Origin of the sequence: Flavobacterium anhuiense (assembly GCF_004151235.1) — a bacterium.
In the GTDB taxonomy this organism is placed as follows: domain Bacteria; phylum Bacteroidota; class Bacteroidia; order Flavobacteriales; family Flavobacteriaceae; genus Flavobacterium; species Flavobacterium anhuiense_A.
Map to the genome: position 1 here is coordinate 1 of NZ_JUIV01000019.1, position 57,671 is coordinate 57,671.

The following is a 57,671-nucleotide window of genomic DNA, read 5'->3' on the forward strand; positions in this document are numbered from 1 at the left end:
TTGTTACCGAATTATCTAACCTTTACAGAAATGACAAACTGTATGAAAACTTTATCTAAAACTTTGCGCCTCTGCTTCCGATAGCTATCGGGATTGCGAGATTAAAAAAACTTAGTGTCTTTGTGCCTTAGTGGCTAAAAACGTAATTAAAAATCCAATACCCCAAACAGACATTCAGTAGAAAAATGAAGCATTACATTTTCTTTTTTCTCATTGTCAATGACCAATAAATCATTGGTTTCTAAATGGTATGGTTTTTCATTAATTGTAATAACAGTCGTATCTAAAGAAAATACAATCGCTATTTCAGCATTACAATTCTGATTACCATTTGCTATTTCTACTTTATGATCGGATATTTTTTCAGAAACCATCCAATTAAAATCAGTGCCTTTGGTGAAAGAAGTTACCTCATCATTAGAATTAAATTCCATGATTTCATATTTCTCATACACTTTTTTTTCTTTGTTTACCTCAACATCTAAGTCATTATCAAGCATAACCAAATATCGGTGATAGCCTTTAAATTTGGTAAATTCTGAAGGCGTTTGCTCTATTGTAGCGCTACTTATTCTGAATACAAAATCTCTATCGGCATAATTTGCTGTTTTTGGATAAATCATATATTCATACGTTAATCCGCCGCTCCAAATAGAGGGTTTTGTGTCTTTTTTAGAGAAAAGTTGTATGTTCATTTATTGAATATTTTATTTAGAGAAAATTTGTCGTTTGTTTGAAGAGCTCGTGTCGTAACTATTTTGAACCATATAAGTTATATAAGATAATGTAAGGTTTGTCTAAAAAAGGAATCTAGAAAAGTTTTTTTAGGCAAAGTTTACATACAGTTTGTCATTTCGAGGAACGAGAAATCTTCGCGAGAAGCTCTACAAAGATTGGATTCTCGTTGCGGAGCTACTTACGAAGATTTCTCGTTCCTCGAAATGACAAGATTGGGTATATAATGCATGAAATAAAACTTAGCGAATCTCTGCGTAATTCTCTGCGAATCTCTGTGGTATAACATTACAACACTTTCTCCAAATAAATAAACTCCAAAGGAACTTCAGAAACTGTAGTATGAATTTCACTCTCAGGAAAAGCCTCACGTTTACCAGTATCTACATAACCGTGACGTTTGTACCAAGCTACAAGCTCTTCGCGAACCGAAATAACCGTCATAATAATACTTGACAACCCAAGAGATTTTGCATGATTTTCGGCCTCGGCTAAAAGTTTTTTACCGATTCCGCTGTTTTGAAGTTCTGGTGAAACGGTCAGCATTCCTAAATACAATTGATGTCCTTTTTCTACCAATAAAACCGAACCGATGATTTTGTCATTTTCTGTAAATTTCAGAATCGTGTTTTTTGGATCAAGAAAGATTTCCGTCATTTCGGGTTCGTCGGTTCTTTTTCCTTCTAGTAAATGCGCTTCGGTTGTCCAGCCTTTTTTAGAAGTTTCGCCTCTGTAAGCAGAATTTATTAAGATGGTTAATGCTGGAATGTCTTCTATTGTTGCTTTTGTAATCATATTAAGCTGATTGTATTATAAATATAAATCATTTTGAGTCTTAACTGGAGAAAAAATTGAATTGCCTACAGCTTTAGCTGTAGGAGCAAAGTTATGTTAGAAAAATGGCTTTAGCCAAAAATTTGTAGTTTTTTGGCTAAAGCCGAATAGAGTTCAAAATATAAACCTCCAGCTAAAGCAGGAGGCAATTGATTTTTTGATTATTGTAAGTAAATATTTAGATAAAATTCTAGAAATTTGTATAGAACACAAAATCAATAAAGTATGAGCAGAATACACTTGTTTGAATTTGAAGATCAGCAATGGTTTCCGGAGTTTATTAGAAATTACATGACCGATTTTCTGCAGTTTCTTTCGAATAAAACGGCTATGTACAGAGGAATTGTTCCCGTAATTGAAAAAGCTTTAAAAGAAAGCCAAACCAATCAAATTATAGATTTGGCTTCGGGCGGTGGAGGCGGATTGATTTGGTTAAACGCCGAATTGCGAAAAAACAATCCCGACTTAAAAATTCTGCTGACGGATTATTTTCCTAATATTCCTGCATTCGAACATACACAAAAACAAGCCGATAATTTCGATTTCGTAAAAACTTCCGTCGATGCCAGAAATGTTCCCGAAAACTTAAAAGGACTTCGAACGCAGTTTTTATCTTTTCATCATTTTAAACCGAAAGATGCTCAGCAGATTTTGCAGAATGCAATTGACACAAACAGCTCGATTGCGATTTTTGAAGGGCAGGAGAGAAGTGTTCCAAGTATTATAGCGATGATCCTTTCGCCAATTTCTGTTTTGCTGACAACGCCATTTATCCGTCCGTTTAAAATTGGCAGAATCATTTTTACGTATTTAATTCCAATTGTACCGATTTTGGTTTTGTGGGATGGCGTGGTTTCGTCTTTAAGAACCTATTCTGTTGACGAAATGAACGAATTGATTTCTAAATTATATAATAAGGATAATTTTAGTTGGGAAGTCGGAAAAGTGAAATCTGGGCCTGCGAAGATTTTGTATTTGTTGGGGACGAGGACACAGATTTAACAGATTCGTTATCACGAAGACGCGGATTTACACTGATTAAATTAAAAAAATCTTATAATTCGCGCTATGGGAACAACTTTTATTAATAGCGGTGTTCTGTGATCGATCTTACACAATTGTCTGCTAGTGTTAGTCATGAAGCACTTTATACAACTCATCTAACAATTCCATTTCATCAGAAGGCAAAAGCTGTATCGCGATTTCAAGAAGAAGCATAACATCAATGGCAGTTTTAGAATCTTCCTGTTGAAGCGTGTTAATACTTGTTCTTAATAGCGAAATAATGGTTTGCATTAATTCGTTGTAACACGATATGGTCATTTTGGTTTTAAAAGAGTTTCTGTTCTTTTTACTGGGTTTTAATTGTGTAAAATAGTTAACTCTGGCTGCAAATTCTAAAAAATCGGTTATTGATAATTTACTTGATTCTGTCATGGCTTATAGTTTTAATTGATGTAAAAATCTTACTTTTGTGTAATTAGCGGCAAGTAAGCCAGAGATTTTGAGTTACAAAAATATTTACGTTTGTATATCACAAATGGACTTAGTTTTTTACAAAAATCTATTTTTCCTTAAGAATTTTAAATATCTTTGATTCATGAGCACAGCAGTAAAACCAAAACATATCGGCAGAAATATTAGCCGAATTAGAGAACTAAAAGGCATGAAGCAGGAAGCTTTGGCAATGGCAATTGGCGTAACGCAACAAACGGTTTCTAATATTGAAGCAAGCGAAAATGTTGATGACGAAAAACTGAACCAAATTGCAAAAGCTCTTGATGTTTCTGTTGAAGCAATTAAAAACTTTTCGGAAGAAGCGGTTTTTAATATTATTGGAAATACTTTTCAAGATAGTAGTGCAATTGCTTCAGGTGATTATAATTACAATTGTACTTTTAATCCATTAGATAAAGTTGTTGAACTTTACGAACGTTTGGTGCAAGCTGAAAAAGATAAAGTGGAGTATTTGGAGAAGTTATTGGATAAGAAATAATCTTTTTGAAGATATATTATATTGAAAAGAGACCTTTGATGAGGTCTCTTTTTTTAAGCTCTCTAGCGCGAGTAATGTTAGTAATTTTTAGTTTTATTTTAAATCTAATTTTTCAATGTAGTCATCAATAAATGAAGGCTGAGTTTTGAAATTAGTGTGGTCAAATTTTCTTTCGACATAATTAGAAAACGAGATTGCTGTGTCGAGATAGATTTGTGTTTTTTCTTTTAATGTTCTTGTTGGTCTAGGTGTTATATAATCAAAATATTTTTTAATCATAATCTCAAGTCCATATTCGCCTCTCTTTTTAAAATGCTCTTGATATAGAATCAAAGTATCAATGTTAATAATCACTAAATCATTTATTTTTGATAATTGCTCTAAATTGAATTTTGCTTTCAATTCTTTTTTAAACCAAATATTAATTAACCTATTTAATTCAAGAGTGTCGAATTGTCTATCATGTGTTACTAAAATAGGATAAATGTTTATAGATGACACATTATAGCAATTATCTATTTTATCATAAGAAAGACTAAAAAAGCGATGTATATTTTCAATAATTTGTAATATTGCTTTATTACTATTTTTGTCAATCAAAAATTTTTCTTTTAAAGATTTTGACAATATTGAAAAATCACGAGATTGCTTAACATCTCCTTTTAAAATTACATCTTTACTTTCGAAAAGTAAGATTTTATTTTTAAATCTTATATAATAATCTGGTTCTGCCGAGTAACCTAACTTTTTAAAATCCTCACCTGTGAATTTAATCCATTTATTATTTTTTGGGAAACAACATTTTAGTACATTATATAACATTATTTGCTCTGAAAAATGATCACAATAAATAGCTCTAAAGTTTTTTAATTTAAATTCATCTATAACATTAGAGTTAATTTTTAAACTAAATTCAAAAATTACACTTTTAAAAATTCTTTCAACCAAAAATAATTTGTTTATTATAATGAAAGTTTTTTTATCAATTTTTAGAATGGGATTGCTTCTTAAATTTACAAAGTCTGGTAATTCGTTATAATCAATTGGAATAGTAAAAAAATTTATAAAGCTTGAGTTTGTTACAAAGTTTTCATTTTCTTCAAATCTAATCTCAGAATATGTTTCATTATCATGATTTAAAACTGGAATTATTAAGTTTAATAACTTGAAAATCCACTCTTTCCATGTTTTACAATTATAATTTGAAAGAAATAAATTAAGATGATTAGAAAGTTTATAATCTTTTTCTAAAAATTGGAAAAAATCAATTGATTTTATGAGTTGAACTAAAAAAATATCTTTAAGGTCATAATTTTGTAAATCATAATCATGGTATGATAATATTAATAGGGAAGCACTTAAATATTGATCCTTATCTTCGATAGGTAAATTTATTTTTCCAGCTTTTTCTATTTTGTCTTGTTCAGAGTTAATTAAAAGATATATTTTGAACAATCGTAATTCAAACTCATCAGTATTTATTGCTACTTCTGGTACATTTTCATCTTTCTCGTAGATGTACGTTAATAATTTTAAACTGCTGTAAATGTTAAGAATTGATCCGTTTTCTTTAGCTTTTGCAATGAATTCTGATTGGAGAATAGGGTTTTTAAACCAATTTGAAATAGTTAAAATAGAATCTTTTTCAAATTTAGATTTATTTATTAAATAGCTAACTGCTCTTAATAAATACATTTTATTTAGTGGCTCTAATAATTCTTGAATTGTTTCATTACCATTAAAGAAGTGTTCATAATTTAGCCTTAGTAGCATGTTTGTCATTCGATAAGATAATTTTTAAGGATTTGATGATTTAAAAAAATGATTCAATCAGACGTAACAAATTTGTATTATAACAAAACTAATTTAAATTATAAAATAAAAAACAATTACTTATGAGTGGTTTAAAAACAAGAGATATTTCTTTTAAAATAAATTTTTTAAATAGAAAACTATTTTTGGATTAAGCTTGAAATATCAAATCACTTTAAACTTATATTATGACAAGTTCTTTATTCGTTTTTTTTTGCGAATTCAACTCTGTAATCGCCTTTTCTTTTAGATATTAGTAGAGTATTAAAATTCTTTTTATCATCAGTATATATAATTTCATTTGGAATATTTTCCAAATCGATTATTCCTTCCCCCTGTTGTTCAAAAAGTATATTCAAAATGTTAAAAAATTCCATGGCAATTTCATTTGGTATATATAATGAAATACTTTTCCAAGATTCGTCAAAATTTTGTTTTAATTCATATCCTGTTACAAAATAATGATCAATTTTTTTTTGGTCTATAATGACTATTCCAGCTCCATCTTGTTGATTAAAATCTAAGTCAAAAAGCTTTTTATTAATTCCAATTTGTTCTGACAATTTCGCGACTAATTTATTGTAGTTCATTTTATATTAAAATTGTAATATTTATTTTAAATAAATTTATATATTTGTGTGCCTTGCTAGTTCAACGGATAGAACGAGGACCTGCTAAGTCCGCGATGGGGGTTCGATTCCCCCGTGAGATTATTCCTTCCTTATGGAGTTTATATAAAAGCCGTCATTTTTGACGGCTTTATCTTTTTACTATATCTTAGTTCAATATAAACTATTGTTTTTTATATATAAATGGATTAGTTCAAAAAAGCTTTCAACTCCTCATAAGTTCCAATCTTCACACTAACTTTTTCCTCATTAATAACACTCTCAATTTGAGCAGGAATAGGAAGTGTAATTCCTAAAGCAGGTTCAACAACATCTAAGAACTTAATAGGATGCGCTGTTTCTAAGAAAATACCAATTGCGTTCGGGTGTTTTTCAAGTTCTTTTTTCAAACCTAAATAACCAACAGCACCGTGCGGTTCTGCGATATAACCGTCTGTTTTGTAGATTTTCTTTAGCGCTTCAAGCGTTTCTTCATCCGTATAACTATAAGAAGAAAAGTCTTTTTCGAAAGCTTTTAAATCGTTGTTGTATAATTCCTGAATTCTAATAAAGTTGCTTGGGTTTCCAACATCCATGGCGTTAGAGATTGTAGCTTTAGAAGGCTTCGGGTCGTATTTTCCGTTTTCTAAAAATCTTGGTACCGTGTCGTTTACGTTTGTAGAAGCTACGAAATGTTCAATTGGCAAACCTAATTTCTTTGCCATAATTCCGGCACAGATATTCCCGAAGTTTCCGCTTGGGCAAGAGAAAACTAAAGGTTTGTTTTGGCTTTTCAACGCTTTGTAAGCAAAGAAGAAATAAAACATTTGCGGCAACCAGCGCGCAATATTAATCGAGTTCGCCGAAGTCAGGTTTTTGTGCGCCAAAGTTTCATCTAAAAACGCTTTTTTCACCATATCCTGACAATCATCAAAAACACCGTCAACTTCAAGCGCTTTTATGTTTTGCCCTAAAGTAGTCAATTGTTTTTCCTGAATATCGCTCACTTTTCCAGACGGATATAAAATGACAACATCAACACCGTCAACGCCTAGAAATCCGCTGGCAACGGCTCCGCCTGTATCTCCGGAAGTAGCAACTAAAACGGTGTTTTTAGCATCTTTTTTGTCTTTATTGAAATAGCCCAAACAACGAGACATAAAACGAGCTCCAACGTCTTTAAATGCCATTGTTGGTCCGTGGAATAATTCTAACGAATAGATTCCGTTTTCGACTTTCACAACAGGAAAATCAAAAACCAAAGTTTCGGCAATGATTTCTTTTAGTTTTTCTGCTGGGATTTCGTCTCCAACAAATTGTTTAATCGCTTCAAAAGCAATTTCTTCGTGGCTTAAACTTTCGATTTTATCAAAAAAAGAAGGATCAAGCGGTGTAATACTTTCTGGGAAATATAATCCTTTATCAGTTGCTAATCCTTGTATAACAGCTTCCTGAAAAGAAACTTTTGGGGCATTATGGTTTAAACTGTAGTATTTCATTTCTATGGCTTTACGCTGTAAGCAATATGCTTTAGGCTTTTCCTATGTTTGCTTATAGCTTTTGTTTTTATTTTTAATTATCTCTTCGTTTTGTCAGGCTGAGCGGAGTCGAAGCCCCGCAAAGTATAGCACGCCATGTTTGTCATTTCGACGTAAGGAGAAATCTTCGCAAGTAACTCCGCAACGTTGAACCAATCTTTGTCGAGCTTCTCGTGGAGATTTCTCGTTCCTCGAAATGACAAACTGCACGGTTATACTTTGTGTCCAAACTTTGCGTGGGCTTCGACTCCGCTCAGCCTGACAAACTTTGTCTTAATACTTAATTCTTTTTACTTAATTCTTTTTACTTAATTCTTTTTACTTAATACATCTCACATTTTACATTTTACAAAATCCTAACTCCATCAGGATTAATCTTCGAAACGTGAATTTCATACGGTAAATTCATTTTTTCGTAAACGTCGCTCATGGCTTTTGCGATTTTTTCGGCGGTTTCTTTTCCTCTGCTTAAAGCGAAAATCGACGGGCCAGAACCTGAAATTCCAGAACCTAAAGCACCGTTTTCGTAAGCCGTTTGTTTGATTTGGTCAAATCCTGGAATTAAAACGCTTCGAACTGGCTCAACAATTTCGTCATGAAGCGAGCGTCCGATTAACTCGTAATCTTTTGTGTAAAGACCTGCTACTAATCCGCCTACATTTCCCCATTGCATAATGGCGCTTTTCAGGGAAACGTTTTGTTTTAAAACCGAACGAGCGTCAGACGTTTTCAATTCAATCTGCGGGTGAACAACTGTTGCGTATAATTCTTCTGGGCTATCAATTCTAATAATATCCAAAGGCGAATAACTTCTTACCAAAGTAAAAGCGCCTAAAAGGGCAGGAGCAACGTTGTCTGCATGCGCGTTTCCGCTGGCTAATTTCTCGCCTTGCATCGCAAACTGAACTAAATCTTTACGAGAATAAGGTCTTCCCAATAATTCATTAATTCCGAAAACCGCTCCGGCAGAACTTGCCGCACTGCTTCCGATACCGCTTCCGGCTTTTATGTTTTTATAAATTTCGATTTCAAATCCGAAGTCTAATTCATCTAAAGTTTCAAGCATTGCCAAAGCCGCAACTCCAGAAACGTTTTTCTCGGTTTCCAAAGGCAAATCGGCACCGACAATTTTAGTGATTCGAATTCCTTTTTGATCGACTTTTCGAACAATCATTTCATCGCCCGCATTGTCTAAGCAAAGTCCCAATACGTCAAATCCGCATGAGAGGTTGGCGATAGTTGCTGGGCAAAAAAGTTTTATTTCTTTCATTTTTTTGGTTTTTGCCACGAAGGCACAAAGTCACAAAGTTTATTTTTTAATGCTTTGGTCTTTTGCCACGAAGGCGCTAAGACACAAAGTTTATTTTTATAGTTTCTGAGATGCTAAGTTTCTAAGATGCTAAGTATAAAAAAAAACTTAGAAACTTAGCGTCTTAGCGGCTAAACATTACCGATACGAATAACATCAGCAAAAATTCCTGATGCTGTTACCGCTGCTCCAGCTCCGGCTCCTTTGATCAATAAAGGCTGATCTACGTAACGATCTGTGTAGAAAAGTACGATATTGTCTTTTCCTTCTAAGTTATAGAAAGGATGATCTTTCGGAATGAATTGCAGACCAACGCTTGCTTTTCCGTTTTCGAATTGCGCAACGTATTTCAATCTTGAATCTTTGGCTAAAGCTTCTTTATAAATTCCGTCAAAATGAGAAGCATGTTTGATTAGCGATGCAAAGAAATCATCGTTGTTTGTTGTTGCTAAACATTCTGCTGGCAAGAACGATTCGTTTGCAATGGCGTCAATATCCATTTCGTAACCGCTTTCGCGAATAAGAATCAGGATTTTGCGCGCTACGTCAATTCCGCTTAAGTCGATTTTTGGATCTGGTTCTGTGAATCCCTGAACTCCAGCTTCTTTTACCACATCGTGGAAAGAATTGTTTTCGTCAAAATTGTTGAAAATAAAGTTCAAACTTCCCGATAAAACGGCTTGAATTTTATGCACTTTATCACCAGAAGCAATAAGGTTTTTTACTGTATCGATAATTGGCAATCCTGCACCAACATTCGTTTCAAATAAGAAAGGAGCATTGTACTGGCGAGATAAGCTTTTTAATTTTTTATAGTTGTCGTAAGCAGAAGAACAAGCAATTTTGTTGCAAGTTACAACCGCAATACTTTCTTTTAAGAATTTCTCATATGCTTCAGAAACCGTTGCATTTGCTGTAATATCCACAAAAATGCTGTTACGTAAATTCAGTTCTTTTGCCTTTTTGATAAATTCTTCAATGCTTGCTGGTTCGCCTTCGCTTAAAGCGGCATCCCAATTTTTTAAAGAAATTCCGTCTTCATCAAAAATCATTTTTCTTGAATTTGATAAAGCAATTACGCGAACGTTAATTTTTAAATTATCTTTTAAGAACTTTCTTTGATTGTGAATCTGTTCGATGAATTTTTCGCCCACATTTCCAACTCCCATTACAAATAGGTTTAGCTGTTTGGTGTTTTCTTCGAAGAAGTTTTCGTGTAAAGTATTCAGCGCTTTTTTAACGTCTCTTTCGTTAATTACAGTCGAAATATTTCTTTCAGAAGCACCTTGCGCGATTGCACGAATGTTTACGTTGTTTTTTCCTAAAGTGCTGAACATTCTTCCACTTAAACCTTGGTGATTTTTCATGTTTTCACCAACCAAAGCAATAATGCAAAGGTCTTTTTCTACATAACAAGGATCGATTTTGTTTTGCGAAATTTCGATTTCAAAAGCCCTGTTAATTGCAGCTTCAGCATTATCAGCATCCGAATTCAAGATTCCGATACAAATTGAGTGCTCAGAAGAAGCCTGAGTAATAAAGATTACGTTGATTTTTTCCTGAGACAATACTTCAAACAAACGTCTTGACGAACCCGCAACTCCAATCATTCCTGGACCTTCAAGAGTTAAAAGCGAAATATGATCAATATGGCTAATTCCTTTTACAACAGTATCTTTTGATGAAATCTGATTCGAAATCAAAGTTCCTTCAGCTTCTGGTTCAAAAGTATTTTTGATTAAAATCGGAATGTTTTTTCTTAAAACAGGCTGAATTGTTGGCGGATACAACACTTTTGCTCCAAAATGCGACAATTCCATTGCTTCTTGATATGAAATAGTAGCAATTGGCTGTGCTTGTTTTACAATTTTCGGATTTGCTGTAAACATTCCGTTTACATCAGTCCAGATCTCCAATTGTTCTGCGTCGATTGCTCCAGCGATAATGGCTGCAGTATAATCAGATCCGCCACGTCCTAAAGTCGAAGTGATTCCGTCTAAAGTCTGTGCTATAAATCCAGGCAAAATGTTGATTCTAGATTGATTAGAAGCGAAATATTCTTGGATTAATTTATTCGAAACTTCGAAGTTGACTACAGCTTTTCCGAAGTTGTTATCTGTTTTAATTAATTCTCTACTGTCTTTGTAAACCGCATCTTTACTGATTTGCTGATACGCCTGAGCGATGATAAATGAAGAAAGCAATTCACCAAAACTTAAAATAGTATCGGCAGTTCTTGGAGACAATTCGCCAAGCAAAAAACATCCGTCTAATAAAGTTTCTAAATGGTTAATGATTCTTTTTACATGGCTTAACAAACTGCTTTGTTCGCTTACAGGAATCAGTTCTTTAAGTGTGTCAAGGTGTTTTTTCTCGATTTCAGCAACAACTTCCCTAAAGCTTTCGTCGTTTGCTGCCGCTTTTGCCGCCGCCGATTGCAATAGATCGGTTACTTTGCTTAATGCAGAAACTACAACAACTAATTGATCTTGTTTTGCTTTTTGGTTAACAATGTCGAGAACGAGTTTTATATTTTGAGCATTGGCTACCGAAGTTCCGCCAAATTTTAATACTTTCATTTTGTGATATTTTTTAATAAGGAGCAGAGATTTTGAGTGACAAAGGTTCAAAGATTATCAACTGTGAACTGAAACTGAAAACTGCGACTTTTTTTTCTTTGTAAATGTTTTTTATGTATCCATTAACTCTCTTCTTTCAAGAAAAAAGTATAGGTAACCTAGGATTATATGTAAAAATGTATACCCCTAAGGGGTAGTAGTTGTTGTAGTAGTAATAATGGTAGCAGCAATTGCAACTCCTGTTTGAGCTGTAATAATCGAAGATTGATATTTTATGCTGTTGTTTTTCATTATTTGATTTTTCAAAAGTACAGCTTTTTATAAGAGTTAAAAACTTAAGAAGCTTTTTTACGAATATTTTAATAATTCAAATCTCTATAAATCAATATTGAGTATTTGTTAAAATTGGATATGTTAAATTGATGTTTTGCTATATTTTGGACGGAGTTTTTTGAAGATTCAGCTCGTGCAAAAGATTGATGTTTAGCCCAAAAAGACATGAAAAATGGGTAAAAACGAAATATTTTGATTTGAAAAGCAATTAAATGTATGTTAAGAGTTTTTGTTGAAATTTTAATTATTGTGATAAAATGTTGCTTTTTAATATTGATTTGTTGAATTTTGGCGTTTAAAATTTACAATCATCATGAGAGAGATCCATTATATAAGTTCGGAAACGATCACTTTAGAAACATTGCAAGAAGTTTTAAGTCAGAATAAAATACTTGAATTGTCTGAAGAAGCTAAAGTAAATGTTCAGAAATGCCGTGATTATTTAGATAAGAAAATGGCATCGCATACGGCTCCGATTTACGGAATCAATACAGGTTTCGGATCTTTATATAGTGTAAAAATCTCTAATGAAAATTTATCTAAACTTCAAGAAAACTTAGTAAAATCGCACGCTTGCGGAACAGGAGAAGAAGTTCCAGCTGAGATTGTAAAGATGATGCTTCTGCTAAAAATCCAATCTTTAAGCTATGGGCATTCTGGAATTCAGTTAATCACATTGCAGCGTTTAGTTGATTTCTATAATAATGATATTCTTCCAATAATATATACTCAAGGTTCACTTGGAGCTTCTGGAGATTTAGCTCCTTTGGCGCATTTATCTTTGCCTTTAATTGGAGAAGGAGTTGTATTATTTGAAGGAAAAAAAGTGGCTTCTGCTGAAATTTTGAAGCAGTTTAATTGGGAACCAATCGTTTTACAGTCAAAAGAAGGTTTGGCTTTATTGAACGGAACTCAGTTTATGAGTGCTTACGGAGCTCATATTTTAATTAAAGCTTATAAATATTCGTATTTGGCAGATTTAATCGGAACGATTTCTCTAGAAGGTTTTGATGGAAGAATCGAACCATTTAACGAATTGATACATTATATACGTCCACACAAAGGACAAATCGTAACGGCACAGCGAATCGCTGAATTCTTAGAGGGAAGCGAAATTATTGCTCAAGAAAAGAAACACGTGCAAGATCCGTATTCTTTCCGTTGCATGCCACAAGTTCACGGCGCTTCAAAAGATGCTATTGATTACGTTAGAAAAGTGTTCAAAACAGAAATCAACTCGGTTACAGATAACCCTAATATATTTATAGAAGCCGATCAGATTATTTCCGGCGGAAATTTCCACGGACAGCCTTTAGCTTTAGCTTTAGATTTTATGGCAATTGCTTTGGCAGAATTAGGAAGCATTTCAGAAAGAAGAACCTATCAGTTAATTTCTGGTTTGCGTAATCTTCCTGCATTTTTAGTAGATAATCCAGGATTGAATTCAGGATTTATGATTCCGCAATATACAGCAGCAAGTATTGCAAGTCAGAACAAACAATTGGCAACTCCAGCGAGTATCGACAGCATTGTTTCAAGCAACGGACAAGAAGATCACGTGAGCATGGGAGCAAACGGTGCAACAAAAGCCTTACGTATTTTAGATAATTTAGAGCGTATTTTGGCTATTGAATTATTAAATGCTTCACAAGCCATTGCCTACAGAGAGCCTCTAAAATCAAGCGATTTTATCGAAATGTTCTTAAATAGCTATAGAGAAGTGGTGCCTTTGGTAAAAGAAGACAGAATCTTACATAATGACATAGAAAACACGGTTTTATTCCTTTCGAGTTTTCAAATTGAAAACGATTTGTTAACAATGGCTTAACACAGGAACGTGTTATTGAAGGTAATTTTGCACTATCAAAAATAAAACAATGTCAATAAACAGTATTTTCCAATTTTTAGTGCCGAAAGACAAAAAATTCTTTCCACTTTTTGAAGAGGCTTCAAGCAATTTAATTGAATTAGCTTCTAACTTACACGAAGCTGTAAATTTACCATTAAAAGAAAGAGAAATTCTTTTTCAAAAAATTGACGAATTAGAACAAAAAGGAGAAGACATTACTCGTCAGACTAACTTAGAGTTAAGCAGAAACTTTATTACTCCGTTTGACAGAGAAGATATTCATACGTTAATTACTTCAATTGATAACGTTGCAGATTACCTTCACGGTGCATCTAGCCGTATGAGATTGTATCAAGTTGATAAGATTACAAAATCTATCAGAAAAATGACAGAAATCAACCTTGAAGCTTGTCAAAACATTGACAGTGCAGTAAAAGAGTTGAGAAACTTACAAAACTTTAAAGTTATTAAAGATGCGTGTGCTAGAATTAACAAACTAGAAAACAAATCTGATAACGTTTATAACAAAGCAGTTTTTGAAATTTTTGAAAACGAAACAGACGCTAAAAATATTATTAAATATAAAGAAGTGTTATCTGTTTTAGAATCAGCAACAGATAAATGTAAGAGTGTTGCGAACATACTAGAATCTATTTCTGTAAAACATTCTTAATTCAATTTTTCAATCTGAAGTTATAATTTTATGACGCTACTTATATTAATTATAGTATTAGCCTTAATTTTTGATTACATCAATGGTTTTCATGATGCGGCAAATGCTATAGCGACTGTTGTTGCAACAAAGGTTTTGACACCTTTTCAGGCGGTTGTCTGGGCAGCATTTTTTAACTTTCTGGCTTATTGGGTTTTTGGATTTGGTGTTGCAGATACTGTTGCCAAAACAGCGCACACAATGGAAATTAACCTTGTGGTTATCCTAGCCGGAGTAATTGCAGCAATCTGTTGGAATTTATTGACTTGGTGGTTAGGTATTCCTTCAAGTTCTTCGCATACATTAATTGGGGGTTTTGCAGGAGCAGCTGTAGCACACGCTATTGCAGTTCACGGTTTCTCTGGTTATGTTGGAGAAGACGGAGCAACGCACTACTGGTACGAAATTGTAAGCTGGTATAAGGCTGGTAAAGATGGCGGAATGCCCTCGGGAGTTCTTATTATTATCGCTTTTATTGTATTGGCACCACTTTTAGGAGTTTTGGCTTCTTATTTAATTTCAATTTGGTTATTAAATGCTTCTCGTAAAAGTATCGGACCAAAGATTTTTACTGTAGCTTTAATGCTTGCCACGATTTGGTTCGTTTATACTCAAATGGTTTCTTACGAAGAAATTGAAGCTCACGGAAAACCTCGTTTCGATTCTCACTTCTGGAGTGTAGTATTTGATTCTCATAATATTAAATGGTTTTTAGTAGCCTTTATTATCTTAACAGTAAGCGCATTTTGTTTAATATTCAGCAGTTTAAATCTTCATCAAGCAGATGCTGCTTTAAAGAAAATGCAATTATTGTCTTCTGCGGCATTTAGTTTAGGTCACGGAGGAAACGATTCTCAAAAAGTAATGGGTATTATTGCTGCAGCTGTAGCAGTTTATATCAATACAAACCCAGGAGTTCATATGGATGCTTGGTTAGATGTTGTGCTTCCAAACGATGATACAGGTGTTAAAGGCGTAATGCCAAGCTGGATTCCGTTAGCTTGTTATTCTGCAATTGCTGCAGGAACTTTAAGCGGCGGATGGAAAATTGTGAAAACAATGGGTTCTAAAATCACAAAAGTAAGTTCGTTTGAAGGTGTTGCTGCTGAAACTGCAGGTGCTTTGACACTTTACTTTACAGAACACTTAAAAATTCCAGTAAGTACAACCCACACTATTACAGGTTCTATCATTGGAGTTGGATTAACAAAACGTGTTTCAGCCGTTAGATGGGGAGTTACAGTGAGTTTAATCTGGGCTTGGATCTTAACTATTCCAATTTCGGCTATTCTAGCAGGTTTGGTTTACTTCATTCTAAGCGTCTTCATCTAATCTAATAAAATGAATTTTGTAAATGTGAAACTAAATCACATTTTGTTAATATAGAAAACCGATTTCAAATCTGAAATCGGTTTTTTTTGTTTTAATTTGTTTTAAAGTAAAAGCATAAAAACTTTTAGAGGCTATATGAATAGCTAATTTTATAGACTTTTGAAAATAGTTTAATATTTAAAATAATGAAAAGAATAATTGTATTGGTTTTATTGCTGATTGTAAAAACTAGTTTTGCTCAATTAAAGGAAAAAACTTTTAAATATGGTTTTGTCGATCAGACAGGAAAAGAAATCGTTCCTTGCAAGTATGATGGTATCAGCGCATTTGAAAATGGTTTTGCCGTTGTACAATTAAAAGGAAAAAGCGGTGTGGTAGATAAAACCGGAAAAGAAGTTATTCGCTGTATTTATGATGAAATAATTAACAAACCGAATTGGATAATAGTGAGCAATAAAAATGCTAAAGCTCAGTATTTGGTTAAATCTTCTGATGTTTTGCTAAATAAAAAATACGATGATGCAAAAACTTTATCACCTGAAATAACGGCTGTAAAACTGAATAATAAATGGGGTTTTATTGATGTGGTTGGAGAAGAAATAAATCCGAAATATGACGAAATAATTGATTTTACAGATCGGTTTGCAATTGTGAAATTAAATGGCAAATTTGGTATTGTAGATCAGATTGGAAAAGAGGTTTTTCCGCCAACTTATGATCACGTACAGAATTTTAAAGATGGTGTTGCAATAGTAGAATCTAATTCTAAATATGGAGTAATTAGTGAAGACGGAAAAATTGTAATTCCTGTGAAGTACGATATGAATTTTTATTTTAAAGACAATGTATCAATTGTAAAACAGGAGAATAAATATGGCATCTTAGATAATGAAGGAAAAGAAATTGTGCCAACACAATACGATTTCATGGTTTTGAATGATGATTTAATTCAAGTGAAATTAGGCGATAAATACGGATTGATTGATAAAAGTGGAAAAGAAATCACTTCTGTAAAATATGATTTGATTGAATCTTTTAAAGATGGAATAGCTGTAATAAAGTTGAACAATCAATTTGGTTTTATTGATAAAGAAGGAAAGGAAATCGTTACTCCGAAATACGAAAAAGCAGATGATTTTAAAGATGGTTTGGGAGCGGTTAGAATTCAGGTTGGAAAATAATGAATTGTAGATAAATAGCTGATTTTTTACTGTTTGAAATTAAAACTTTTGCAGGTTTTTACGGTTATGTCTGCGTTTGTAATGTGTTTGTTTTAATTTACTTTGATCTTCAGAAATAATACTGATCGTTCCGTCAATTTCTAACATGGCCAGTTTTACATTTTTAAAAAATTCGATTCCGTGTTCTCTCATGGCTTCTTTAAGTTCTTCGTCTGAAATATCTAATCTGCTTAAAGCTTTAAAATCTAATTTTCCGTCGTGAATTAATACTTCAGGTTTGTCCAATAGTATATTGCTAAGAGTTTTGTACTTACGAGTCAGTTTTTTAATGACAAAATTTATTACAAATAAAACCAAAGCAGCGACCAGTCCGCCGATTAAACTTGTATCAGGGCCAACCATCGCATTCTGAACAGAGTTGCTGATTAATAAAATAAGGATAATATCAGCGGTGTTTAATTGCGAAAGTTCTTTTTTGCCGAATATTCGTAAAGCAATTGTCATGAAAAAATAAACGGCAACACTTCGAATGATTATATCTAAATAAGGAAAAGCCATGTTTTTTATTTTAAAGTTAAATAAAAAAGCTTTGCCAAAGTTCTAAACTTTGACAAAGCTTTTAAAATGATAAAAAAATCAGTAGGTGCCGTAATAATTTTTACTTAATTTAACTTTCCAAACACTATCTGTTTTTGCTAAATATATAGATGTCCCATACTGATATCTTTTTGGGTAATAATCAATTTTCATATAAGCTTTTTTGTTGTCTTCAGAAAATACGGGAATTGATAATATAATGAAGTTTTCGTCTTTTTCTGCTTGAAAAACTGAAATTGTTTTTACTTTTCTACTGACTTTTTCGGGTAAAGTATATTCTAAAAAACAATTGTTTTGTTCGACAAAGCTTATTGAGTCATTAAAGTTAAAAAACTTTTCCCTATTTAAATTCACTTCAAGAATGTTTTCAATATTGATTTCGGCATTTTCAAGAATTTTTGGGCCAATTCTGGGAAGCTTTACAGTTTTTATTTTTTTTGTTGAATCGGTATATAAACTTTCGGTGTTAATTTTGAGTTTTCTAAGACTGATGCAAAACGTATATGAATCTTTATAATTCTCTATATATTTTTGCTGGAGAAGAGTTTCTAGTATTTTATCAGTTTCAATCTTTCTAATCTTTTCATTAGAAGAGCAATCGTTTTTATTGCATCCTGTTATAATTAAAATTAGAAAGATTGTGATTTTTTTCATTAATGGAGTACTGAAAAAGACTAATCAATTATAATTTAAAATTCTTTTCAATAGCTCTAATCATTTCTCCAGCTACATCTTTGTTAGTTGCGCCTTCAATTCCTTCAAGACCTGGAGAAGAGTTTACTTCAAGCAATAATGGGCCTTTAGAAGAACGAATAATATCAACACCGGCAACTTTTAGATCCATTGCTTTTGCCGCTTTAATCGCGATCTTTTTCTCTTCAGGAGTAATTTTGATAACAGATGCCGTTCCGCCAAGGTGAATGTTTGCTCTAAATTCACCTGGCATTGCCTCACGCTGGATCGCAGCAACTACTTTTCCGTCAATCACAAAACAGCGAATGTCTTTTCCGTTGGCTTCTTTAATGAATTCCTGAACCAAAATATTGGCATTTAAACTTTTAAAAGCATTGATAACACTTTCTGCAGCTTTTTTGGTTTCGGCCAAAACAACACCTTTTCCTTGTGTTCCTTCCAATAATTTTACAATTAAAGGAGAACCTCCAACCATTTTAATCAAATTGTCTGTATCAAGCGGAGAATTGGCAAATCCTGTAGTTGGAATGTCGATTCCACTATTCAATAATAATTGTAAAGAATATAATTTATCTCGAGACTGAGTTATAGCTGTAGCTGAATTTAAAACAAATACCTTCAATGCTTCAAACTGGCGTGTTAGAGCGCAACCATAAAAAGTGATGCTCGGACGAATTCTTGGAATAATAGCATCAAATTCGTTAAGGATTTTTCCTCCTCTATAATGAATCTCTGGCTTTTTGGCATCCAGTTTCATGTAGCATTCCTTGATGTTAAGGAAATGCATTTCATGACCGCGCATTTCGCCAGCTTCCATGATTCTTTTATTGCTATACAATTCAGGATTACTTGCCAAAAGACCAATTCTTAAACCCGTTTTTGCTTTTTCAGAGTTTTGGTATAATTCTTTTAAAGATTCTGCTGTAGGCTGTCCTAAAAGATATTTTTGTTCTGGATCAACCAAAACCCTTCCGCTCATCGCTTCGCGTCCTAAAAGCATTCTGAAGCCCATAGAATCACGATTAGTCAAAGTCATTTCGATTGGCCATTTGGCGTCGCCAATTTTTAAGCTGGTTTGAATCACATAACGGTGTTCTCTAAAACCGCTCGAGCTTTTTACAATTCGCTTGTCGACCAAAGGAGCTTCACAATGAATAATGGTTTTGATATTATTCTGAATCGGATTAATGTCGAATTTAACCCAATTAGCATCATTTTTTATAAAAGGCGCTATGTTTAAAGCGTGCATTGCCGAAGTTTTGGCACCAGAATCTACACGAGCTTTAATTGTCGGGATTCCTAGTTCTGGAAATGAGCACCATTCTTCGCTGCCTAAAATGACTTTGTTTTGAAGCATAAGTTTTATTTAGTTTTATGATCTGTTGGTTGTAATTATTTCAAACACATAGAAACATAGTATTTGAAACTGCATAAAAGGCGTTTCACTTGCATAAATTAACATAGTCTGCTATGTGTTAGAAACTAGTTTCTTTTGATTTTTCTTTCTTTAGTAAAATAAAAATCTATGTTTCTATGTGTTTAAATGTTTTTTTGATTTGACTACCCAACAGGTTTTGTTATAGAATTTAAATTCAAAAATAGCTATTTGCTTTTACTAAAGATAGTGATTTTTAATAAAAAAAATACCCGTTATGTTATGAAAACGTAACGGGTAAGTTATTTCTGTTATAAATTTTAATTAATTTACTGATTCGTTGGCTCTTCGGCTTTATGAATTTCTACAGATAATTCTTGTGAATCATCTTTTAAGTCCATCATGATTTCATCACCAGAATGAATTTTTGAAGTGATAATTTCTTCTGCTAACAAATCTTCAACATATTTCTGAATTGCTCTTTTCAGCGGTCTCGCTCCAAATTGTTTGTCAAAACCTTTTTCGGCAATAAACGCTTTTGCTTTATCAGTTAAGCTTAATTTGTAGCCTAACTCTGCAATGCGAGAATATAGTTTTTTCAATTCGATTTCAATAATCAAATCGATATCAGCTTTTTCTAGTGCGTTGAATACAATTACGTCATCAATTCTGTTTAAGAACTCAGGCGCAAAAGTTTTTTTCAATGCATTTTCGATAATGCTTTTTGAGTTTTCATCAGCTTGAGCTGTTCTTGCAGCAGTTCCGAATCCAACACCTTGTCCGAAATCTTTCAACTGACGAGCACCAACGTTTGAAGTCATGATAATGATTGTGTTTTTAAAGTCGATTTTGCGACCTAAACTATCAGTCAAATATCCATCATCTAAAACTTGAAGCATCATATTGAATACATCTGGATGCGCTTTTTCGATCTCATCTAAAAGAACTACACAGTATGGTTTTCTACGAACTTTTTCAGTCAATTGACCACCTTCTTCGTATCCAACGTATCCTGGAGGCGCTCCAACTAAACGAGAAATCGCAAATTTCTCCATGTATTCACTCATGTCGATACGAACTAAAGCATCTTCAGAATCGAATAATTCTTTTGCTAATACTTTTGCCAACTGTGTTTTACCAACTCCAGTCTGACCTAAGAAAATGAATGAACCAATTGGCTTGTTCGGATCTTTAAGTCCAGCTCTGTTACGTTGGATAGAACGAGCGATTTTAAGAACTGCATCATTTTGACCAATTACTTTATTCTGAATCAATTCAGGTAATTGAGCTAGTTTGTTGCTTTCTGTTTGTGCAATTCTGTTTACAGGAATTCCAGTCATCATAGAAACAACATCGGCTACATTGTCTTCTGTAACTTCAATTCTATTGTTTTTAGAATCTTCTTCCCATTGTTCTTGTGCTAAAGCAAGATCTTTTTCGATACGTTTTTCATCATCGCGAAGTTTGGCTGCTTCTTCATATTTTTGTTTTTTAACAACCATATTTTTCATTTCGCGAACTTCTTCCAGCTGACGCTCTAAATCCAAAATTTGTTTCGGAACATCAATGTTAGTAATGTGCACACGTGAACCAGCTTCGTCCATTGCATCGATAGCTTTGTCTGGTAAGAAACGCTCAGACATATATCTGTTTGTTAACTTAACGCAGGCTTCAATAGCTTCTGGAGTATAAGTCACATTGTGGTGATCTTCATATTTATCTTTTACGTTATTCAAAATGGCAATTGTTTCTTCAACAGAAGTTGGTTCAACGATTACTTTTTGGAAACGTCTTTCTAAAGCACCATCTTTCTCAATATATTGTCTGTACTCGTCAAGAGTAGTAGCACCAATACATTGGATTTCACCTCTAGCTAATGCAGGTTTGAACATGTTTGAAGCATCAAGCGAACCTGTTGCTCCACCAGCTCCTACAATAGTATGGATCTCGTCTATAAAAAGAATAATATCATCGTTTTTCTCAAGCTCGTTCATCACGGCTTTCATTCTTTCTTCAAATTGTCCTCTGTATTTAGTTCCAGCAACTAAGCTTGCAAGATCTAAAGTGACAACACGTTTATGGAAAAGAATACGCGATACTTTCTTTTGGATAATACGTAGAGCAAGTCCTTCTGCAATAGCAGATTTACCAACTCCAGGTTCTCCAATAAGAAGCGGATTGTTCTTTTTTCTACGGCTTAAAATTTGCGATACACGCTCAATTTCTTTTTCTCGTCCTACAACAGGGTCTAATTTTCCTTCTTCGGCCATTTCTGTTAAATCTCTCCCAAAATTATCTAAAACTGGAGTCTTAGATTTTTTGTTTGACTTATTGGCGGGATTATTAAAACTGCTTTCTTTTAGACTGTCATCTTGTCCTGAATCGTCATTGTACGATTCGTTTCTTGGCAAGTTTTCTAAGAATTCTTCTTCGTTTGGAGTCATATTTAAGTACTGTTCTTTAGCTACGTCATAATCTATTTTTAGTTTATTCAGCAACTTGGTTGTTGGATCGTTTTCGTTTCTCAAGATACATAAAAGCAAATGTGCAGTGCTAATCGATGAACTTTGAAATACTTTTGCTTCAAGAAAAGTGGTCTTCAGGGCTCTTTCGGCCTGTCGGGTAAGATGAAGGTTTTTCTTTTCTGCATTTACTTCAACGCTCAGGTTGGCAGGGCTCAGTATTTCTACTTTTCTGCGTAAATGATCTAAATCGACAGCTAGGTTATTAAGTATATGAATAGCTTTTCCGTTACCATCTCTCAAAATACCTAGCATAAGATGTTCTGTACCAATAAAGTCGTGCCCTAGACGTAGAGCCTCTTCCTTACTGTACGTAATTACATCTTTTACTCTTGGTGAAAAATTATCATCCATAATATATAATTGGTATTGTAAATTTAGTGAATTACAGTTTTAAAAACAAAAACCGTACCCTTCGAAATCTCCTGTCAGCTAATAGACGAAAAAATAGGCAATAAAAGCGTTAAAAAACGTTTAATTTATTAACTAAAAGCCAAAATAAAGTTGTTAATAAATCATTGAAATAAGTGTAAGGAAATAGCTGAAAAAATTTCAAAAAAACGTATCTTGGCACGCTTTGAAAACTAATATAATTATTTAATATAACAACTTATGTCTGAAGGAGAAAAGTTAATTCCTATTAACATAGAGGATGAAATGAAGTCAGCTTACATCGATTATTCGATGTCAGTAATTGTATCGAGAGCACTTCCTGATGTTAGAGATGGCTTGAAACCAGTGCATCGAAGAGTTCTTTACGGAATGTATGATTTAGGTGTAACATCGAGATCTGCCCACAAAAAGTCTGCGAGAATTGTAGGGGAGGTTCTGGGTAAGTACCACCCACACGGTGATACCTCTGTTTATGATGCAATGGTGCGTATGGCGCAGGAATGGAGTATGCGTTATTTATTAGTTGACGGACAGGGTAACTTTGGTTCTGTCGATGGAGACAGTCCTGCAGCAATGCGTTATACTGAGGCCAGAATGCGTAAAATTTCTGAAGAGATTATGGCCGATATCGAAAAAGAAACAGTTGATTTTCAATTGAACTTTGACGATACAATTTACGAACCGAAAGTAATGCCAACTAGAGTTCCTACTTTATTAGTAAACGGAGCAACAGGTATTGCGGTTGGTATGGCGACTAACATGCCGCCACACAATTTAACTGAAGTTATCAACGGTACATTAGCTTATCTTGACAATAATGATATTGAAGTTGATGAGTTAATGACTCATATTAAAGCTCCTGATTTTCCAACTGGAGGTATTATTTATGGATACGAAGGTGTTCGCGAAGCTTTTAAAACGGGGAGAGGGCGTATTGTAATGCGTGCTAAAGTTGGTTTTGAAGAAGTTGACGGAAGAGAGTGCATCATTGTTACTGAGATTCCATATCAAGTTAACAAAGCCGAAATGATCAAACGTACGGCTGATTTAGTTAACGAGAAAAAAATTGAAGGTATTGCAAATATCCGTGACGAGTCGGATAGAAGCGGTATGCGTATCGTTTATATCTTAAAACGTGATGCTACGCCAAACGTAGTTTTAAATACTTTATATAAATACACTCAATTACAATCTTCTTTCAGTGTAAATAATATTGCATTAGTAAAAGGACGTCCTCAATTGTTGAATCTAAAAGATATGATTCACTACTTTATTGAGCACCGTCACGATGTAGTAGTGAGAAGAACTCAATTCGAATTGCGTAAAGCAGAAGAAAGAGCGCATATCTTAGAAGGATTAATCATTGCTTCTGACAATATCGACGAAGTAATTGCGTTAATTAGAGGTTCTAAAAACACAGACGAAGCAAGAGAGAAATTAATTGAAAGATTTAAATTGTCAGATATTCAGGCTCGTGCAATTGTTGAGATGCGTTTGCGTCAGTTGACAGGTCTGGAGCAAGATAAATTAAGAGCTGAATTTGAAGAATTAATGAAGTTAATCGAGCACTTAAAAGCTTTATTAGCAGATGTTAATTTAAGAATTGACTTGATTAAAGAAGAGCTTACAGAAATTCGCGATAAATATGGTGACGATCGTCGTTCTCAAATCGAGTATTCTGGAGGTGATGTAAGTATTGAAGATTTAATTGCTGACGAAAACGTAGTTATTACCATTTCGCATGCAGGTTACATCAAACGTACCAACTTATCTGAGTACAAAACTCAAAATAGAGGTGGAGTTGGACAGAAGAGTGCTGGAACAAGAGATCAGGATTTCTTAGAGCATATGTTTGTGGCGACAAACCATCAATATATGATGTTCTTTACGCAAAAAGGAAAATGTTTCTGGATGCGTGTTTATGAAATTCCAGAAGGAAGCAAAACGGCAAAAGGTAGAGCAATTCAGAACTTGGTAAACATTGAAAGCGATGATAAAGTAAAAGCTTTCATTTGTACACAAGATTTAAAAGACAAAGATTATATCAATACGCATAATCTTGTAATGGTAACGAAACAAGGTCAGGTGAAGAAAACTTCTCTAGAGAAATATTCTAAACCAAGAGCAAATGGAGTTGCTGCAATTACAATTAAAGAAGGAGATGAGTTAATTGGTGCTCAGTTGACAAACGGAGAAAGTCAAATTATCTTAGCAGTTAAATCTGGTAAATTGGTTCGTTTTGAAGAAACTAAAACACGTCCGATGGGAAGAACAGCTTCTGGAGTTCGTGGAATTACTTTAAAAGACGAAACTGATGAAGTAATCGGAATGGTTACAGTGGATAAAAATGATATTTCTACATCTCAAATCTTAGTGGTAACTGAAAACGGATACGGTAAACGTACTAAATTGGTTGACGACGATGGAGAAGATGTGTATAGAATTACAAACCGTGGAGGTAAAGGGGTTAAAACGCTTAACATCACGGAAAAAACTGGTAAACTGATTTCTATCAATGCGGTTACAGATGCAGACGATTTAATGATTATCAATAAGTCTGGGTTAACGATCAGAATGGCAATCGAAGATTTACGTGTTATGGGACGTGCTACTCAAGGTGTTAGATTAATTAACCTTAAAGGAAAAGATTCTATCGCTGCCGTTACAACAGTAATGAAAGATGATGCGGAAGAAGTAGAAGTGGATGAAGACGGAAACGTAATCACTGCAATCGAAAGAGTGAAGCCCGATATGGAAGTTCTTGAAGATGATGGAACTGTAGAAGAGGATGATGACTCTGATGATGAAGAAGTAGAAGATGAAGACGATTCAGAAACAGAAGACGAAGAGTCTGAAGAATAAGTAAAAACAAAAAAATTAAATACAAACAAATATCATTATGAAAAGTAAATATGTAATACTTGCATCAGCATTACTGATCTCTGTAGCTACGTTTGCTCAGAAAGATCAAATTAAAAATGCTGAAAAAGCATTAAAAGGCGGAGACGCACAAGGTGCTCTTGCACAATTGAAAGATGCAGAGAATTTAATTGCAAATGCAAAAGATACAGAACAAGCGCAATATTATTTCGTTCAGGGAAATGCTTATTTAGAGTTGGCTAACAAAAAAGTTGAAGAAAGTAAAAACTTATCTGCTGCTGCTGAGAGCTATAAAAAATTAATTGAAGTTGAAAAAACTTCAGGAAAACAAAAATATTCAACTCAAGCTGCTGCATCAATTACTAGCATTAAAGGTTTATTGATTAACTCTGCAATTGCTGATACTCAATCAAACAAAAATGTTGAAGGAGCTAAGAAATTATACGATGCTTATGCTTTAGATAAGAAAGATACAATCAACTTGTACTATGCTGCTTCTACAGCTGTAAATGCACAAGATTTTGATCTTGCTTTGCCAATGTATGAAGAGTTGAAAAAACTAAACTATTCTGGAAAAGGAACAATGTATACAGCTGTAAACAAAGCTTCTGGAAATGATGATAGTTTTGCAAATGCTAAAGAAAGAGATATGGCTGTTAAATTAGGTACTCACGAAAAACCTAAAACAGAAGCAATTCCTTCTAAAAGAGGTGAAATCTACAAAAACTTAGCATTAATCTTAGTTCAAAAAGGACGTACAGAAGATGCTAAAAAAGCAATCGCTGATGCTAGAAAAGCAAATCCAGATGATACTTCTCTAATCTTAACAGAGGCTAATTTATATCTAGAGACTAAAGACTTTGATATGTACAAAAAATTAGTTGGTGAAGCTTTAGAGAAAGATCCAAACAATGCTGATTTAGTGTTCAATTTAGGAGTAATTAGTTCCGGTGCTAAAAATAATGCTGATGCAGAAAAATATTATTTAAGAGCTATCGAAATCAATCCTAATTACACAAATGCTTACTTAAACCTTGCGGCATTAAAGTTAGAAGCAGAGAAACCAATCATTGACGAAATGAACAAATTAGGTACTTCTGCTAAAGACATGAAACGTTACGATGTTTTAAAAGCACAAAGAGAAGCTGTTTTCAAAGGAGTTATTCCATACCTTAAAAAAGCGAACGAATTAGATCCTAAAAACGAAGATGTTTCTAAAACATTATTAGGAGTTTACAATGCTCTTGAAATGACTGCAGAAGCTAAAGCTTTAAAAGCAAAAATGTAATTATTAGCTTTAAAAAAAACATCCGCTTCGGCGGATGTTTTTTTTTTTATCACTTTAGTTGATTAACTCAGCAGATAATGTGATAGTTGTGTTTAGCAATTTTGAAATCGGACAGATTTCTTTTGCTTTTGCCGCTGTTGAGGCAAATTGTTCAGCAGAAATTGAAGGAACTTTGCCTTTTAAATCCAAATGAATTAAAGTAATTGTTCCGTCTTCAAAAGTTACTGTAGCTTCTGTGGTTAAATCATCTGCAGTAAAACCAGCTTCATTCAGTAAAAAGCTTAATTGCATTGTAAAACAGCCAGAATGTGCCGCAGCAACTAGTTCTTCAGGATTTGTTCCCACGCCATCAGCAAATCTGGTTTTGAAAGACAGTTGAGCATTATCTAAAGTTGTACTTTGTGTACTAATAGTTCCTTTTCCTTCCATGCCAGTTCCTTTCCAGTTGGCGTGTGCTTTTCTTGTAAATTTCATAGTTTTCTTATTTAAAAATTAGTATTAAATGTTGTTTGTTTGATTGCCTAATAATAGATGTAACTCAAATATAATCAATATTTTGCAGAATAGTTTTATGAAATTTAATGGGAATGTTAAGTTTTAGGTTTTTGTTTAAAGTTAGATTGTGTTTTTTAAAGCAAAGAACGCTAAGGTTGCATTTTTTTATTTTTATTTTCTTATAATAAAGTTCGAAAAGTTATCTCTGAACAAAGTTTTACGAACTTATATTTTAAATTAGATCTTTGCGGGCTTTGCATTAAAAAAAGACACAAAAAAAAGTGTAACGATTTCTCATTACACTTTAATATTTTTAGAATTCATCTACAATTATTCTTGTCCCAAGTTTCGAAGTTGTTTCAATTTATCTTTCCATACTTCAAGACTTTCTTTGTGAATGGCGATGTTTTTGCGAACCTCCGTTACAATAGAATTTTCCTTTTTCGCATTTTTAGTATTGGTAAAGAATTGAATATTATTTTCTAATTGGAAAATTTCATTTTGAACTTCTTCAATTTTACGCATAATAAAGATTTTTTCATTGTCTAATTTACGCGTATCATTGCTGTCAGTCAGAGAATCAAGACGGTTTGCAAAACGCATCATTTCAGATTCTTTTTTGCTTAAACTTAGTTTCTCAAAAAGAGCATCTAAGATTTTATTGAATTTTCCTTCGATATGTCTTCTAGAAAAAGGAACTTTTCCAAATCCTTTCCAAGTCTCAATATGCGCTTTTATAGCGTCAAGATCTGTTTTGTGTTCTCCAGTCAATTGGAAAGCTCTCAATACATCCAAATAAGCTTTTTTATTGTCAAAAGCAGCAACTTCTTCGCTATTTTCTTCAGATTTGTGTTCTTTTAACTTATCGAAATAATGGTTGCAGGCGTCCTTGAATTCTTTCCAGATTTTGTCTGAATATTTTTTAGGAACATGCCCAATTTGTTTCCATTCTTCCTGGATTTGTTTCATTACAGGAGTTGTAGCTTGAAAATCGGTGCTTTCCTGTAATTCTTTTGCTTTAGCAACAAGAGCCAGTTTTTTATTTAGATTATCGTTTTGATCTTTTTTAATGTCCTTGTAGAACGAATTCTTGAAAGCATTGAAATTTCTAACGGCAGTTTTAAATGCTGCCCAAGTTTCTTCATTTACTTCAGAAGGCACTTTTCCAGCTGCAAAAAAATCATTTCTAAGTTCTTCTACTTTTTGAATTTGAACAAGCCATTGTGAATGAGAATTTACTTTTTCATTTCCAAGCGCTTCAATTTTAGCAATGATTTCTTTTTTAGCTTCAAGATTTTTTTGCTCGTTTGCTCGTTGGCTTTCAAATAAAAGTTCTCTCTTGTCGTGTATTTTTTTTGTTAGTTCGCTAAACTGATTCCAGATAGCATCACGATGTTCTTTAGAAACCGGTCCGATTTCTTCTTTCCAGATTCGGTGTAAATCCTGTAATTCACGGAAAGATTTATTTACGTCAGCATCGTTTACCAATTCTTCAACGCGAGCTATAATTTTTTGTTTTAATTCTAAGTTGTGTTTAAAATCTAAATCTCTAGCCTCACGATCTAAATGAAGATAATCGTAGAAGTTTTCTACGTGAAAATGGTAATTATTCCAAACGTGATTGTATTTGTCTTTCGGAATAGGACCTGCATTTTTCCATCTTTCTCTTAATTCATTAAAATGTTTAAGAGTGTCTTTGATATTTTCTTGCGGATTGATTAATTCCTTTAATTCTTCAACAATAGCAAGACGATTATCTAAATTGGTTTTTAAATTGGTCTGTAACTGTTTAAAATGAGCATTTCTTTTCTCTCTAAAAACATTATAGTATTCGTCAAATTTTGATTTTAAAGGCAGATGATATTCAAATTCTTCATTAGGATCTGGATTAGAAGCTAAAAATTCTTCTTTTTTCTCCTCTATAAGATGATGATATTGTAACAAGAAAGCTTTTTTGATTTCTTCTATATGATCTTTTACAGACATTACTTTATCTGTATTAACCAATTTTTTAAGTTCATCAACAAGAGCATCTAGAGAAAACGTATTGTAATCTTGCATAGGAATGTCATGACGTTCCTTCAAAGTTTCGTCTTCGCTTTCAGCAGCATTTGAATTTGTAATGACATCCAATGCTTCTTGGTGAGCATTTTCTTGTTTTTCTAATTCATTATCAGTTTCTTCTTCCGAGGCTTCTGTCAAAGTCTCAGAATCTGATATTTCAATTGCTTCATTTGTTACAGAATCATTTATTTCGATTCCAGTTTTTCCGTCTGCTTCCTGCAGGTTATCATTCTTTTCTTCTAACATCTTAAAAATGTATAAGGTTTTTTATTTTAAACAGTGCGAAAGATAGTAAAGGTGTTTCTAAATACAAAATAAATCCTTTGTTTATACGCTAATTTGCGATGAAATTCTTATTGTTTAATTCAATTTAGCAGTATGATATATTAATTTTTGTGGTTTTAATTGATAAGATAGAAATAATGTTTTTTACGATTTTTCAATGAAAAAACAAATGAATCATAAAAAAGTGAAGCAAATTCAGCATTTGGCTTTAAATTAAAACAAAACCAAAAGGCCAACTTCTACGCCAAAATTATATGATTTTTCTCCGCCAAAAGCTACGCTGGGGTGTACATAAACTAAATTTGTTGGGGTTATTTTTCGACCAAACTCCATAAAAGCATTATTCTGGAAACCGTCTAGAACGTAATTGTATCTAAAAGCTACATCTGTAGCAATCCAATTTTTACCAAAAAACCATAATAAGTTGTTTTCTAACAGGGTTACGCTGACATCGCTTCGGTTGCTTGATCCTGCAAAACTTTGGGAATGTTCAACAGTCGCAAGCCATAAGAATTTCTTTTGATTGAAGTATTTTGCAAAAATACCTGCTGGAATTACTACCCATTTACCTGTGCCAAAACTTGGATCTACGGCAGAATTTGAAATGATACGAGTCCTAAGACCAATCCCGCTAGTTTTTCTAAAATAAGGGATAAAACTCAGTCCAGCACCTACATCACCAAGTCCAGTTTGGTTTATAGAATTGGAGTTGGTTGATATTAAAGGCAAATCAAACCTCAGATTCCAGGCTTTGTTGCCTATTGGCTGTAAAACACGCAAATTGGTAGTGTTATAAGAGCCATTCTTGGTGTCTAAATACTCATTGTATAATAAAATAGTCTGAAGAAAGTAATGATATCGAGGCTCAGCAAACGGACTATTGCTTCTGTCTATATCTTCGTCTTGGGCTGATGCAAGAACTGTAATAAGAAAAAAAATGCTAAAGTAAAGTAATTGTTTCTTCATAACTGTCTGCAAATGAGTAGACTAATTTACAAAAATTACTTTAACATTTTATTTTTTATTTGTTCCAGATTTTCCAAGCTTTTTCAGCCTGAAAAATAAGCATATCGTGTCCATTTTTAATTACAGCGCCTTTTTCTTTTGCTTTTCGTAAGAAAGTGGTTTCTGCAGGATTATAGATTAAATCGTAAGCAATATGTTTTTCTGTAAAAAACTCATAAGGCAAATTCGGACAAGCTTCAACATTCGGACTTGTTCCAACTGGCGTACAATTAATTATAATTTGAAAATTATCAAAAGTAGTAGCGTTTATCAAATCATAATCAATAATGTTTTCTTTTGCTTCTCTAGAAACAAAAGTGTACGGAATATCCAATTCGTCCAAAGCAAAAGCAACACCTTTAGAAGCGCCACCTGTTCCTAAAATTAGAGCTTTTTTATGATGAGGCTCCAATAATGGTTTTAAAGACTTTTTGAATCCGTAATAATCGGTGTTGTAACCTTTTAGTTTACCGCTTTTGGTAAATTTAATAGTATTCACGGCGCCAATTAGAGCGGCTTTTTTTGATAGTTTATCTAAGAAAGGAATAACTTGTTCTTTGTAAGGAATCGTAACATTTAATCCCTTTAAATCAGGATTGTTTTTAATTAATTCTGTGAAGTAATTAATCTCAGAAATGTCAAAATTCTCATAGCTGTTACCAGCAAAAACTTCATTATTAAATTTCTCTGTAAAATAACCTTTTGAAAAAGAGTAGCTTATGTTGCGTCCCAATAATCCAAAACGTCTTCTTAATAAAATATCAACCATTCTTATTTACGATGTTTTTCTATATAATTTTTTACTGTTTTTTTTGTCCAAACTACTGGAAACAAATCTTCTATTAAGATATAATTGTCAAAGTTTAGACGTAAACCATTGCTTAAATGAAATTTGGCTTTTGTGTTGTCTTGAATCATAAAATACAATCCAGCCAAACGGTATTCGATTTCGTTCTCTTCAGGGAAATATTCTGTCGCCTGCAATAAAGTCTGAATAGCCGTTTCAAATTCTCCTAAAAATTGAAGAATATCAACCCAGTATAACCAAGTGTCTAATGCATAATCTCCAAATTCAACTGCTTTTCTGAAACCAAATTCGGCTTCTTCAAAGAAATTCATCTGTTTGTTTATCGTAGCATATCTTTTCCAATACAAACGATTCTGATTGTCGATTGCCAAAGCTTTATTCACAAAAAATAGTGCTTTTTGATAGTTTTTCTGGCGAAGATGAAAATCTGTTATTGCAATCCAGCCTTTGTCTAAAAGCGGATCTTCGTGAACAGTTTGGTTATAATATTGGATCGCTTTCGCTAAATTTCCAAGTTTTTCATAACATTTTCCAATTCGAAGCAATGCATACGAAGTCGCATCGTCCAATTCGATGGTTCTGTTATAGCTTTCAATTGCTTCATTGTATTTTTTCAGGCGCTCATAAGCTTTTGCTTTTTCCATAAAAGCACCTAAAAATTCATCATCAATCAGCGTTGCATAATCAAATGCACGAATTGCTGCTTCGTATTCTTTTACGCCATGATGCAAACGCCCAAGCTGATGCCATGCAATTTCGCTGTACGGATTTCTATTGATGTATTCGTTAAGATATACAATAGCTTCTTGGTTTTGATCTAAAAATTCAAAACAATACACTACGTTGTAGAGAGCAGATTGATCTTCTAAGTCTTCTTCAAGACATTTGATAAAACTGTCCTTGGCAAGCTCGAGATTATCCATAAAAAGATATTCCATTCCAATCAAATTATACACATCAGCATAATCGTCAGTATATTGAAGAGCAATTTTTAACAGTTCAACTGCTTTTTCGTGCTGATCTCTTTTGGAACAGATATTGGCTTTCTGGATATAGATTTCCTCGTTGTTAGGTTCAATTGCGTATAACTCATTCAAAAGCTTTTCAGCAATGTCGAGTTTGTCATCATAAACTAGCATTTCTACTTGTACTAATTTTAAGCCTGTAGATTTTGGATGCTGGTCTAATGCAAGTTTCAAGGCCTTTTTTGCTAAATTAGCCTTACCTATGTCTAAATAATGAAGAATTATTTCTTCGAATTCTTCAGAATCAAAAAAGAGTACTTTGTTGGTTTTTAACATCGACTCAAATTTGGATAGGGATAGGTTATAATCTTCTTCTTCGTTGCTTAATTGCATACTTCGTATATTTGAAATTAGCCTGTTATAAATTTAGGCAACCATATAATCGCTGTAAGGATAAGAAATTAATTGTTTTGAACAATTTAATTAACAATATATGGCGTTTTTTATTCTATTTTGGGAAGAAATCTCTTTTATTCTTAAGGGATTAGCTTCAGTTTTGTCATTTTTTTATTTCTATCGGAAGACTTTTTAGAAATAGAAATTGAGCTTTAATTTCTGTCTATTTTATTAAAAACAGCGCTCAAAATATTTTTTTATATTTAGTTGTTGTTCTTGTTCATTATTTCATCCATCACTTCTAAAATAATGGCGCAACCTTCTCTAATTTCGTCTTCAGAAATGGTCAAAGGAGGTGTAATTCTTATGGCGCATCCTTCAAATAAAAGCCAGAATAAAATAAGTCCTCTGTCTTGACAGGTTAAAATGACTTCGTTTGTAATGTCTGCCGATTCTGTCATAGCGGCAAGCATTAATCCTTTTCCTCTAACTTCTGTAATCAAAGGATGTACCAAAAGCGATCTAAAGAGTTTTTCCTTCTCTAGCGTTTCTGCCATTAAATTTGTTTCAGTTAATTCTTGCAAAGTAGCAAGACAAGCTGACGCAATGACAGGGTGGCCTCCAAAAGTGGTTATATGTCCTAGTTTTGGGTTTTCGGTTAAAAGATCCATTTTTTCGGCAGAAGCAGTAAAAGCGCCAACAGGCATCCCGCCACCCATTCCTTTACCCATAACCACAATGTCTGGAACAACATCATAATTTTGAAAACCAAAAAGTTTTCCAGTTCTTCCAAAACCTGGCTGAATTTCATCAACAATCATTAATGCTCCAACCTCATCACAGCGCTTACGAACCTTTTGAAGGAAATTGTTTTCTGGCTGAATAAAACCAGCGCCTCCTTGAATAGTTTCTAAAAGAATCGCGGCTGTTCGATTAGTTATCTTTTGTAAATCTTCTTCGTTATTGAAAGTGATAAAATCAACATCTGGAAGCAAAGGTCTAAAAGCCTGTTTGCGTTCTTCAAATCCCATAACGCTCATAGAACCCATAGTGTTTCCGTGATAAGCGTTATGACAGGAAATAAGCTGGCTGCGTCCTGTAACGCGTTTGGCTAATTTTAACGAACCTTCAATCGCTTCTGTACCAGAATTAACCAAATAGGTTTTATTTAAAGATTCTGGAAGCAGAGAGGCCATCATTTTGCAATATTGGACGGCTGGACTTTGAGAATATTCTCCGTAAACCATCACATGCGAATATTTGTCCAACTGATCTTTTATGGCTTGATTAACTCTTGGATGTTGATGTCCTAAAGTACAAGCTGAAACTCCGGCAACAAAATCTAAGTATTTTTTATCGTTTGTGTCGTAAATATATGAGCCAATGGCATGCGAAACTTCCATTCCCAGTGGGTAAGGGGAGGTTTGCGCTTGGTATTTTATAAAATCTGGATTCATTTTTTAAGCTTCTAAGTTGCTGAGATGCTAAGATTCTGAGCTTCTATGTTTTTAACTGTAAACTGTGACTGCGACTGAAAACTTTTTTAGGTTCAAAGTAGCAAAGGTACTGAGGTTCTAAGGTTTTTGACTTTACGCTTAAGTTAACTTTGTAGTTTAAACAATTGCAAAGCACTGAAAACTGTAACTGAGACTAAAAACTACTTATTTTTAGCTTTCGTGTCTGTTTTAGGAGCAGAATTCTTCTTATCGTAATTCAAGGTTTCTTTTCTGACTTTTAGCGGAACATTTTTACCTTTTTCTTCTTCGTCTTTTCCTTGTTTAATCAGTTTGTCATTTTCTTCGTTTTCTTCTGCGGTAAAAATATCGTCTTTCGATTTTATCCTCTCATCGCCACGCCATTTCATTCCTCTCAGTTTACGGGCATTTTCAGGAAGTTCATCTTCAGGAAAAATATCTCCGTCGACTTTATTGAAAAACGTAATCGTTTCAATGGCATTATTTTCCAAAATCATATTGATTTTACTGCTCACGTTTTTATTAATTCCAATCAGTTCATTGGTGTCATTCCGCATATAATAAATTACTTCAGTGTTTTTGATTACATCGACATCGTGAAGTTTTCCATCCCGAAATTTTCCAAACAAATTGAGTCCCTTGACCTGATTAAATCCTGTTCCTAGCGTATCCTTGGACAAGACGAAAGTATTGTTAAGAACTTTCAAAGAGTCGATTTTTCTTGTTTTATTATCGCCAATTAAGTGCATTACATCTCCCGTAATCTGGTTTTCACCGTTCCAAAGAATCGGATTTCCAATCAATTTTGTTAATGCTATTTTTGAGTTAGAATGTATAGAATCGCACTTGCCGCTCATGTCTGTTTTGTAAAAACGAACATTTTTAAAAGCTCTTAAAATTCTTTCTCCTTCTTTACCTGTAACCATTAATTTTTGTCCGTGAATGTAAACTGAGTCATTTTCAACTAGATTTACAGCAACAGCCCTTTTGGTTACAAACATTGAATCTTTTAGTTTGTAAAGCTCTGCATAATGGCCTTTTACGATTCCTTTATTTATAGAATCGGTTATTTTTACATTTCGTGTTGCCGAAGCAAATTCGGTATTTCGATTATAAAATAAACTATCGCCTTGTATACGCCTGTCGTCATACTTGATGTATGATTTTCGTAGAAAATGCGCTAAGTTTTTCTTCGTATCATAAAAACCTTTTTCGGTATAAATGTAATTGGCTTTACTTGTAATAGTTGAAGGCCCAAGAAGATACGTATGTCCAGAATTACTGTAATAATCCAAATGGTTTGATTTAATCACATACTTCGGATTCGTAATTGTAACTTCAGTTAAAAACTGGAATTTCTTTTCTTTTACAAAATACCTTCCAGATTTGCTTACCAAAGTATTGTCTTTATTGATAATGGTTCCTTTCGTATTGTAAAATGCTTCCTGAACATTTCTGTCAAAATTAATGGTATCGGTTTGTAAAGTAGCATCTGGCGAAGTTAGAACTGCATTTCCTGTTGCAAAAGCTTTTCTTGCATTACCACTATATTCTGCATATTTGCTATTTAAAAATAAGGTATCCCCTTGTACTAATTGTACATTTCCGAATGCTTTTAGATAATTCTCTTTTTGAAAAAAATAGGCTTTGTTACAAGTTAATACCACACCATCATGATTTACTTTGACATTTCCAGTAAGTAAAAGCGCATCTGGCACATTAACCTGATCCACATCAGAAAAGTCAGCATTCTCGATGACGATTGTTTTCGGGGTTTGTGCAGTTTTTTTGGCCTGCGCAGAAATAAATTGTACGCTAAGAAACAGACAATAGAATATGAAAAAGAGTGATTTCTTCAACTGATTAAATTTTTGTCAAATTTATAAAAAAGGTTAGAACCTGTGGTCGATATTAGGATTAATTTATAATAAGTCATTAACAGTCTAAAGTAGGATTTAAGTGCTATTTAATTTTTCAACAAAAACTCAAACTCTCACGTTGTAGTAGTTGTATTTTAAGCTGAAAACATTGTAAATTAGATAAATCGTTTTCGGAGTTTTAAAAAATGAGCTATTTTTAGAAAATTGTTTTGATGTTTTTTGAATCAGAACCAAAGATATAAGTTAAGAATAGCCAAAATATGATAAGTAAAAAAATAATTGCAGCCGGAATAATATTGACGGTTCTATTTTCAGCCTGTAAAACAAAAGATTTAAAAATGAGCACAGCAAAGGAACAAACTGCAACAGAAAACAAAGTTGTGGTTTATCAAGTTTTTACTCGCCTTTTTGGAAATAAAAATACAAACAATAAACCATGGGGAACTATTGAGGAGAATGGTGTTGGAAAGTTTAATGATTTTACAGATAAAGCGCTCCAAGAAATAAAAGATTTGGGAGTAACCTATGTTTGGTATACAGGAGTTCCGCATCATGCTTTGGTGCGTGATTATACGGCGTACGGAATTTCAAATGATGATCCAGAAGTGGTAAAAGGTCGTGCAGGTTCTCCTTATGCTGTAAAAGATTATTATAATGTAAATCCAGATTTGGCTGTAAATCCTGCAAAACGATTAGAAGAGTTTGAAGCTTTAATCAAACGCACTCATAATGCAGGTTTGAAAGTGATCATTGATATTGTTCCAAACCATATTGCAAGAAAATATGAAGGAAAATCAAATCCAGAAGGTGTAAAAGATTTTGGTGCAGATGATGATGTTACAGTTGAATATAAACGAGACAATAATTTCTATTACATTCCACAGCAGCATTTTGAAATACCAGATGGTGATATTCCATTAAATGGAGAAAAGAATCCGCTTATTGATGGGAAATTTGACGAAAATCCAGCAAAATGGACAGGAAATGGATCTCGTAAAATTAAGCCAGATCAAAATGACTGGTACGAAACCGTAAAAGTAAATTATGGAGTGCGTCCAGACGGAAGCAAAGATTTTCCTGAACTTCCTGCTGGTTTTGACCAGAAATCGTATCAAGAGCATTTTGCTTTTTGGCAAGATAAAGACGTTCCTGATTCTTGGACGAAATTTAGAGATATTGCGTTATACTGGACAGCAAAAGGAGTGGACGGATTCCGTTATGATATGGCCGAAATGGTTCCTTACGAATTTTGGAGTTATATGAACTCTTCCATTAAAATGAAAAATCCCAACGCGTTTTTATTGGCTGAAGTGTATAATCCGAATGAATATCGCAATTATATTCGTTTAGGAAAAATGGATTATTTGTACGATAAAGTAGAAACGTATGATAAACTGAAAGATGTTATTCGAGGAAAATCTTCGCCAGACGAATTAATAAAAATCCAAAACAATATGTCGGATATTGAACATCATATGCTTCATTTTCTAGATAATCATGACGAACAGCGTTTGGCAAGCCCAGAATTTGCAGGAACGCCAGAAAGAGGAAAGCCTTTAATGGTGGTTTCGGCAACAATAAGCACTTCGCCAACTATGATTTATTTTGGACAAGAAGTAGGAGAGGCAGGGAACGAAGATGCTGGTTTTGGAAAACGTTCCAGAACATCGATTTTTGATTATATCGGAGTTCCAAATCATCAGCGCTGGATGAATGGCGGTAAATTTGATGGAGGGCAGCTTTCAGAATCTGAAAAACAGCTTCGTGATTTTTACAAACGATTATTGAATTTTACAATCAACAGCAGTGCTTTAATGGGAAGTTTTGAAGAAATTCAAACTGTAAACCGTCAAAATAATGAAAATTATGATGCTTTGCTCTATTCATATGCACGTTGGTCTGAAAGTCAAAAATTGATTGTAGTGGCTAATTTTTCTTCCGAAAAAGGAAGCGAATTTGATTTGAAAGTTCCTTCTTCGCTTATTTCAAAATGGAATTTAAAAGATGGTGAATATGAGATGAAGGATCAATTGTATCAAAACAAAACGTTTGTACTGAAAGTGCAAAATGGGCAAGGAGAAGCTAAAATCTCGATTCAGCCTTCAGAATCTTTGATTTTAGAAATGAAATGAAAGTAATTGAAATATTATAAAAAGAAAACGTGTTTAGTATATTCTAAACACGTTTTTTTTATTTTAAATCTTTTTAAGCAAAGAAAAAATCTCTTTTATAGAAAATGTTGCTCCGCAGACAAACTCGTCCGAAGCGCCATAATAAACCGTTAGTGTATCGCCATCAGGATCAAGAATATGACCGTTTGTAAAAACGACATTTCCAAAGAAACCGCTTAATTCATAGTTTGTTTTCGGAAACATAATTGGAGTTTCTGTTCTAGAAATCACTTTTGTGGGATCTTCCAAATCCAATAAAAAAGCACCTAGACAATATTGATGAAATTCGTTGGCTCCATGATAAATTTCGAGCCAACCCAATTCTGTTTTTATTGGAGCAGCACCAGCGCCAACTCTTTTGCTGTCCCAATTTTCTTTTCTGGTTTTAATAATGCATTTATGATTTCCCCAATGAATGCCATCTGGAGAAGAAGCAATCCAAATGTAATTTCCGCCAATATCTACACTACTTGGGCGGTGTAAAGCATAAAATAACCCGTTTATTTTTTCTTCAAAAATCGCACAATCCTTGTTGTGGGGCGGAAATATTAATCCGTGTTTTTGAAAATTCTTCCAATCCGTTGTGGTTCGCAAACCGACGCCGACGCCACTGGGAGAAACAGAAGTAAACGTCAGGTAATATTTGTCTTCAATTAAAGATACACGACAATCCTCAATTCCGAAAGTTTCCAGTATTCCTTCGCCAACCAAATGCGGATAATTTTCAGGCTCGTAAAACTGTTTTCCATCTTCACTGCACAATAAACGAATATGCGATAAAGTGGTTAAATAATCGATTCCTTGATAGTTAATTACACGAGCGTCTGTTGCAATAAGTTCTGGATGATCTTTTAGAATTTCAATAATTTGAATTGTTCCAACTTCCGTCAAAATTGGAAACGAAATACTATTTTCAATTTGTTTGGGTCTTTCAGCAACACGTACGGCAAGCCAGATTTTATTTTGGAATTGAAAAACGCCAGGATTTAAGAGACAGGTAATTTCTAGACCTTCTCTGCTTGGCGGTATATCTGAAGGAGACAGCAAGGGGTTTTCTGTAAAACGATTGGCAATATCTTTCATGATCTTCATTTAAGTACCTAAAAGGTATAAAAAAAAGCTGATACTTAATTGTATCAGCTTTTTTTCTATACTTTTTTAACCTTCTTGAGAGCTTCAATGTAATATTCGTTCACTTTTTCCCAGTTAATATGATTGTAAAAAGCATCAATATAACTGCCTTTTCGGTTTTGATAATCTAAATAATAAGCATGTTCCCAAAGATCAATTCCCATAATTGGAGTTCCCGGAATCAAAGCGTTTTTCATTAATGGATTGTCTTGATTGTCTGTCGTAGTAATTTGCAATTTACCATATCGGTCCACAACCAGCCAAATCCATCCAGAGCCAAACTGCTTTTCTGACTGTGCTTTAAATTGATTTGTCAAATTATTAAAAGAACCGAACTCTTTATTAATAGAACCTGCAAGTGTATCTTTTGGTGTTTGTTCTTTCGGAGTTAGGATATTAAAATATAAAGTATGATTGTAATATCCGCCCGCATTTTGACGAAGTTTTAAATTAGTAAGAGGCATTTTTTTTAAAATGTCTTCAATAGGCATATTTTCAAACTCAGTCGAAACGATTTCTTTGTTAAAAGCGTTTGTATATGACAAATAGTGCTTAGAATAATGAGTTTCTAAAGTCAAAGTTCTAATGTCTGGCGCAAGAGCATCATAGTTAAATGGCAATTTTGTCATTTCAAAAGAACCGGGGTCGGCTTTAACATCATTTGGTGAACCAATAGTTATTTTTTCTTCTTTTGTTGGAAGAGGAACTTCAACTACTTCAACCAGCTTATCTTCTTTACAGGAAAATAATAGTAAAAATGAAGCTAAAGTGCTGAAAAGAACAACGTTTTTCTTCATAATGTTTTTATTTTGATGTTAATGAATTGATGATTTCGATATAATTTTCTTTGGCTTCATCTACAGTCATATGGCTTATCTGCATCCAGGCATTAGTTTTAAAAGCATCTCGTAAATCAAAATTTTGAGATTGATTGTAAACTGCGGTCCCAAAAGTAGCCTGTTTGTAAAAAGCATAAAGTCTCAACTGCACATCTTGCGGCAGTGAAGACTGAGTCATTGTCATTGCAACTTCTACAGCTTTAGCAAAGCGAATATCTAAATCTTTATCAGCCATTTATGCCTTTGTAGCAATAATTGTTTTCCCGCCAATCGCTTTTTGATTTAACTCAACATTGATAGGCGTACCTAAAGGTAAAAATAAATCTACTCTTGAACCAAATTTAATAAAACCAGCATCAGTTCCCTGAACCACTTGCATTCCTTCTTTAGCGTAATTTACAATTCTACGAGCCAAAGCCCCAGCAATTTGTCTGTATAAAATAGCACCAAAAGTGTCGTTTTCGATCACTACGGTAGTTCTTTCGTTTTCTTCACTTGCTTTTGGATGCCACGCAACAAGGAATTTACCAGGGTGGTATTTGCTAAATTTAATAATCCCATCCATGGCGTAACGCGTTACGTGCACATTGATAGGCGACATAAAGATAGAAACCTGTAAACGTTTGTCTTTAAAATATTCTCCTTCATAAACTTCTTCTATAACCACCACTTTTCCGTCAACAGGAGCTAGGATGTGATCGCTGTTTCTAACTGCAATTCTTTTAGGATTTCTAAAGAATTGTAAAATAATGATCAGAATTACAAGTGTTGCAATTTGAACAAGCATTCTAAGCCAATTGATATCTATAAATCTTTCAGCAATTAAAAGTACAGCTACAGTAAATACAGTACCTAATAAAATGGACGGGCCTCCCTCTTTATGAAACATAATATAAAATTTGATAAAATAAAAATATAATTGGTGCTACAAATATAACACTATCTAATCGATCTAGAATACCTCCGTGACCAGGCATTATCGAACCGCTGTCTTTAATACCGGCAATTCGTTTAAATTTGGATTCTATCAAGTCGCCAATAGTTCCAAAAATGCTCACAATTAATGCGATAATGGTCCAGATTAAAATCGATTTACCACTAAATTCAGGCTTAGGCTGAATGTAGAGTTTAGAAATTAGAAAGCCAGCAAAAGCAGCGAAAACTACACCACCAAGAAAACCTTCAATTGTCTTTTTGGGAGAAACGCGTTCAAATAATTTGTGTTTTCCCATTGATTTTCCGACTAAATAAGCAAAAGTATCATTTGTCCAAATCAAAACAAATAAACCTAAAATAATCTTCGGATTATAATCGTTTGTTCCAAAAGAGATTTTTACAATGAAGACAAAAGGAAGCGTAATATATCCAAGCAGATATAAATATTTTGATGAAGTGCTTACTTTTTGAACAGAATCGTAAAACAAGAATATGATGCACTTTATAGAAACCACGATGGTAACTGCCAGAAGAATTAAATCCAGCTGTTTAATATTGGTTTCTAAACTGATATTAGAATTAAATGTATCGTTTATAAATGCAGTAGTCTGTTTGTTGTAGTGACTTACAAGGATAATTGCGGCATAAACTAAAGTTCCGAAGAGAATAGAAAATACTTTGTTCAAGTTAACGATATTAGAAAACTCGTATATCGTAATAATTAGGAAAACACCAAAAAGAGTAATGAAGCTTTCTGTAGAAAACAATATCGAAGTTAGTAATAAAGCGATATAAACAGCACCAGAAATGGTTCTCTTCAGTGTTTCGTTCATCTTAAAGATCTTCTAAAAGCAGTAAATAAAGGTTTTTTGCAACACTTCCGTATTGTGTAAAATCTTCGTCTTTCGCTTTTTCGAAATATTTTATTGTAGTGATATTAGTAGGTATGTCTCTTTCGTATTTGCGTTTTATTGCGCTCAATCCGTCACTTTTCATAGGAAGGATTTGGCTGGTAGTAGCTATGATAACAATGTTTGCAGGTAATTCGTTAGGTTTATTTTGTCTGATCTGTTTTGATGAAAATAAAATAGAACCTTCATCAGCAATAAGGTTTTCGCAACTTGCCAATAAAAATTTTGGTTTAGCAGGGGCAATGTAAAATAATTTATTTTCGTCTAATAGACCAAATAAAGCAGGTTCGTAACATAAAACTTCTTGTTCAAACCAATCGTTTTCTTCTAAAATGTTTTCAAACTGTTCAGAAACCTCTCCCATGTTTTCGCAGTATAAGAACTTACCTCCATTTTTTTTGAAATTGAAAATAAATTGCTCGTCCAAAGATAAATGACTGTTCTGCGCAGAAGTTCCTGCATATTCGCTTTCGTTCACTTCATCAGAAGCGGCTTCACTAGAGCCAAATATTTTTTTGAAAAAATTCATTTTTTATATGAAATGCTTTACATGTTAATTGAAAACGTTCAAAGATAAAAAAATCTTAATTCAAAAGGGTATTTTGAATTAAGATTTTGAAAAATATTATTTTGTATTTGGTAATTCGTTATGAAACTACCTCTTCTAAATTTTTGTCAAAAGTACGTTTTCCGAAGATGTTTTCTAAGTCATCTTTAAAGATTACCTCTTTTTCAATCAGAATATCAGCAAGTTGATTTAACTTGTCTTTGTTCTCTTCTAGTATCTGAATTGCTCTTTGGTATTGACCTTCGATTAAATCTGAAATTTCTTTGTCAATAATTTTTGCAGTTTCGTCAGAATATGGTTTAGAGAAATTGTATTCGCTTTGTCCAGATGAATCATAATACGTAACGTTTCCGATTTTATCGTTCAATCCGTAGATCGTTACCATTGCACGAGCTTGACGAGTTACTTTTTCTAAGTCGCTTAAAGCGCCTGTTGAAATTCTGTCGAAAGTTACTTTTTCAGCAGCTCTTCCTCCCATAGTAGCACACATTTCGTCTAACATTTGATCTGTTCTAACGATTTGTCTTTCTTCTGGTAAATACCAAGCAGCTCCTAAACTTTGTCCACGAGGAACAATGGTTACTTTAATAAGCGGTGCAGCGTGTTCTAACATCCAGCTTACAGTAGCGTGACCAGCTTCGTGAATTGCGATAGCTCTTTTTTCGTCTGGAGTAATAATTTTGTTTTTCTTTTCAAGACCACCAATAATTCTATCAACAGCGTCAAGGAAATCTTGTCTATCAACAGCAGCTTTGTTGTTACGAGCAGCAATAAGAGCAGCTTCGTTACAAACATTTGCAATATCAGCACCAGAAAAACCTGGAGTTTGTTTTGCTAAGAAATCTAAATCAAGACCTTCAACTTTTTTGATAGGAGCTAAGTGTACTTTAAAAATTTCAGCTCTTTCGCGAATGTCTGGTAAGTCAACAAAGATTTGTCTGTCAAAACGTCCAGCACGCATTAGAGCTTTGTCAAGAACATCAGCTCTGTTAGTTGCAGCCAAAACAATTACGTTAGAGTTTGTACCAAAACCATCCATTTCTGTCAATAATTGGTTCAAAGTGTTTTCTCTTTCGTCGTTTCCGCCAGACATATTGCTTTTTCCTCTTGCTCTACCAACAGCATCGATCTCATCGATGAAGATGATAGCAGGAGATTTTTCTTTAGCTTGTTTAAATAAGTCACGTACACGTGAAGCACCAACTCCTACAAACATTTCTACGAAATCTGAACCTGAAAGAGAGAAGAAAGGTACTTGTGCTTCACCAGCAACAGCTTTTGCTAATAAAGTTTTACCAGTTCCCGGAGGTCCTACAAGTAAAGCACCTTTTGGTATTTTACCTCCAAGATTAGTGTATTTTTCTGGGTTTTTAAGGAATTCAACAATTTCTTGAATTTCTTCTTTAGCACCTTCTAAACCTGCAACATCTTTAAATGTAGTTTTGATATCTGTTTTTTCGTCAAAAAGTTTAGCTTTAGATTTTCCGATATTGAAAATCTGTCCACCACCTCCAGCGCCTCCGCCAGACATTTTACGCATAATAAAGATCCATACACCAACAATGATGATGATAGGAAGTAAGCTGATTAAAATATCGCTCCAGTTATTTTTTTGAAGGAAGTTGAAATCTTTCAATTTGCCCTCAGTAACTGCTTTTTCTAATTTAGTCTGAAAGATTTGATCGTTACCAATTTCCAAAGTATAGTGTGGACCTTTGTTTGGCTGTTTGAAAATATCTTCAGCAACTTTTTTGTTTGCTGGGTCTTTAAGAGCCGCAGCATTCAAATATACCTCAGCTTCTGCTTTATTGTAAACAATTACTTTTTCAATCTGTCCTTTTTCTAAAAGCGTGTTGAATTTAGAAGAAGTTAATTGAGCAGGTTCGCTTAAGCTTGATCCTCCTGTGGCAAAACTTATGAATAAAAAAACTAAAAGTATTGCGGTGTATATTAACCAAGGACTTATTTTAAATTTATTCGGATTTGGATTATTATCTTTAGCCATTTAATGAAAGTTTCTTTAGTATTTGTTCTCGATTGTAGTGATTTTGGCATCGCCCCAAAGGCTTTCGATGTTGTAATATTCGCGAATATGTTTCTGGAAAACATGTACTACAATGTGTACATAATCCATTAAAACCCATTCTGCGTTATCTGTTCCTTCTACGTGCCAAGGTTTATCTTTTAAGTCTTTTGATACTGTTTTTTGAATTGAGTTTACAATGGCGTTAACTTGGGTGTTTGAGCTACCGTTGCAAATAACAAAATAGTCGCATACAGCTGTATCTATTTCTCTTAAGTCAAGAATATCGATATCATTTCCTTTTACTTCCTCAATCCCTTTGATTATGTTCGCCAGTAGAACATCATTATTAATAGTCTTTTTCGCCATGAATTATTTTATATGAATTTGTAAAGTTACCAAATTTTGTGATTATTTTTGAACCTTAACAAAATATTAAATTAAGATATTTAAATTATTTAATGAAACTAATCAAACTCGATGCCATAGATTCGACAAATGACTTCCTAAAGGCTTTGGCAAGTCAAGATGAACTGGAGAATTTTACAACGGTAACAGCTGAAAATCAGACAAAAGGGAAGGGGCAAGTAGGAGGCGTATGGAAGACTGAAGCTGGTAAAAACTTAACTATGAGCGTTTTGATTAAAGATTTTCTCTTTAGTAACGAAGAAGTTTTCAATTTAAGTCTCATTGTGTCTTTATCGGTTGCAGAGGTTTTAAAAACATTAAATATTCCTGATATTTGTATAAAATGGCCAAACGACATTCTGTCATATAATAAGAAATTGGTTGGCATATTAATCGAAAATACCTTAAAAAGCGATGGCAGAATCGTGTCAGTGGCTGGAATCGGAATCAATGTCAATCAAACCGATTTTACTGAATTGCCAACTGCTTCTTCAATGGCAGTAATTGCAGGTACATCTTTCAATAAAGAAGAATTGGCAGTATTAATTGTAGAAAAGTTAAAAGAGAAAATCCAATTTTGGGATATCTCAGCACAGACTTTTTGGGACGATTATTTCAATTTTTTATTTAAAATAGGAGTTCCAACAGCATTTAGAGATAACAATAATCAAGACTTTATGGGAATCATTCAGGGTGTTTCTCCAATTGGTAAGCTACAGGTTTTGCTAGAAGATGATTCGATTGCTGAATTTGAGATTAAGGAAGTTAAAATGCTTTATTGAGAGTTGCAAAGTAACAGAGAAGCAAAGTGACAAAGGTTTTCTGTAGAGACACACTGCAGTGCGTCCAGTATATTATTTTAGAACAAAAAAACTTCGTGCCTTAGCGTCTTCGTGGCATTCAAAAAAAAAGCCCGATTTCATTAATCGGGCTTTCATTTATAATTCACAATTAATAATTTACCATTATTAAAGCTTGTTCATATTGTTTGCTAAAGTTTCAATAAACTTACTGATTGGACCTTTAACCATCATTGCCATCATAGCATTGAATTCTCCTTCAAAAAATAATTGAACAGCACTTTCTGAATCAGAAACAGTGTCAATGTTTGAAGTTAGTGTAAACGGAAGTTTATCACTTGCAGCACCCAAAACAATTTTGTTTGGAGCTACTTTATCTTTCATTTTTAATTTGATTTCCGGCATCCCTTTCAATCCAAAAATAAAAGCGTCTTCGCCAGTCACTTCAAATTTAGCGATATTGTCTGGCATTAATTTTTCGAAATTCTTTACGTCAGTCAGTTGATCAAATAGATCCTGAGCCGATTTCTGAACAGTAACTTTTGGACTTTCTAAGTTCATATTGTTTTTTGTTTGTTTTGTTTTTTACCGCAAAGTGCGCAAGGTTTTTTTATGTTGCTTGACTTTATTTAAGTTCGCAAAGCTGAAATCTAAAATCTTACTCCTGTCCCCAAGTCGATGGGCTTACGCTCCATTCTTGAAGAGTAGATTGCTGATCTTCTGTGATATATTGTTTCTGAACTGCTAAATCTAATAGGTTTTCGTAGTTGCTTAAAGTGAATAAATCAACATTAGCTTCTTTGAAGTTTTCTTCGGCAACGCCAAAACCATAAGTAAACACAGCCGCCATACCTTTAATATTTGCACCTTCGCTTCTTAAAGCTTCAACAGCCATCAAACTGCTTTTTCCAGTACTAATTAAATCTTCAACAACCACAACATTTTGTCCTTTTTGTAAAAAACCTTCCACTTGGTTTTGTCTACCATGTTTTTTAGGTTCAGGACGCACATATACGAACGGAAGGCCTAAACTTTCGGCAACCAAAATTCCAACTCCAATGGCTCCAGTAGCAACACCAGCAATAACATCAGGTTTTCCAAATTGTTTTTCGATATTTTTAGCAAACTCATCACGAACATAGTTTCTGATGCTCGGAAATGAAAGAATTAACCTATTATCACAGTAAATAGGAGATTTCCAACCAGAAGCCCATGTAAAAGGATTTTCGGGATTCAATTTAATTGCATTTATTTGCAAAAGCAATTCGGCTGTTTTTTCGGCAGTATCTTTATTAAAAATCATAATACAAATGTATAAAGTTTTTGTAAACGACAAACCACTTTTTTTGACAAATGAAATCTCAAAGGAAACAGATTTCCAATTGTTCTTGTTGGAGAGTATTGATATCGAACAGCTTATTATAAAAATTTTTCAAAATAAAATTCAAAAAGCTATTCTATATCATCCCGACGAAAGTGAGATGATGAAAACTCTAAAAGCCAAAATTCCGGTAAATAAAGCGGGCGGAGGCTTTGTCTATAACAAAAAGGGCGAAGTCTTGTTTATCTTTAGAAACGGAAAATGGGATCTGCCAAAAGGCGGAATCGAGAAAGGGGAAGACATTGAAGCGACGGCTATGCGTGAGGTAGAGGAGGAGACAGGAGTAAACCAGCTTCGTATTACGAACAAACTTCAAAAAACCTATCATATCTTTAAACGCAACGGAAAATACAAACTTAAAATCACGCATTGGTTCGAAATGTTTTCCGATTTTGAAGGAACACCACACGGACAATTAGAAGAAGGAATCGAAAAAGTAGCGTGGTTAAACCCAGAACAAATCAAAGAAGCGCTTAAAAACTCTTACGAAAACATTAAATTATTGTTTGAAGAAGAAAAAAAAGTTCCAGTAGATTTAAAGACAAAGAAAGAAAACTTAGAATCTTAAAAACTTAGAACCTTAGCATCTCAGAATCTTAGATTAGGACGTGCCACCAATAAAAAAAAGACCCAATCAACTTTGCGTTCATTGGGTCTTTTTTTTATTGCTGTCGGGCTATCCGCGCTACTTTGGTAGCTTGCTTCTATCCCTCACGCAGGAGAAATACTAACCTTTCAAATGTTTAATATAATTATCAAGCAAACTTTGAATTTGTACACTTGCAACAGGATTGGCAGAATGGACATTAAACTTCAAATCACTTAAATCTAATCCAGATTCGTAAACAAGCCATTTGGCACAAGCATAACCATCTTCTGCGATATTATCATTTTCGTCGAGCCCTAGATCATTGTCGAAACTAATTAATTCAGGAAGTCCTTTTTCTGAAATTGCTTTTTTGAAATCAAGAAAATTCCTGACAATAACGAAATCGTCATCGGTCAAGTTTTTGTAAACCATTTGAACATCTCGTAAATCGTCAAGAAAAAGTTTGTATGACATCTGTCTAAATTTTATTAATCTTAAGAATTGCCATTTAAACTGGTCAAAAGATTATGTTGGTTGAAAACAGCATTAATCACATTATAATTTTTTTCTGCTTTAACTTCATTTCCATTTACTGCCAATTCATACCCTTTTTGCGAAAGATAATTGATAAAAGCATCTTTATGGTTTACAATGTCAAACGTCGAAATCAATTCTGGAAAAACAGTCAAAATTCTTGATAATTCCTCACTTTCGGTATTGTCAATCGCATCATCTTTAAGTGTAACAACCATTGTCCCTTGACCGTAATTTCCAAGATAATAACCGCTCAAATTGAACATTGTAGTAGCAATCATTCCAATAAGATGTAAATCATTTGGAACAGCATCAAATTTTCCAACACTTAATAAATCAATATTGTTTTCTTCTCCGTATTGCTTTAATGAAAGTGCTTGTTGCATAACAGATTCTGCATAGCCGCCTGCTTTGTTGTCCCAAAGCCAAAGCCAAGTTTCTGACGAATGCGAAAACGAACCCAAAACCTGCATTGGAAAAGTAAGATCATCACCAAAAGTAATTTCTTCTGCGTCCATATTGACATTCCAAGAGAGCCCGCCTGTTACATTGTATAGATTTCTTTGTTTTTCTAAGGCAAGAGCGCCATATTTTTCTAAAAAATCATTTTCAGAAGTAAAACTGATCGTGTGATTATTTTGAATACTTGTTGAAGCTGTTTCTTCTTTCTTTTTGAAGAGATTATTAAATATTCCCATTTCTTTTGGCTTTTATTGTTGCAAATAGTATTGTTTTCAAATATATGATTTAAAAAATAAGTAAGAAAATAATTAATAGTGTCTTTTACTGATATGTAGAAATTGAACTTATAAATTCATAGAATGTTAGATTGTGAATCGGATAGATTTAATCATTTTACTAATCAGAGAAAACGCATTTCTTAATTTTTAGCATTGATTTTAAAAATTAAATGCAAAAACTACTTTGAAATGAGGAAAGCCGTAATTATAATACAAACCGATTAAATAATTTTGGCAATGTTTATAACACATCGATTAATTACAATAAACCAAAACAGAAACATTTCTATAAATCTAACCTAATTAAAAATGCTAAAAAAAAGAAAATCTACTGTATCGTTTTGTAAATATGTGACTATGCTTGCATTATTTATTACTGTCGGGTATTCATGTTCCAGTGATGAACCTGTAAATGAAGGACCAACCACTAGCAGTTCTAAAGAAATTACTGCATTCTCGTTTGTAGACCCTGCAGTAACAGGTACAATTAACGAAAAAGAACATACAATAACAGTTGTATTTCCTGCTGATGTTGACTTAACTAGTCTAGCAGCTACTTTTACAACGACAGGAGCTAAAGTTACTGTAGGTTCTGTTAAACAGATTAGTGGCACTACCAAAAATGATTTTAGTAAGGCGATCACATACACCGTTACTGCTGAAGACGGAAGTACACAAGACTATACTATTGCGCCTCCTAACTCAGCTGATGTGCTTGGTTTTACTTTTGAGGGAGATAACTCGCAGATATATTGGGAATTACCTGCGCTTAAAGAAGGAGAAAATGTTTTTTATAACGCTCCTGCTAATATTGAATTTATTACTGGATTCCCAATTTTGCCAGCTGGTGCAGAAATGACAGAAGGTGGGAGTAATGAAGAAAGCGATTATAATTCAACAGGGTTTACTTTTACTATTACAGCCGCTGATGGTAAAACTAAAAAGACGTATACAATTAAAATACCAGCTTACGACAAGATTACAAATCCTTATGGTATTTATACTCCAGAACATCTTTGGATGCCAAATTCGTATCTTACTAGTAGTTTTAAACTGATGAATGATATTACAATGCCAGATGTAAATGGTACAGATTACGAAATTGGAGAAAATTACGCAAATCAAGGTTGGAATTCTATTGGGAATTTTAATACTTTCCAAGGAATTATAGATGGAGATGGTCACGTTGTTAAAAATTTGACGATTAAACGTGGAAGTGCAGAAGATATAGGATTTATTTCTGTATTAGGAGCCAAAGGCGTTGTTAAAAATCTTGGGCTTGTTTCAGTAAATATTACAGGTGGCGGGAATGTAGGCGCATTGGTAGGTAATAATCAAGGAGGGACAATATCGCATTGTTTTTCAACTGGAAAAGTTGTACTAACAGGTCTTTCGGTTCAAAAACATGTAGGTGGTTTAGTTGGAATTAACAATGATGAAAATGGAAGACCAAGTAAGCTTTCAAACAGCTATAGCACTGTTAATGTTGAAGCTGGGGGCGACTCGTTTGCTGGTGGTTTAGTAGGTTACAATTATCTTTGTATTCTAGAAAATTGTTATGCTACAGGCTCTCTAACAGGAACCTATAAATATGGAGGAGCGCTTATAGGAAAGAATGCATGTGAAATCACTAATTGTTATGCTACAGGAAAAGTAGAAACAGGTGGTGGATTGGTTGGGTTTAATTTTAACTGGAGTTCTGCTCCGGATTGCTTTTGGGATATTCAAACTACAGGGCAATCAACCTCTGATGATGGTGGCAAAGCGGTTGGTAAAACAACTGCCGAAATGAAAACAGGAACTCCTTATAATAGTACTTGGACAAGTGCTAATTGGAAATTTACAAGCGGAAAATATCCTACTTTAGTGGGACTTGGCGGTCAATAAAAATATTACTATAAATTAAAAACCTCGTAAGACATTTGCTTACGAGGTTTTTTTTGTTACAGCATATCTTTGGCAACGAAAGTTGCTTTCATAGGATCTTTTTTAATTGCTGTCGGGCTCTCGTATCCGTGGTGGTGGATTGGCTCTATCCCTCATGCCAGCACTTAGGTTTCAAAAGTTCTTTTTGTTTTTAGTTAAAACTTTTTATTCGCTATCCTCGTTTTTAATTCCTTTAAGCAGTGCGTAAATTGCCATTGCATGTCCTTGCCCTAAGCTAAAATCATTTTTAAGCCAGTTTACAATATCTCCAGCTTTTACTTCGGCTTTTAATTCTCCGTTTGCAGTAAATCCTTTTTGTTCAGCTAAAGTTCTAAACTCAGCTGGACCATTTCCTGTTTTTTCTTTGATTGTTTTTAGGTATCCCTGAAATGACATAAAATATAAGTTAGAAGTTAAGTGAAACGAAAATACAAATTAAAAGTAGGATTAGTATTCGGTTTTTTAATTTATTTAGTTCAACTTAAATAAAACAACGATATAAATCATAGGGTTATTTGATATAATTTATTTGACCTTTTTATAAATTTTGTACAGCAAGTAAAATATTGCTATTGCAAAAAGCAAACAAAAAAATTGCCAAGCCATCAACGTATAATCGTAATCTTTTATAACTGCATTCATAATGTATAAAGTTTCTGTTTTTACGGTTAAAAAAATAAAGTTAAGGTGCTTTAAATGACTTTTTTATTAATTATCAAAAAAGATATTTTAGAGAGCAAATTAAGACTTTTTTTTAATCTAATTTAACTTTGTCAAAGTTTAAAACTTTGACAAAGTTCTGTGGTTCAGGTTTAAAATTGCCAATATTTAAAAAAAACATTCCGTTAGGAATGTCTCATTGGTAGAAAACGAAATATTGAATTATAGTTATACGTTCCGTAGGAACGTTTGATTGGTAATGCAGGTGTGTTATTTTCGTATAACAGGTGTCCCTACAGGACACAATGCGAAACAATATTTTTTTCTACCGACAAGATATTCCTAACGGAATATTAATCATTATAATTGATGAAAATAATCCGATACAATTCGATCCGCTAGAAATGTCTGGTTGGTAAGAATTAAATTTGAATTATGTTTTTTCATTCCGTAGGAACGTTTGATTCACGATTTGAATGCTCGTTTTAAAGGAATATTAAACATTAAAAAGAAAACTTACCATCAGAGAATCTCAGAAACTTAAAACTTATTTAATTTCATGTCTCAAAAATCGTACTTTTGTTTAATAAGCAATACATTACAATTATGAGCACACTATCAAAACCAAGCCATATAGGAAGAAAAATAAGCCGAATTCGTGAACTTCGTGACATGAAGCAAGAAGCTTTGGCTCAGGCTTTAGGACTAAGCCAACAGGCAGTTTCTAACATAGAAAACAGTGAAAATGTTGATGACGAAAGACTTGCTGATGTGGCAAAAGCTTTGGGAGTAACTGTAGAAGCTATAAAGAATTTTTCGGAAGAAAGTGTGTTCAATTATTTTAATACTTTTACTGATCAAAGCGCGGGAACTTTTAACAATAATTGTACTTTCAATCCGCTAGATAAATTAATTGAAGCTTACGAAGAAAATAAAAAGCTTTACGAACGCTTGGTTCAAGCTGAAAAAGATAAAGTGGAGTATTTAGAAAAAATATTGAAGGATAAATAAGTTTTTTTGTTCTTTCTGAAGGTTAAAAGCCTAATAAAACATTATATTTTATTAGGCTTTTTTGTTTGGTTTATTGTCACTGAAGTAAACGTCTTGATTGTGACTTTTATAGTTTGGATTTAGATTACATTCACAAGCAGGACAGTCGCGTAGGTAGTAGATTAATTATGGTTTTGGTAAATTTCATAAAAGTAAAATAAGTCTTTTCTTAATATTTAAAAATAAAGTTTATGTTTGTGAGAATTAAGTTATTTAACCATATTGTTATAAAACATGTCAATAAATTTAAAAGTTGCAAGATTCATCGCAATGTTTTCTTTTCTATTAATCTTCGGGGTTCAAGAGAATGGGGTTCCAATCATTGCTTTACTGCTGATTTATTTCTACCAATTTTTGCACGATCTTTTTAGTAGCGTGAGGTTTGGTATATTTTGGGAAGGGTTATCAATTATTCCTGTATTTTTTCTGCTTATTTTGTTTTTAATAAGTAGGAATTATAAATTTCTCTTGGGTTGTTTTGTAGTGTTGTTGATTTATCTGGTTTACGTTACAGGACTTTTGAATAATTACCAGAACATACACAGTGCTTTTTTACTTCCTTTAACCGTGTTTGTAATATCATCAATTTACGTTATAGCAATAGTGAAAAAGCAAAAACCAGATATCAAAGTTTAGCTTTTTAAGATAAAGAATTTGGTTATTTTATAATGTTTAATGCTTTTTTTATAATCAAAATACATGAAAATGTTTACTAGAAATTACCTTATTTTTTTAGCAATCTCTACTTTATTGCTCGTTTATTTTTACTTTGTTCAATATTTTTTTACTATTAATATTCACGATACTTATTACATGGTGAGTTATTTTTTTCCTGTTTTGCTAGTTTTAATAATAGGAACTATAATCTATATTTTTAAACTTCGAAAACAAAAACAGAACAATTAATAAGATGAAAAAAAGAGCCTCAAAAAAATTTGCGGCTCTTTTAATAAAAAACAACTAAAGCACTCGATAAACAGGATACTGCAAATGCGCTTTTTCATAATAAACAGAATGCTTATAAATCCAATCCAATTGTGCTTCGGCGCTTTTAGCAAATTCGCGATCGTTTTGTTTTTTAGCTTCTAATTCTGCTTTTAGCGATGGATTTTCTTTTAAAAGTTGTCCAGCAGTATCTTCAAAAATATATTCTGAGTAATGTTCTTTTTGCTGTAAAATTGGGTCGAAGAAATTCCAATTAAAGAATGAATCGACACCTTCTGGTTCAAAGGCTTCTAGAAGATATTTTACGCCTTTTTGGTTTGTTGGCACAATGTAATCTCCTTTGGCGAAAGCCATTTTAACGATTTTAGATGTTACGGTTGTATTTCGATGTATGTAATGTCCTTCGTAAGCAGACGGAGCGGTTTTAAAATCGGCAATTTTGTAGCTTTCGACTTCTATAATCGTATCGTTTTTAATTGGTTTAAACAAGATATTATTGTTTTTCAAAAGCTCAATAATATTCCAATATCCTCTAGGAATAATATAAGCCGTAGGAATCACAACTTCTTTAACCGATTTAAATTCTTTGATGTACGGAACGTCTTTTTTGTACGGTTTCGTTCTGTCGTAATACAAACGATCTCCTGTTGTGGCATCGCTTTTTTTGTAGCCTGCTTCATAACCTAAAAACGAAAAAGTGGTTGCTTTTGTGCTATCCATTTCCCATTTTAAAGTGTATGATTTTTTAGGCTGATATTGTTCTAAATTCTTTCCCCTTAAATCTTTTATTTTTTGATAATTGGCGTCGGTAAAATCTAAAGTCGATTTCATGTATTCGTAGGTCATTTTTACACGTTCGGCATATTTTTTCAGCATATGCGTTTCGACCACAAATCCAATCGTGTTAAACAATGAAGTATAACCCGTTGTATATCGCGGACTATCCACAAACTGCCCAAAACCTTTGTCAGGAGTATCTTTAAACGAATCGACATAAGGTGTCGTTTCAATTTTCTTTTTCTGAAGATCTTTTACCAAAGCAGGCATCATTTCGTTATTCATAAAATCGCCCAAAACCGTTCCCAGTTTGTTGTGCTGTGTCATGATGTACGTTAGTTTGTATTGATAATCAGAACCGTTGCTCACGTGATTATCAATAAAAACATCGGCATTTATTTTTTGGAAAATCTCTACAAAACTTTTGGTATTTCTTGTATCCGATTTCATTAAATCACGATTCAAATCGTAGTTTCTTGCATTTCCTCTAAAACCATAAATCTCTGGTCCGTCTTGGTTGGCGCGCGTTGTAGAATTTCGATTTAAAGCTCCGCCAATATTATAAACTGGAATCGTAACCAAAACGGTATTTTTTGGCGCTTTCATTTTTCCTGTTGCCAAATCTCTGTAGAATTGCATTGTAGCGTCTATTCCGTCTGGCTCTCCCGCATGGATTCCGTTATTTACAAACAATACCGCTTTGGTTTTCTGAATTTTATCAAAATCAAATTCCTTGTCAGGATTAAAAGTAATCATGTGCAGAGGTTCGCCAGAATCTGTCAATCCCATTTCTTTCATTTGAATGGTTGGAAAATCATTGGCCAGCATCTTCCAATAAGCAATCGTTTCTTGATACGAAGCCGATTGGTTTCCGTTTCCTTTTTCAAAAAACGTATCGTATTTTTTATTGTTTTGTGCAGAAAGGGTTATGGTGAAAAGTGAAAAGAGAAATGTAAAAAGTTTCATGGTTTTGGGTTTAATAGGAATCAAATATAAAGTTTTTTGTTTCAAGTTTAAGGTTTCAAGTTGATATGCTTTTGGGTTAATGGTTTCACGCAGATTTTCCAGATTTTAGCAGATTTATTTGATTTTTATGCTAGAGAAATCTGTTTAAATCTGCCTAAATCTTTTTTAAATCTGCGTGAAACAAAACTTTTACATTAACCAACATGAAACCTGAAACAAGAAAAACTTGAAACAACTTTTTTCCCTACTTTTGCAGCATGAAAAAACACCATTCCAACGATATACTTTCGAATTTAGGGATTCAGAATCTTAACGAAATGCAGGAAACTGCTCATGACGTTATTCTGAACGATAACAACGTTTTATTGCTTTCTCCAACAGGATCTGGAAAAACATTAGCGTTTTTGCTTCCAATTTTAGAATTATTGCAGCCAGAAATCTTATCAGTTCAATGTTTGATTTTAGTTCCGTCTCGAGAATTAGGACTTCAGATTGAACAGGTTTGGAAGAAGATGGGAACGCAGTACAAAGTGAATATTTGTTACGGCGGACATTCGATTGAAACGGAAATGAAAAACTTAAGCAATCCGCCAGCGGTTTTAATTGGAACGCCTGGAAGAATTGCCGATCATATTGACAGAGATACTTTTAGAACCGATAAAATTCAGACTTTAATTTTAGATGAGTTTGATAAATCGCTTCAATTAGGGTTTCATGAGCAGATGTCTTTTATTATTGGAAGATTGGCTAAAGTCAATAAAAGAGTTTTGGTTTCGGCAACTTCAGATATTGAAATTCCGAAATATACGCGCGTTGTAAATCCGACTGTTTTAGATTTTATTCCAGAGGAAGAAGAAAAGACAAATCTTTCAATGAAAATGGTGATTTCGCCAGCCAAAGATAAACTGCAGAGTTTGTTCAATTTGATTTGCTCGCTGAAATCAGAATCAGCAATTATTTTCTGTAATCATCGCGATGCTGCAGAACGCATTAGCGATACTTTAAACGAAAAAGGAATCTATTCGGTGTACTATCATGGCGGAATGGATCAGGAAGAGCGTGAGAGAGCTCTAATTCAGTTTAGAAACGGAAGTGTGACGTATCTAGTAACAACAGATTTGGCTGCTAGAGGTTTGGATATTCCTGAAATGAAACATGTTATTCATTATCATCTTCCGTTAAAAGAAGACGAGTTTACGCATCGTAACGGACGTACAGCGCGTATGCAAGCAACGGGAACAGCTTATGTTATAATTCACGAAAGTGAAAAACAATTGGATTACATTGATTACGAAATGGAGGTTTTTGATGTGGAAGGAAAAGTTTCGCTTCCAAGTCCGCCTAAGTTTCAGACTATTTACATCAGTGGGGGAAAGAAAACAAAACTGAACAAATTTGATATCGTTGGATTCTTTTCTCAAAAAGGGAAACTAGAAAAAGACGATTTAGGTCTGATTGAAGTGAAAGATTTTGTTTCGTTTGCAGCCGTGAAATACAATAAAGTAAAGGATCTTCTGAAAAACATCAAAGACGAGAAGATGAAAGGCAAGAAGTTTAAAATTGAAGTTGCCCGAAATGTCATCAAGAAAGAAGAAGACGAGAAGAGAGGGAAGTACTGATTCTGGATACTTAGAGGAAAGATGCAAGAAGCAAGGTGTAGATATTAAGAATTGGAATTTAGTAGTTGAGTTTTTTAATGTTTATATTATTGTATTTCAGTAGTTTATAATTTAGTGATTAAGTTTTACAATTTTATGTTAAAAAAATAATGATTTGATAGGTGTTTTTTCAATAATTCTATGTTTTTTTGCTACAGTAAAATTGTAACCCCAAATTCAGTATGAAAAACATTATTACCCTTGCAGCTATGTTATTTAGCTTTGTTTCGTTTGCACAAGTAAAGGTTCTTGAAACTGTTCCTGTTGAGAAATTAGGGAAAGTAAATAACAATTACATCCAAAAAATTGGAGATGAGTACACGGTGTATTACACAATTATCCAAAGCGATGAGGATTCTTCTAACTTAAGAAAGTTCTCATTCAAAAACATCGATAATGCATACAACAATCTTTATAACATTATCGTAGGAGGATTTACTGCAACGCCTTTGTATGATATCAAATTAGAATTGCCAAACAATTACATTTGGTTGCACTACACAGGAAACGTAGTTCCAGACAAAGCAACTGTACAATTTATGGTTTCTAGCAAAGAAAGAGATGCTGATACAAATAACGTTTCTGAGCCTTTCGTAAAAGATCAAATCAATAAATTATTCCAAAAGTAATTTTCTGCGAGAAATAAATATTAAAAAGCCCGTTCAGTTTTATGAACGGGCTTTTTTTATGTTTCAAATTTTCAGGTTTCAGGTTTCAAG

General features: G+C 33.4%; 48 protein-coding genes. 15 read left to right on the top strand and 33 right to left on the bottom strand.

What is annotated here, in order from left to right:
- Positions 1 to 146 precede the first annotated feature (146 nt).
- Positions 147 to 695: a HutD family protein gene (locus NU08_RS18375; protein WP_129748555.1), complete on the bottom strand. Its 549-nt coding sequence runs from the start codon at positions 693 to 695 to the stop codon at positions 147 to 149.
- A gap of 328 nt (positions 696 to 1,023) precedes the next feature.
- Complete coding sequence (locus NU08_RS18380; RefSeq protein ID WP_129748556.1) at positions 1,024 to 1,530, bottom strand: GNAT family N-acetyltransferase; 507 nt, start codon at positions 1,528 to 1,530, stop codon at positions 1,024 to 1,026.
- A gap of 264 nt (positions 1,531 to 1,794) precedes the next feature.
- On the opposite strand from NU08_RS18380, the gene NU08_RS18385 reads away from it, so the two are divergent.
- Complete coding sequence (locus tag NU08_RS18385; protein ID WP_165352483.1) at positions 1,795 to 2,571, top strand: hypothetical protein; 777 nt, start codon at positions 1,795 to 1,797, stop codon at positions 2,569 to 2,571.
- A gap of 129 nt (positions 2,572 to 2,700) precedes the next feature.
- Here NU08_RS18385 and NU08_RS18390 read toward each other — a convergent pair whose 3' ends face one another.
- Positions 2,701 to 3,006 (bottom strand): hypothetical protein, encoded by a 306-nt coding sequence (locus NU08_RS18390; RefSeq protein WP_129748557.1) that lies wholly within the window; start codon positions 3,004 to 3,006, stop codon positions 2,701 to 2,703.
- A gap of 163 nt (positions 3,007 to 3,169) precedes the next feature.
- On the opposite strand from NU08_RS18390, the gene NU08_RS18395 reads away from it, so the two are divergent.
- Positions 3,170 to 3,565: a helix-turn-helix domain-containing protein gene (locus tag NU08_RS18395; protein ID WP_129748558.1), complete on the top strand. Its 396-nt coding sequence runs from the start codon at positions 3,170 to 3,172 to the stop codon at positions 3,563 to 3,565.
- A 93-nt stretch (positions 3,566 to 3,658) separates the two neighbouring features.
- Here NU08_RS18395 and NU08_RS18400 read toward each other — a convergent pair whose 3' ends face one another.
- From NU08_RS18400 to thrA, 5 genes are all read right to left on the bottom strand, one after another.
- Positions 3,659 to 5,347 carry a hypothetical protein gene (locus NU08_RS18400; protein WP_129748559.1) on the bottom strand — a complete coding sequence of 563 codons (1,689 nt, stop codon included), beginning with the start codon at positions 5,345 to 5,347 and terminating at the stop codon, positions 3,659 to 3,661.
- 230 nt (positions 5,348 to 5,577) lie between these two features.
- Positions 5,578 to 5,967, bottom strand: coding sequence for a hypothetical protein (locus NU08_RS18405; protein ID WP_129748560.1), 390 nt, complete (start codon positions 5,965 to 5,967; stop codon positions 5,578 to 5,580).
- Positions 5,968 to 6,194: 227 nt separating this feature from the next.
- The gene (gene thrC, locus NU08_RS18415; protein ID WP_129748561.1) at positions 6,195 to 7,484 is read right to left on the bottom strand and encodes a threonine synthase; all 1,290 of its coding nucleotides are present in this window, start codon (positions 7,482 to 7,484) and stop codon (positions 6,195 to 6,197) included.
- A gap of 385 nt (positions 7,485 to 7,869) precedes the next feature.
- Positions 7,870 to 8,793 (bottom strand): homoserine kinase, encoded by a 924-nt coding sequence (locus tag NU08_RS18420; RefSeq protein ID WP_129748562.1) that lies wholly within the window; start codon positions 8,791 to 8,793, stop codon positions 7,870 to 7,872.
- 170 nt (positions 8,794 to 8,963) lie between these two features.
- Entirely contained in the window at positions 8,964 to 11,411 is a 2,448-nt protein-coding gene (gene thrA / locus NU08_RS18425; protein WP_129748563.1) for a bifunctional aspartate kinase/homoserine dehydrogenase I, read from the bottom strand.
- A 646-nt stretch (positions 11,412 to 12,057) separates the two neighbouring features.
- Between thrA and hutH the strand changes: the two genes are divergently transcribed.
- The 4 genes from hutH (at position 12,058) to NU08_RS18445 (ending at position 16,818) form a co-directional block, all read left to right on the top strand.
- Positions 12,058 to 13,572 (top strand): histidine ammonia-lyase, encoded by a 1,515-nt coding sequence (gene hutH, locus NU08_RS18430; RefSeq protein WP_129748564.1) that lies wholly within the window; start codon positions 12,058 to 12,060, stop codon positions 13,570 to 13,572.
- Between the two features lie 49 nt (positions 13,573 to 13,621).
- Positions 13,622 to 14,266 carry a DUF47 domain-containing protein gene (locus NU08_RS18435; RefSeq protein WP_008462731.1) on the top strand — a complete coding sequence of 215 codons (645 nt, stop codon included), beginning with the start codon at positions 13,622 to 13,624 and terminating at the stop codon, positions 14,264 to 14,266.
- Between the two features lie 30 nt (positions 14,267 to 14,296).
- The gene (locus NU08_RS18440; protein ID WP_129748565.1) at positions 14,297 to 15,637 is read left to right on the top strand and encodes an inorganic phosphate transporter; all 1,341 of its coding nucleotides are present in this window, start codon (positions 14,297 to 14,299) and stop codon (positions 15,635 to 15,637) included.
- Between the two features lie 185 nt (positions 15,638 to 15,822).
- The gene (locus NU08_RS18445; RefSeq protein WP_129748566.1) at positions 15,823 to 16,818 is read left to right on the top strand and encodes a WG repeat-containing protein; all 996 of its coding nucleotides are present in this window, start codon (positions 15,823 to 15,825) and stop codon (positions 16,816 to 16,818) included.
- 39 nt (positions 16,819 to 16,857) lie between these two features.
- On the opposite strand, the gene NU08_RS18450 is transcribed toward NU08_RS18445, so the two are convergent.
- The 4 genes from NU08_RS18450 to NU08_RS18465 all read right to left on the bottom strand — a co-directional run bounded on the left by NU08_RS18450 (position 16,858) and on the right by NU08_RS18465 (position 22,359).
- On the bottom strand, positions 16,858 to 17,376 hold the full coding sequence (locus NU08_RS18450; protein ID WP_129748567.1) for a DUF421 domain-containing protein: 519 nt from the start codon (positions 17,374 to 17,376) through the stop codon (positions 16,858 to 16,860).
- A 78-nt stretch (positions 17,377 to 17,454) separates the two neighbouring features.
- Positions 17,455 to 18,069: a hypothetical protein gene (locus NU08_RS18455; RefSeq protein ID WP_129748568.1), complete on the bottom strand. Its 615-nt coding sequence runs from the start codon at positions 18,067 to 18,069 to the stop codon at positions 17,455 to 17,457.
- Positions 18,070 to 18,097: 28 nt separating this feature from the next.
- On the bottom strand, positions 18,098 to 19,465 hold the full coding sequence (gene rimK, locus NU08_RS18460) for a 30S ribosomal protein S6--L-glutamate ligase (protein WP_008462738.1): 1,368 nt from the start codon (positions 19,463 to 19,465) through the stop codon (positions 18,098 to 18,100).
- A 347-nt stretch (positions 19,466 to 19,812) separates the two neighbouring features.
- Entirely contained in the window at positions 19,813 to 22,359 is a 2,547-nt protein-coding gene (locus NU08_RS18465; RefSeq protein WP_129748569.1) for an ATP-dependent Clp protease ATP-binding subunit, read from the bottom strand.
- A 258-nt stretch (positions 22,360 to 22,617) separates the two neighbouring features.
- Here NU08_RS18465 and gyrA point away from each other — a divergent pair, with 258 nt between their 5' ends.
- Both gyrA and NU08_RS18475 read left to right on the top strand, forming a co-directional pair.
- Positions 22,618 to 25,260: a DNA gyrase subunit A gene (gyrA, locus tag NU08_RS18470; protein ID WP_129748570.1), complete on the top strand. Its 2,643-nt coding sequence runs from the start codon at positions 22,618 to 22,620 to the stop codon at positions 25,258 to 25,260.
- A gap of 37 nt (positions 25,261 to 25,297) precedes the next feature.
- The gene (locus tag NU08_RS18475; protein WP_129748571.1) at positions 25,298 to 26,566 is read left to right on the top strand and encodes a tetratricopeptide repeat protein; all 1,269 of its coding nucleotides are present in this window, start codon (positions 25,298 to 25,300) and stop codon (positions 26,564 to 26,566) included.
- Positions 26,567 to 26,620: 54 nt separating this feature from the next.
- Here NU08_RS18475 and NU08_RS18480 read toward each other — a convergent pair whose 3' ends face one another.
- The 7 genes from NU08_RS18480 to NU08_RS18510 form a co-directional block, all read right to left on the bottom strand.
- Positions 26,621 to 27,040 carry an OsmC family protein gene (locus tag NU08_RS18480; protein ID WP_119789950.1) on the bottom strand — a complete coding sequence of 140 codons (420 nt, stop codon included), beginning with the start codon at positions 27,038 to 27,040 and terminating at the stop codon, positions 26,621 to 26,623.
- A gap of 351 nt (positions 27,041 to 27,391) precedes the next feature.
- The gene (locus NU08_RS18485; protein WP_129748572.1) at positions 27,392 to 29,371 is read right to left on the bottom strand and encodes a DUF349 domain-containing protein; all 1,980 of its coding nucleotides are present in this window, start codon (positions 29,369 to 29,371) and stop codon (positions 27,392 to 27,394) included.
- A 252-nt stretch (positions 29,372 to 29,623) separates the two neighbouring features.
- The gene (locus NU08_RS18490; RefSeq protein WP_129748573.1) at positions 29,624 to 30,376 is read right to left on the bottom strand and encodes a lipid A phosphoethanolamine transferase; all 753 of its coding nucleotides are present in this window, start codon (positions 30,374 to 30,376) and stop codon (positions 29,624 to 29,626) included.
- A 55-nt stretch (positions 30,377 to 30,431) separates the two neighbouring features.
- Positions 30,432 to 31,184, bottom strand: a complete 753-nt coding sequence (locus tag NU08_RS18495) for a shikimate dehydrogenase family protein (RefSeq protein WP_129748574.1) — start codon at positions 31,182 to 31,184, stop codon at positions 30,432 to 30,434.
- Positions 31,185 to 31,186: 2 nt separating this feature from the next.
- Complete coding sequence (locus NU08_RS18500) at positions 31,187 to 32,581, bottom strand: tetratricopeptide repeat protein (RefSeq protein ID WP_129748575.1); 1,395 nt, start codon at positions 32,579 to 32,581, stop codon at positions 31,187 to 31,189.
- 266 nt (positions 32,582 to 32,847) lie between these two features.
- Entirely contained in the window at positions 32,848 to 34,041 is a 1,194-nt protein-coding gene (locus NU08_RS18505; protein ID WP_129748576.1) for an aspartate aminotransferase family protein, read from the bottom strand.
- A gap of 200 nt (positions 34,042 to 34,241) precedes the next feature.
- Positions 34,242 to 35,918 carry an OstA-like protein gene (locus tag NU08_RS18510; RefSeq protein ID WP_129748577.1) on the bottom strand — a complete coding sequence of 559 codons (1,677 nt, stop codon included), beginning with the start codon at positions 35,916 to 35,918 and terminating at the stop codon, positions 34,242 to 34,244.
- 281 nt (positions 35,919 to 36,199) lie between these two features.
- Between NU08_RS18510 and NU08_RS18515 the strand changes: the two genes are divergently transcribed.
- Complete coding sequence (locus NU08_RS18515; protein ID WP_129748578.1) at positions 36,200 to 38,071, top strand: alpha-amylase family protein; 1,872 nt, start codon at positions 36,200 to 36,202, stop codon at positions 38,069 to 38,071.
- A 63-nt stretch (positions 38,072 to 38,134) separates the two neighbouring features.
- On the opposite strand, the gene NU08_RS18520 is transcribed toward NU08_RS18515, so the two are convergent.
- From NU08_RS18520 to rsfS, 8 genes are all read right to left on the bottom strand, one after another.
- A complete protein-coding gene (locus NU08_RS18520) occupies positions 38,135 to 39,193 on the bottom strand; it encodes a glycoside hydrolase family 130 protein (protein ID WP_129748579.1) in 1,059 nt (352 codons plus the stop codon).
- Between the two features lie 65 nt (positions 39,194 to 39,258).
- Entirely contained in the window at positions 39,259 to 40,038 is a 780-nt protein-coding gene (locus NU08_RS18525; RefSeq protein ID WP_129748580.1) for a superoxide dismutase, read from the bottom strand.
- Positions 40,039 to 40,045: 7 nt separating this feature from the next.
- The gene (locus tag NU08_RS18530) at positions 40,046 to 40,315 is read right to left on the bottom strand and encodes an acyl-CoA-binding protein (protein ID WP_129748581.1); all 270 of its coding nucleotides are present in this window, start codon (positions 40,313 to 40,315) and stop codon (positions 40,046 to 40,048) included.
- Positions 40,316 to 40,969, bottom strand: a complete 654-nt coding sequence (locus NU08_RS18535; RefSeq protein WP_129748582.1) for a phosphatidylserine decarboxylase family protein — start codon at positions 40,967 to 40,969, stop codon at positions 40,316 to 40,318. It lies immediately after the preceding gene.
- Positions 40,959 to 41,849: a phosphatidate cytidylyltransferase gene (locus NU08_RS18540; RefSeq protein ID WP_129748583.1), complete on the bottom strand. Its 891-nt coding sequence runs from the start codon at positions 41,847 to 41,849 to the stop codon at positions 40,959 to 40,961. Before NU08_RS18540 ends, NU08_RS18535 begins: the two co-directional genes overlap by 11 nt.
- Position 41,850: 1 nt before the next feature.
- Entirely contained in the window at positions 41,851 to 42,456 is a 606-nt protein-coding gene (locus NU08_RS18545; RefSeq protein ID WP_066032158.1) for a lactate utilization protein B/C, read from the bottom strand.
- 118 nt (positions 42,457 to 42,574) lie between these two features.
- Positions 42,575 to 44,500, bottom strand: a complete 1,926-nt coding sequence (gene ftsH, locus NU08_RS18550; RefSeq protein WP_129748584.1) for an ATP-dependent zinc metalloprotease FtsH — start codon at positions 44,498 to 44,500, stop codon at positions 42,575 to 42,577.
- A gap of 15 nt (positions 44,501 to 44,515) precedes the next feature.
- Positions 44,516 to 44,887: a ribosome silencing factor gene (gene rsfS, locus NU08_RS18555; protein ID WP_007809313.1), complete on the bottom strand. Its 372-nt coding sequence runs from the start codon at positions 44,885 to 44,887 to the stop codon at positions 44,516 to 44,518.
- Between the two features lie 92 nt (positions 44,888 to 44,979).
- Between rsfS and NU08_RS18560 the strand changes: the two genes are divergently transcribed.
- Positions 44,980 to 45,708, top strand: coding sequence for a biotin--[acetyl-CoA-carboxylase] ligase (locus NU08_RS18560; protein WP_129748585.1), 729 nt, complete (start codon positions 44,980 to 44,982; stop codon positions 45,706 to 45,708).
- A gap of 186 nt (positions 45,709 to 45,894) precedes the next feature.
- On the opposite strand, the gene NU08_RS18565 is transcribed toward NU08_RS18560, so the two are convergent.
- Both NU08_RS18565 and pyrE read right to left on the bottom strand, forming a co-directional pair.
- Complete coding sequence (locus NU08_RS18565) at positions 45,895 to 46,287, bottom strand: SRPBCC family protein (RefSeq protein ID WP_111283220.1); 393 nt, start codon at positions 46,285 to 46,287, stop codon at positions 45,895 to 45,897.
- 97 nt (positions 46,288 to 46,384) lie between these two features.
- Positions 46,385 to 47,029 carry an orotate phosphoribosyltransferase gene (pyrE, locus tag NU08_RS18570; RefSeq protein ID WP_095930841.1) on the bottom strand — a complete coding sequence of 215 codons (645 nt, stop codon included), beginning with the start codon at positions 47,027 to 47,029 and terminating at the stop codon, positions 46,385 to 46,387.
- Between the two features lie 7 nt (positions 47,030 to 47,036).
- Here pyrE and NU08_RS18575 point away from each other — a divergent pair, with 7 nt between their 5' ends.
- Complete coding sequence (locus tag NU08_RS18575; protein WP_129748586.1) at positions 47,037 to 47,675, top strand: NUDIX hydrolase; 639 nt, start codon at positions 47,037 to 47,039, stop codon at positions 47,673 to 47,675.
- Positions 47,676 to 47,834: 159 nt separating this feature from the next.
- Here NU08_RS18575 and NU08_RS18580 read toward each other — a convergent pair whose 3' ends face one another.
- Both NU08_RS18580 and NU08_RS18585 read right to left on the bottom strand, forming a co-directional pair.
- Complete coding sequence (locus tag NU08_RS18580; protein ID WP_129748587.1) at positions 47,835 to 48,170, bottom strand: cyclic-phosphate processing receiver domain-containing protein; 336 nt, start codon at positions 48,168 to 48,170, stop codon at positions 47,835 to 47,837.
- Between the two features lie 20 nt (positions 48,171 to 48,190).
- Complete coding sequence (locus NU08_RS18585; RefSeq protein WP_129748588.1) at positions 48,191 to 48,928, bottom strand: DUF6882 domain-containing protein; 738 nt, start codon at positions 48,926 to 48,928, stop codon at positions 48,191 to 48,193.
- A gap of 399 nt (positions 48,929 to 49,327) precedes the next feature.
- Here NU08_RS18585 and NU08_RS18590 point away from each other — a divergent pair, with 399 nt between their 5' ends.
- Positions 49,328 to 50,857, top strand: coding sequence for a GLUG motif-containing protein (locus NU08_RS18590; protein WP_165352484.1), 1,530 nt, complete (start codon positions 49,328 to 49,330; stop codon positions 50,855 to 50,857).
- A gap of 204 nt (positions 50,858 to 51,061) precedes the next feature.
- On the opposite strand, the gene NU08_RS18595 is transcribed toward NU08_RS18590, so the two are convergent.
- Complete coding sequence (locus NU08_RS18595) at positions 51,062 to 51,292, bottom strand: DUF4287 domain-containing protein (protein ID WP_129748590.1); 231 nt, start codon at positions 51,290 to 51,292, stop codon at positions 51,062 to 51,064.
- Positions 51,293 to 52,162: 870 nt separating this feature from the next.
- Here NU08_RS18595 and NU08_RS18600 point away from each other — a divergent pair.
- Positions 52,163 to 52,567, top strand: a complete 405-nt coding sequence (locus NU08_RS18600) for a helix-turn-helix domain-containing protein (RefSeq protein WP_129748591.1) — start codon at positions 52,163 to 52,165, stop codon at positions 52,565 to 52,567.
- 999 nt (positions 52,568 to 53,566) lie between these two features.
- Here NU08_RS18600 and NU08_RS18605 read toward each other — a convergent pair.
- Positions 53,567 to 55,294, bottom strand: a complete 1,728-nt coding sequence (locus NU08_RS18605; RefSeq protein ID WP_129748592.1) for a M14 family metallopeptidase — start codon at positions 55,292 to 55,294, stop codon at positions 53,567 to 53,569.
- Positions 55,295 to 55,551: 257 nt separating this feature from the next.
- Between NU08_RS18605 and NU08_RS18610 the strand changes: the two genes are divergently transcribed.
- On the top strand, positions 55,552 to 56,913 hold the full coding sequence (locus NU08_RS18610) for a DEAD/DEAH box helicase (RefSeq protein ID WP_129748593.1): 1,362 nt from the start codon (positions 55,552 to 55,554) through the stop codon (positions 56,911 to 56,913).
- A 221-nt stretch (positions 56,914 to 57,134) separates the two neighbouring features.
- Positions 57,135 to 57,581, top strand: a complete 447-nt coding sequence (locus NU08_RS18615) for a hypothetical protein (protein WP_129748594.1) — start codon at positions 57,135 to 57,137, stop codon at positions 57,579 to 57,581.
- The last annotated feature ends 90 nt before the right edge of the window (positions 57,582 to 57,671 follow it).

What these genes read in the sequence shown, in the direction of transcription:
- NU08_RS18490 (WP_129748573.1), bottom strand. Translation starts at nt 30,376, where the DNA reads ATGAAGAAACAATTACTTTACTTTAGCATTTTTTTTCTTATTACAGTT.
- NU08_RS18605 (WP_129748592.1), bottom strand. Translation starts at nt 55,294, where the DNA reads ATGAAACTTTTTACATTTCTCTTTTCACTTTTCACCATAACCCTTTCT.
- NU08_RS18585 (WP_129748588.1), bottom strand. Translation starts at nt 48,928, where the DNA reads ATGGGAATATTTAATAATCTCTTCAAAAAGAAAGAAGAAACAGCTTCA.
- NU08_RS18405 (WP_129748560.1), bottom strand. Translation starts at nt 5,967, where the DNA reads ATGAACTACAATAAATTAGTCGCGAAATTGTCAGAACAAATTGGAATT.
- NU08_RS18520 (WP_129748579.1), bottom strand. Translation starts at nt 39,193, where the DNA reads ATGAAAGATATTGCCAATCGTTTTACAGAAAACCCCTTGCTGTCTCCT.
- NU08_RS18590 (WP_165352484.1), top strand. Translation starts at nt 49,328, where the DNA reads ATGCTTGCATTATTTATTACTGTCGGGTATTCATGTTCCAGTGATGAA.
- NU08_RS18615 (WP_129748594.1), top strand. Translation starts at nt 57,135, where the DNA reads ATGAAAAACATTATTACCCTTGCAGCTATGTTATTTAGCTTTGTTTCG.
- NU08_RS18575 (WP_129748586.1), top strand. Translation starts at nt 47,037, where the DNA reads ATGTATAAAGTTTTTGTAAACGACAAACCACTTTTTTTGACAAATGAA.
- NU08_RS18600 (WP_129748591.1), top strand. Translation starts at nt 52,163, where the DNA reads ATGAGCACACTATCAAAACCAAGCCATATAGGAAGAAAAATAAGCCGA.
- rsfS (WP_007809313.1), bottom strand. Translation starts at nt 44,887, where the DNA reads ATGGCGAAAAAGACTATTAATAATGATGTTCTACTGGCGAACATAATC.
- hutH (WP_129748564.1), top strand. Translation starts at nt 12,058, where the DNA reads ATGAGAGAGATCCATTATATAAGTTCGGAAACGATCACTTTAGAAACA.
- ftsH (WP_129748584.1), bottom strand. Translation starts at nt 44,500, where the DNA reads ATGGCTAAAGATAATAATCCAAATCCGAATAAATTTAAAATAAGTCCT.
- NU08_RS18480 (WP_119789950.1), bottom strand. Translation starts at nt 27,040, where the DNA reads ATGAAATTTACAAGAAAAGCACACGCCAACTGGAAAGGAACTGGCATG.
- NU08_RS18450 (WP_129748567.1), bottom strand. Translation starts at nt 17,376, where the DNA reads ATGGCTTTTCCTTATTTAGATATAATCATTCGAAGTGTTGCCGTTTAT.
- NU08_RS18455 (WP_129748568.1), bottom strand. Translation starts at nt 18,069, where the DNA reads ATGAAAAAAATCACAATCTTTCTAATTTTAATTATAACAGGATGCAAT.
- NU08_RS18375 (WP_129748555.1), bottom strand. Translation starts at nt 695, where the DNA reads ATGAACATACAACTTTTCTCTAAAAAAGACACAAAACCCTCTATTTGG.
- NU08_RS18485 (WP_129748572.1), bottom strand. Translation starts at nt 29,371, where the DNA reads ATGTTAGAAGAAAAGAATGATAACCTGCAGGAAGCAGACGGAAAAACT.
- NU08_RS18475 (WP_129748571.1), top strand. Translation starts at nt 25,298, where the DNA reads ATGAAAAGTAAATATGTAATACTTGCATCAGCATTACTGATCTCTGTA.
- NU08_RS18500 (WP_129748575.1), bottom strand. Translation starts at nt 32,581, where the DNA reads ATGCAATTAAGCAACGAAGAAGAAGATTATAACCTATCCCTATCCAAA.
- NU08_RS18435 (WP_008462731.1), top strand. Translation starts at nt 13,622, where the DNA reads ATGTCAATAAACAGTATTTTCCAATTTTTAGTGCCGAAAGACAAAAAA.
- NU08_RS18390 (WP_129748557.1), bottom strand. Translation starts at nt 3,006, where the DNA reads ATGACAGAATCAAGTAAATTATCAATAACCGATTTTTTAGAATTTGCA.
- NU08_RS18440 (WP_129748565.1), top strand. Translation starts at nt 14,297, where the DNA reads ATGACGCTACTTATATTAATTATAGTATTAGCCTTAATTTTTGATTAC.
- NU08_RS18610 (WP_129748593.1), top strand. Translation starts at nt 55,552, where the DNA reads ATGAAAAAACACCATTCCAACGATATACTTTCGAATTTAGGGATTCAG.
- NU08_RS18530 (WP_129748581.1), bottom strand. Translation starts at nt 40,315, where the DNA reads ATGGCTGATAAAGATTTAGATATTCGCTTTGCTAAAGCTGTAGAAGTT.
- thrA (WP_129748563.1), bottom strand. Translation starts at nt 11,411, where the DNA reads ATGAAAGTATTAAAATTTGGCGGAACTTCGGTAGCCAATGCTCAAAAT.
- NU08_RS18525 (WP_129748580.1), bottom strand. Translation starts at nt 40,038, where the DNA reads ATGAAGAAAAACGTTGTTCTTTTCAGCACTTTAGCTTCATTTTTACTA.
- NU08_RS18465 (WP_129748569.1), bottom strand. Translation starts at nt 22,359, where the DNA reads ATGGATGATAATTTTTCACCAAGAGTAAAAGATGTAATTACGTACAGT.
- NU08_RS18545 (WP_066032158.1), bottom strand. Translation starts at nt 42,456, where the DNA reads ATGAATTTTTTCAAAAAAATATTTGGCTCTAGTGAAGCCGCTTCTGAT.
- rimK (WP_008462738.1), bottom strand. Translation starts at nt 19,465, where the DNA reads ATGCTTCAAAACAAAGTCATTTTAGGCAGCGAAGAATGGTGCTCATTT.
- NU08_RS18565 (WP_111283220.1), bottom strand. Translation starts at nt 46,287, where the DNA reads ATGAACTTAGAAAGTCCAAAAGTTACTGTTCAGAAATCGGCTCAGGAT.
- NU08_RS18400 (WP_129748559.1), bottom strand. Translation starts at nt 5,347, where the DNA reads ATGACAAACATGCTACTAAGGCTAAATTATGAACACTTCTTTAATGGT.
- NU08_RS18595 (WP_129748590.1), bottom strand. Translation starts at nt 51,292, where the DNA reads ATGTCATTTCAGGGATACCTAAAAACAATCAAAGAAAAAACAGGAAAT.
- gyrA (WP_129748570.1), top strand. Translation starts at nt 22,618, where the DNA reads ATGTCTGAAGGAGAAAAGTTAATTCCTATTAACATAGAGGATGAAATG.
- NU08_RS18540 (WP_129748583.1), bottom strand. Translation starts at nt 41,849, where the DNA reads ATGAACGAAACACTGAAGAGAACCATTTCTGGTGCTGTTTATATCGCT.
- thrC (WP_129748561.1), bottom strand. Translation starts at nt 7,484, where the DNA reads ATGAAATACTACAGTTTAAACCATAATGCCCCAAAAGTTTCTTTTCAG.
- NU08_RS18505 (WP_129748576.1), bottom strand. Translation starts at nt 34,041, where the DNA reads ATGAATCCAGATTTTATAAAATACCAAGCGCAAACCTCCCCTTACCCA.
- NU08_RS18515 (WP_129748578.1), top strand. Translation starts at nt 36,200, where the DNA reads ATGATAAGTAAAAAAATAATTGCAGCCGGAATAATATTGACGGTTCTA.
- NU08_RS18395 (WP_129748558.1), top strand. Translation starts at nt 3,170, where the DNA reads ATGAGCACAGCAGTAAAACCAAAACATATCGGCAGAAATATTAGCCGA.
- NU08_RS18495 (WP_129748574.1), bottom strand. Translation starts at nt 31,184, where the DNA reads ATGGTTGATATTTTATTAAGAAGACGTTTTGGATTATTGGGACGCAAC.
- NU08_RS18445 (WP_129748566.1), top strand. Translation starts at nt 15,823, where the DNA reads ATGAAAAGAATAATTGTATTGGTTTTATTGCTGATTGTAAAAACTAGT.
- NU08_RS18380 (WP_129748556.1), bottom strand. Translation starts at nt 1,530, where the DNA reads ATGATTACAAAAGCAACAATAGAAGACATTCCAGCATTAACCATCTTA.
- pyrE (WP_095930841.1), bottom strand. Translation starts at nt 47,029, where the DNA reads ATGATTTTTAATAAAGATACTGCCGAAAAAACAGCCGAATTGCTTTTG.
- NU08_RS18560 (WP_129748585.1), top strand. Translation starts at nt 44,980, where the DNA reads ATGAAACTAATCAAACTCGATGCCATAGATTCGACAAATGACTTCCTA.
- NU08_RS18535 (WP_129748582.1), bottom strand. Translation starts at nt 40,969, where the DNA reads ATGTTTCATAAAGAGGGAGGCCCGTCCATTTTATTAGGTACTGTATTT.
- NU08_RS18385 (WP_165352483.1), top strand. Translation starts at nt 1,795, where the DNA reads ATGAGCAGAATACACTTGTTTGAATTTGAAGATCAGCAATGGTTTCCG.
- NU08_RS18580 (WP_129748587.1), bottom strand. Translation starts at nt 48,170, where the DNA reads ATGTCATACAAACTTTTTCTTGACGATTTACGAGATGTTCAAATGGTT.
- NU08_RS18420 (WP_129748562.1), bottom strand. Translation starts at nt 8,793, where the DNA reads ATGAAAGAAATAAAACTTTTTTGCCCAGCAACTATCGCCAACCTCTCA.